The sequence below is a fragment of the Phenylobacterium sp. genome (assembly GCF_016793285.1).
Lineage (GTDB): Bacteria > Pseudomonadota > Alphaproteobacteria > Caulobacterales > Caulobacteraceae > Phenylobacterium.
This window is the reverse complement of sequence record NZ_JAEUMO010000043.1, coordinates 1-41,703: the sequence shown is the minus strand read 5'-3', so window position 1 is coordinate 41,703 and position 41,703 is coordinate 1. Positions and strand designations below refer to the sequence as shown.

The following is a 41,703-nucleotide window of genomic DNA, read 5'->3' as shown; positions in this document are numbered from 1 at the left end:
GCAGGACCGGGGAGTCGCCGGCGAGCGCGGCGCGTTCGAAGGTCTCGCGGATGCCGCGGATGAAGTCCTGCAGGCGCGAGGGGGCCAGCGCGAGCTGCTTCTCGTCGCCGGCGCCCACCAGGGCGTCGGCGAAGGCGTTCTCCCACTCGGCCGAGAGCGTGACGATCGGCAGCGCGCCGTCGTCGCCGCGGTAGGCGTAGCAGAGCTGGCGGGCGAGCTTGGCGCGGACCTGCTCGACCAGCAGCGTGATCGAGCTGGTGTGCGGCGCGGCCTCGCCGATGCCTTCCAGGATGGCGCCCAGGTCGCGGATCGAGACCCGCTCGCGCAGCAGCGCCTGCAGCACGCGCACGACCGTCGTGGCGGTCACCACGTTGGGGATCAGGTCCTCGGAGAGCTTCTTCTGCTCGGCCGGCAGGTCGCGGATCAGCTTCTGGACCTCGGCGTAGGTGAGCAGGTCCGGCATGTTCTCCTTGAGGATCTCGGTCAGGTGCGTGGTGAGCACGGTGGCCGGGTCGACGATGGTGTAGCCGCGGAACGTGGCCTCCTCGCGCATGGCGTCGTCGATCCATGTGGCGGGCAGGCCGAACGCCGGCTCCTTCACGTGCTCGCCGGGCAGGTCCACCTGGCCGCCGCGCGGGTCCATGGCCATGAGCTGGCCGATGCGCACCTCGCCCGAGCCGGCCTCCATTTCCTTGATCCTGAGCGCGTAGCCCATCGAGGCCAGGCGCATGTTGTCCAGGATGCGGACCGACGGCATCACGAAGCCGAAGTCGGCGGCCAGCGTGCGCCGCAGCGCCTTGATCTGGTCGGTGAGCCGGCGGCCCTCCAGGTCGTTGATCAGCGGCAGCAGGCCATAGCCGAGTTCGATCTTGATCTCGTCGATCGCCAGGGTCTGCGAGATCGGCTCCTCGACGTCCTCCTGCGGGGCGGCGGCCTCGATGACGACCGGCTCTTCCTTCTTGTTCGCGCGGCGCCACGCCAGCATCCCCGCGCCGACCGAGACGGCGGCGAACGGGATGATCGGCATCCCCGGGATGATGGCCAGCACGCCCGAGGCGGCCGCCACCATGCCCAGGCTGATCGGGTTGGTGGCGAGCTGGGTGACCAGCGCCTGGTCGGCCGAGCCTTCGACGCCGGCCTTCGACACCAGGAAGCCCGCGGCGATCGAGATGATCAGGGCCGGGATCTGCGAGACCAGGCCGTCGCCGATCGACATGATGGTGTAGGTCGAGAACGCCTGGCCGATCGGCACGCCATGCTGCAGGACGCCGATCAGGATGCCGCCGACGATGTTGATCGCCAGGATCACCAGGCCGGCGACGGCGTCGCCGCGGACGAACTTCGAGGCGCCGTCCATGGCGCCGAAGAAGGTCGATTCCTGCTCCAGCTCCTTGCGGCGCTTCTTGGCCTCGTCCTGTTCGATCAGGCCGGCCGACAGGTCGGCGTCGATCGCCATCTGCTTGCCGGGCATCGAGTCGAGGGTGAAGCGCGCCGCGACCTCGGCGATCCGCCCCGAGCCCTTGGTGATGACGACGAAGTTCACCACCACCAGGATCGCGAACACGATCAGGCCGATGGCGAAGTTGCCGCCCATCATCAGCTTGCCGAACGCCTCGATGACGTGCCCGGCCCCGTGGGCGCCCTCGTGGCCGTGGCCGAGGATCAGCCGGGTGGTCGTGATGTTCAGCGCGAGCCGGTACAGCGTCGCCACCAGCAGCACGGTCGGGAACGCCGTGAAGTCGAGGACCCGCTTCATCAGGATCGCGGTCATCAGGATCAGGATCGACGAGGCGAGCGAGATCGAGAGGAACACGTCCAGCAGGAAGGACGGGATCGGCAGGATCATCAGCACGACGACGCCGATCACGCCGACGGCGAGGAGCACCTCGCCGCGCGACAGCCAGCCCACCACGTCGCGCGCGGTGGGGGCGTTCGAGACGCGTGGTGTGCTGACGTCGGTCATCGGGAACTCAGGCCGCGCTGGCGCCCATCTGCGGCGCCGGCACCGCGACGCCCGCCTCGGTGTACTCCTTCAGCTTGTTGCGCAGCGTCCGGATCGAGATGCCGAGGATGTTGGCGGCGTGCGTGCGGTTGCCGAAGCAGTGCTCCAGCGTCTCCAGGATCAGCGTCTGCTCCATCTCGGCGACCGTCTGGCCGACGAACGAACGCGTGGCCGTCTCGGCGGCCGCGGCGGCGGCCTGGGCCGTGCGGGCGCCCGCGTCGGCCGGCGCCAGGGGCTGGCCGTCGGGCAGGCGGATGGCGGTCTCGTCGATCTCGGGGCCGACCGTGAGCAGCACCGCGCGGTGCATGGCGTTCTCGAGTTCGCGCACGTTGCCGGGCCAGCGGTGGGCGGCCAGGCGGCGCCGGGCTTCGGCCGACAGCGGCCTGTCGGCCACGCCGTTGGCGGCGGCGTACTTCTTCGCGAAGAACTCCGCCATCGCGAGCACGTCGCCCGGACGTTCGCGCAGCGGCGGCAGGCGCAGGTTCACGACGTTCAGGCGGTAGAGCAGGTCCTCGCGGAAGGTCCCGTCCTTCACGGCCTGGGCCAGGTCGCGGTTCGAGGTGGCGAGGATGCGGATGTCGACCCTGACCGGCTTGGCGCCGCCGACGCGGTCGATCTCGCGCTCCTGGATGGCGCGCAGCAGCTTGGCCTGCAGGCGCGCGTCCATCTCGCTGATTTCGTCCAGGAGGAGGGTGCCGCCGTTGGCTTCCTCGAACTTGCCGATGCGCCGCGCCATGGCGCCGGTGAAGGCGCCCTTCTCGTGGCCGAACAGTTCGCTCTCGAGCAGGTTCTCCGGGATCGCGGCGCAGTTGACGCTGATGAACGGGCGGCTGGAGCGGCGAGACTTCTGGTGGACGTAGCGGGCCACCACTTCCTTGCCCGAGCCGCTCTCCCCGGTGATCAGGATCGAGGCGTCGGACGGGGCGACCTGGTCGGCGAGCTGGATCACCGCCTGCATCGACGGGTCGCGCACCACCATCGGGCGGTTGTCGTCGCTGACGGCGCTCAGGACCGCCGCGATCAGCTCGGCTTCCGGCGGCAGCGGGATGAACTCCTTCGCGCCGGCGCGGATGGCGTCGGCCGCCCGCTTCGGGTCGGCGGCGATGCCGCAGGCCACCACCGGCACATGGATCCGTTCCAGCTCGTTCGAGGCGATCAGCCCCGCGATGTCGAGGTCATAGTCGACCATCAGCAGGTCCGCGCCCTGGCCGGCGCGCAGCGCGTGCGTGGCGGCCTCCGTGTTCTCCACGTGGCTGACCTTGGCGCCCGCGCTCATCGCCATCTTCACGGCGGTGGAGAGCTGTCCGCTCAGTTTTCCGACGACCAGAAGCCGCATTCCCGTAACTCCCTCGCACGCTCAGGCTCAGGCCTGAGAGTCGCCGTCCTTGATGATTTCCGTCATGGTCACGCCCAGCCGCTCGTCGACGATCACGACCTCGCCGCGCGCCACCAGGCGGTTGTTCACGTAGATGTCGATCGCCTCGCCGACCTTGCGGTCCAGCTCCAGCACCGAGCCCTGGCTGAGCTGCAGGAGCTGCGCCACCGACATGGTCGAACGGCCGAGCACCGCCGAGATCGCCACCGGCACGTCGAAGACGGGCGCCAGGTCGCCGGCGGTCTTGTCCTCGCCGATGGATTCGGCCAGCGCCCCTTCCTCCGGGGCGAACTCGTCGAGTTTCAGGTCGTCTTCCGACATGGTCCTAGCTTTCTGAACCGGGGATCAGGGGCTCGGCGTGGAGGCCCTCGGCGGCGAGCGCCGCCGTGAGGGTCTGGGCCACGCGCTCGGCGGCCGCGGCCGGGTCGAACGCGGCCTGGCCGTCGCCGAAGTCGAGGGTGAAGGCGTGGGGGCCGAACGCGCCGTCGGGCTTGACCATCACGGCGCCCTCGAAGCCCAGGTTGCGGGCGGCCTCTTCCAGCACGCCCTTGAGCGTGTCGGCCAGCGCGGGGTCGGCCGAGACCACCAGGCGCGGGCTGGCGTCGATCTCGCGGGCCAGGGTCTCGAGCGCGGCCAGGACGGGCGCTTCGGGAAACCGGGTCAGGGCCGCATCGGCGATGGCGCGGGCGCAGGCGATGGCGAGCGCCGCCGAGCCCTGCCGGTGTTCGTGCGCGACCTCGGCGAGGCGCGGCAGCGCCTGGCCGCAGGCGGCGGCGATCTGCGCCAGCGCGTTGGCCTGCTGGGCCGCGACGGAGGCCAGGGCTGCGCGCTCGCCCTCGGCGCGGGCGGCCGCGCGGATCTGCTCGACCTCGTCGGCCGGGAACAGGCGCTTCGGACGCGGCGAGGCGACGGCCACCCCGCCGCCGGCGTCGAACTCGGTGTCGAAGCTGAATTTCGCGTGCGCTTCCGACATCAGTAGACGAGCTCGTCGTCGGAGTTGGCGCCGGCCAGCATGATCTCGCCCTTGTTGGCGAGGTCCTTGGCGACCTGGACGATGGTCATCTGGGCCTGGTCGACGTCGCGCAGGCGGACGGGGCCCATGCTCTCCATGTCTTCGCGCATGATCTTCGAGGCGCGTTCCGACATGTTGGAGAAGAACATTTCGCGCAGGCTGTCCGAGGCGCCCTTCATGCCGAGCGCCAGTTGGTCCTTCTCGACCGAGCGCAGCAGCGTCTGCACGCCGCCCGGATCCAGCTTCGACAGGTCCTCGAACACGAACATGAGGGCCCGGATGCGTTCGGCCGCCTCGCGGTTGCGTTCTTCCAGCGCGGTGATGAAGCGGCTCTCGGTCTGGCGGTCGAAGGCGTTGAAGATGTCGGCCATCATCTCGTGGCTGTCGCGCTTGGACGTCCGCGCCAGGTTCGACATGAACTCGTTGCGCAGCGTCAGCTCGATCTTGTCCAGGATCTCCCGCTGCACCGGCTCCATGCGCAGCATCCGCATGACGCACTCCAGCGCGAAGTCCTCGGGCAGCGAGGCCAGCACGCGCGCGGCGTGCTCGGACTTGATCTTCGAGAGCACCACCGCGACCGTCTGCGGGTATTCGTTCTTCAGGTAGTTCGCGAGCACGGCCTCGTTCACGTTGCCGAGCTTGTCCCACATGGTGCGGCCCGCCGGACCGCGGATCTCCTCCATCAGGGCGTCGACCTTCTCGCCCGGCATCATCGAGGTCAGCAGCTTCTGGGTCTGTTCGAACGACCCCATGATCGAGCCCGTGCCGGCGGCGCCTGAGACGAATTCGACCAGCAGGTCTTCGACCACCTGGGCGGTGACGTTGCCGAGGCTGGCCATGGCCTGGGAGATCTCCTTGATCTCCTCCTCGTCGAGGCTCTGCCAGACGTGGGCGTGCTCCTCGCCGAGCGCCAGCAGCACCACTGCGCACTTCTCCGCGCCGCTCAGGCGCGAGACGTCGACGATGTTCTTGGAGTTCGCGCGCGGGGCCATCAGTTCGTCTCATGCAGCCAGCCGCGGAGGATCGCGACCGACTCGGCGGGGTGGTGTTCCACGAACTCGGCGACCTTCTTGACCGAGCTCACGCGGACCGGGCCATCGACGCGGGACATGTCCATGCGGGCGCCGTCTTCCCCCGGCCCGGTCAGGGCGGCGACGGGCGACATGCTGCCGTCCGCCGCGATGGCCATCTGCTGGCCGTCCGGAGTGACCATGATGCGGGTCACCGGGGGCGGGCCGGCCGTCTGCGGCGCGCCCTTCTTGCCCTTCTTGCCGCCGCCCCCGCCACCGCCGCCGACCAGGGGGCGGGCGACGAAGAAGATCATCAGGATCCCGACGATCGCCAGCACGGCCAGTTCGACGGCGCGCATGATGTCGTTCTTGTCGAAGCCCATCAGCGGGTTGGTCGCCTCGACCCCGCCTTCGTCGGCGACGGTCGGGAAGCGCACGTTGATGACGCTGATCTGGTCGCCGCGGTCCTGGTTGAAGCCCACGGCCGAGCGCACCAGTTGCTCGATCTGCTGCATCTCCTGGGCCGAGCGCGGCGTGTAGGCGCCGGGCTTGCCGTCCTTGCCGGGGGCGCCGGTCGCGCCGTCGACGGCGACGGCCACCGAGAGGCGCTTCACCGTGCCCGGCTCCTCGACCTTCGTCGTGACGGTCTTGGAGATCTCGTAGTTGGTGGTCGAGTCGGTGCGGCCGCTGGTGGACGAGTTGTTGTTCTCGTCCGAGCCCGAGCCGCCGGGGATGTTGGCGGCCACCGAGGCGGCGCCCGAGCCGGCGGAGTCGTTCTCGCGGGCGTTCTCTTCGGCCGTAGATTCCGAACGGATCACCTGGCCATCGGGATCGAACTTCTCTTCCTGCGTCGTGACGCGGGCCAGGTCGAGGTCGGCGGTGATGTTCACCCGGGCCTTGCCGGCGCCGACGATCCCCTCGACGAGGGTCTTCACCTGCTTGGCGATGCGCTGCTCGACCTCGGACTTGCGGCCGTCGGCCTCGGCGGCCATGCCGGTGTCGCCGCCCGAAAGCGTCTTGGCGTGCTGGTCCACGACGGTCACGCGGTCGGGCTTCAGGTTCGGCACTGCGCCGGCGATCAGGTTCTGGATGGCGCGGACCTGGTCGGCGCCCGGCTCGCGGCCGCCGATCGCGATGGTGACCGCTGCGCTGGGCTGCTCGGCCTCCTCCTCGAACAACTGGCGCTTCGGCAGCACCAGATGCACGCGGGCCGAGGAGATGCCGTCGAGGCTGCGGATGGTGCGCGCCAGTTCGCCCTCCAGGGCGCGCTGGCGGTTCAACTGCTGGACGAAGTCGGTCTGGCCCAGCGCATTGGCTTCGTCGAAGATCTCGTAGCCGACCGAGCCCGCGGTCGGCAGGCCCTTGCCTGAGAGCATCAGGCGGGTCGACGCCACCTCGTCGCGCGGCACCAGGATGGTCGAGCCGTCGCCTTTCACCTCGTACTTCACGCCGGCCTGGTCCAGCGCGGTGGTGATGGAGCCGGCTTCCTTCAGGTCCAGGTTCGAGTAGAGCAGGGCCTTGGGCTGGCCGAGGTTCATGAAGATCGCGGCGAACACGGCCACCAGGCCCGCGCCGATGCCCAGGATCGCGGCCAGGCGGCCGATCCCGAACTTCTGCACCATGGCCGTGAACTGGTTCAAACCGTCCGCCCCCGTCAACGCAAGGGCGCGCCGACTCAACGCGACCCCGCCCCCTCTGGTAGGCAGGAATTTCCCAGTCCTTGGTTAAGGCTGCGTTTAAGCGGCGCCGTGGCGGCCTCGCAGGTCAACGTGCCGCAGGGCGACGGCGTGGGCGGCGAGGCCGGCCCGCCGCTAGCGGCTCCACGGCTCCAGCGCCCCGTTCATGGCGAGCAGCACCGCGAACGCCGTGTAGATCGCCACGGTCATCGTGAAGAACACCTTGCGGCCGACCGTCCACGAATCGACGCGGCGGCCGCCCTGCCAGACCGCCGGCAGCGCGGCGATCGTGACCAGCGTCAGCGCCGCCGCCACCAGGGCCGAGGCCGAAGCGGTGATCACCAGGGGCCCAGGCCAGCCGTACATGATCGCCTGGATGTCCGAGGCGTTGGCGCCGAACGCGGCGAACAGCAGCAGCGCCGCGATCCACAGGCCCGCCTGGATGTTCTGCACCAGGGCGGCGCGCGCCTGGATCTGGTTCTGCCGCAGCTCGCGCCGGTTGCGCAGCGCCAGGCCGATCAGCGTGGTCGCCGCCGCGAGGGCGCTCAGGGACGCCATGAACGCCAGCGTCGTCGGCCGCTCGGTGAACGGCGCCCGGATCAGGGTCTCGGTGTTGCTCCAGGGCTGGAAGCTCGTCGCGCGGCCGTCCCTGACGTGGAACGCGACGCGCTCCTCGTCCTGGGCGGCGATGAAGCGGCCGTCGCTCACCGGGCCCTCCGGCACGAACGCCTTGCTCTCGCCGCCGCGGGTGATCAGGAGGCGCCCGCCGTTGGTCACCGCGACGTCGGCGCCCCCGATCAGCAGGTTGACGAAGCCCTCCAGGCCGCCGTGCGCGCGGCGCGTCGTCAGGTAGTAGCCGCCGAAGGTGTCGGCCGCGTCGGCCAGCTCCCGTGCGCCCGGCCGGGGGAAGGTCGCCGGCGGCGCGTAGAAATGGCGCACGATCGCCTCGGGCAGGGGGCCGGCCACCTCGCGGCCGGTTTCCGTGTTGGTGGTGACGAAGACGCCCAGGCCGAGGTCCGGCACGAGCGTCATGTTCGACATGAAGGCGATCGTTGCGCCCAGGTGGCCATAGCCCTTGTGGTCGCCCGGCAGGTCCATGGTCATGAAGCCGTGGGCCCAGCCGTTGATCCCCGTCGGCATCTTGCGCAGGGGGCTGCGGAACGCCTGCGCCGTCTTCGGCCCGAACACCGTGACGCCGTTCCAGCTCCCGTCGCCCAGCAGCATCAGCATGTAGCGGCTCATGTCGCCGGCGGTGGACGAGGCCGCGCCGGCGGGGGCGATCTGGCCGATGTACTCGTAGTCGTCGGGCATGAAGCCGGCGCTGCGCCAGCCATAGCCCTGGGCGACGTCGTCGCGCAGGTCGGCCGGCATGGCCGCGGGCAGGCCGCGGCGCTCGTCGCGCGGCTCGCGGAAGGTGGTGTGCCGCATGCCCAGCGGGACGAAGATCTCCTCCTCGGCCTTGCGCTCGAAGCTCTTGCCCGAGCCGTAGGCCGCCGCCGCGCCCGCCAGGGCGGCGCCGTAGTTGGAGTAGCTGGAGAGCCGCCCGGGCTCGCGCACCCGGCCAGGGCGTTCCTGGCGCAGGTAGAGGTCCAGCGGGCGGACGCGGCGCGGATCGCGCTCGAAGAGCTGGCCCAGCGCCCGGTCCTCGAAGCCCGAGGTGTGGTCCATGAGGGTCGCCACCGTCACCCGGTTCGCCTTGCCGGGCAGGCGCACCTTGTCGGGCAGGTAGAGGTTCACCGGCGCGTCCAGCCGGATGCGCCCGGCCTCCGCCTCCTTCATCAGCAGGATCCAGGTGAAGGTCTTCGAGATCGAGCCGATGCGGAACAGGCTGCGGTCGGGATCGACGGGCTTGCGCGGGTTCAGGGTCGCGAAGCCGTAGCCCTTCTTCAGGATCACCTGGCCGTTCTGGACCACCGAGACCGAGGCGCCGGCCACATGCTCGCGCCCCATCGCGTCGGCCATCCAGCCGTCGACGAAGGCCTCGAGTTCGGCGGGGTTCAGCGCCTGGCCCGTCGCGAGGCGCGCGCCGTTGGCCAGCCGCGGCAGGTTCGCCACCGTCGGCGCGGCGCCCGCCACGGCGGGGCCGGCAGGCGCCTTCGATGCCGCGGGCGGCGTGGCGCGCGAGGCGGCGGGCCGCGCGGGCGGCGCCTTGGGCCGGACCTGCGCGTAGGGCAGCGGGGCCTTTGGCAGCGCAGCCTCCTGCGCCGTCGCGGTCGGCGCGATCAGCATCGCGAGCGCCGCCAGGACCGCCTTGCCGAGGCTCCGTATCAAGGGCCGAACTCCACGCCGGTTGATCTTCGACCATATCACCTCGGTTGAGTCGCGAAGCCCGTCCCGCGCCATCGCGCTCTCGGTGCGACGACTTGGCCGCACCCCTCACGGGCGAGCGGTCTGGAATGCCTGGCCGAACACGGTATTCTCGACCATGCCCCTTCGGGTGGAGGCTGGGATGCGTCTGAAGTCTGTGATCGTCGCCGCGACCGCGGCCGCCGCGCTGGCCGCGCCGGCCCAGGCCGCGAGCCATTTCCGGAACGGCAGCTTCGAGGACGGCTTCACCGGCTGGGTCGCGAACGAAGACCAGACCTTCATCGTCGGTCAGGCCTACCACCGCGACGAGAACGGCGACCCCGACAACTGCCCCGGCGACGCGGGCGCGGAGTCGCCTTGCCCCTACATGCCGACCGGCGGCGACTTCATGGGCATGCTGCAGGCCAACGACACCGACGAGGCGGTCCTGCTCAGCCAGACCTTCACGACCGGCGCGGGCGGCGCGACCTTCGCGGGCGACGCCGCGTTCCTGGGCGAGGACTACCTGCCCTGGAACGACTCGGCCTTCGTCCGCATCTACCGCCTGGGCGGCGGCGAGCTCACGACCTTCGCGGACGATCCGGTCGAGCTGTTCTTCTCCAGCATCGCCATGACGGGCGACTGGGGCGCCACCGAGTGGACCCACTTCTCGCTGCGCCTGGGGCCGGGCACGTATCGTGTCGAGGCCGGCGTGACCGACGTCAACGACGACCGCGAGCCCAGCGTCCTCTTGGTCGACAACTTCTCGCTGACGCCCGAGCCTGCGACGTGGGCGATGATGATCGGCGGCTTCTTCGGCCTGGGCGTCATGCTGCGTCGCCGGCGCGCCGTCGCGGCCTGGTCCTAGTTGGCTTTCGGCGCCGCTTCGAACGCGTACAGCGGCAGCATCGGGCGCAGTTCCGGGCCCACCCATACCTGCGGTTCCGACGGCGGGCTCATCTTCTCGGCGATTTCGCGCACGCGCACGCACTCGCGCGTCGCCGACGCCAGCCCCGAAAAGTCCCTCGACAGCGGCATCGACGAGAGGAAGCAGTCGTCGAAGTAGGGATACTTGTTGTCCTGGCCACAGCCGAACGAGGTGCGGTCGGGCCGGGCCGCCGTGAGCACCATCCGGTTGGGCTTCGCCAGCGTGGGCACGAAGACGCCCGAGAAGCAGGCCGAGATCACCACCACGGTCGGGCGCTTGCCGCAGGCCTGGTCCAGCATCGAGGCCAGCATCCCGGGACGCAGGATCCCCTGGTCCAGTTGCGCCCCCTGCGGCGCGCCGTGGGAGGTCATGTAGAACAGGCAGCCGCCCTGGGTGCGGCCGGCCAGGTCGACCATGGCGTTGTAGATGCCCTGCGGCTCGGACTTCTCGGGCCGCGTGTCCTTGTAGCGCTCGGGACGCACCGAGAACTGGCGGATGTTCTGCGGCTGGAATCCGGCGCGGGCGAGCGCATAGGTCACGTCGCGCCGGGCGTTGTCGAAGGCTTCGGACGGGCCGCCGTCGTGCGCGTGCCAGTCGCCGGCGACCACCACCGCCGACCAGTCCGAGAACGCCGCCGCCTGCGCCGCGCCGGCCGCCGTCGCCAGCCAGAGACCGGCGAGGAGGGCCGAGAGGCGGGCAGCCCAGCGGCGCATCACTTGTACTTGGCGAACGGCGTCGGGATCGCGGTGCCGGTGGCCTTGGCCAGCGTGCGGCCCTCCGGATCGAACAGCTCGCCCTCGGTGAAGGCGACCTGGCGGCCCCACTTCACGACCTTGCCGACCGCCCGGATCTTCCCGGGCTGGCCCGGCCGGAAGAAGGTCGTCTTCATCTCCAGCGTCGGCGCCACCGCCGTCATGCCCGAGGCGACCATGCAGGCGACGCTCATGGCCTCGTCCAGCATGGCGCACAGGTAGCCGCCCTGGATCTGCTTCATGGGATTGAGCAGGAGTTCGGCCTTGGCGTCGAACTCGACCTCGACCGACTTGTCCGCCTGGCTGACCGAGACCATGCGGAAGCCCAGGGTCTGCGACCCGGTCGGCTGGTTCTTGGTGCGCAGGAACCGCGCGAGGATCGCCTCGTCGGTGAGGGCTTCGGGCTCACTGGCGACGTCGGTCATGCAGCCTACTTCTTCCGGAACTGATCCAGGGAGACGACCGTGGCTTCGCCCTTGGGGGCGGGCTCTTCGGTCTTGGCCTCGGCGTCCTTGGCCGCCGGGGCGGCGGCCTTGGTCTCGGCCGGCGCGGCGGGCGGCGGCTCGAACTGCAGCAGGAACTGCACCGAGGGGTCGTAGAAGCGGGTGATGGCGGCGTAGGGGATCGAAAGCCGCTTGGGCTGCCCGCCGAACTGCAGGGTCACCGAGAAGAAGGTCTCGCCCGGGGCGAGGTCCCAGTACTGGTGCTGCAGGACGATGGTCATCTCGTCCGGGTACTTGCCCAGCAGGTCCTGCGGGCCCGAGACGCCGGCCGCGTCGGTCTTGAAGGTGATGTAGAAGTGGTGCGACCCGGGCAGGCCCTCGGGCGCGGCGGCGCGCTTCAGCGCGGCCTTGGCGACGCCCCGGAGCGCGTCCTGCGCTAGGGCCTCGTAGTTCATCAGATCCTGGACCGGCGGATCCTGCGCCATACCTGCTCCAAACAAGCGAACACACGGAAGGTAGCGTGTGCAGGAGGCTGCGCAAGGGAAGACAAGAGAGGGAGAAGTGGAGGGGTTCTGTTGCCAGGCCCCCTCCGAGCCCCGCCTAAGGATCTGAACCCCTAGGACTTGGTTCGGATGTTACCGGACCGCATTACGCAGCCAGGCGAACTTCCTCAGCGAAGTTATCGTTCGCATTTAGTTTAAGACCCGGAACGGTGGGTCAAGCCGAGAGAAAGCAACGCCTTTACACGTCTGTCGATGCTGATCGGCCCCGCACTCCCCGGCGATAACCCGGAAGGATTTTGGTGGAGCCGCCGGGAATCGCACCCGGGTCCAGTCCGCTTATTATGCGCGCGTTTATCTCCATAGTCGGGCGAACCCGACGGCTCACATATAGGGCCTCGGGCGTCGGAAAACAAACGACTGCGAGCGCGTGCGCCGCTCGCGAAGCGCGAACGGCGGGGCGGATTTCGCGGACGGCCACCGATCGTTCGTGGGCGGACTCACGGCCTGCGGGCGCGGTTCGCTAGCCTTGCGTCAGTCGTTTTCGCAGGAGCTTTCCATGGGCAATCTGATGCATGCGGGCCGGGCGCTGGCCACCGATCTTCTTCCCACCATCGTCTTTGCGATCCTCCTCGCCCTGCACGTGGACGTCCGGGTCGCGACGGCGGTCTCCGTGGCGATCAGCATCGGCCAGATCGCGCTCATGCTCGTGATGAAGAGGCCCGTGGCGCCGCTGCAGTGGGCGAGCCTCGGCCTCGTGATCGTGTTCGGCGCGGCGGGCGTCCTCACCAACGACGCGCGCTTCCTGATGGTCAAGCCCACGCTGATCTACCTGATCGTCGGCGCGGTGATGCTCAAGCGCGGCTGGATGCTGCGCTACCTGCCGCCGATGGCCCAGCAGCACGGCGCGGCCGCGCAGATCGCCATGGGCTACGTCTGGGCGGGCCTGATGTTCGTGACCGCGGTCGCGAACCTCGTCGTCGCGGTGTGGTTCCAGCCGCAGTGGCCGCTGTTCCTCGCGACCTTCCCGACGGGCTCGAAGATCGCGCTGTTCGTGACGCACTACCTCATCGTTCGCCACTGCTCGATCCGCGGCTTCAAGGCCGAAGCCGAGGCGCAGGCGGCGGCCCAGGCGGCGGCTCAGCCGGCCTGACCGGCGACGGGTCGGCGGGCGCCGCGGCGTCCGCCGGCGCGCCTTCCTGCCCGGGCGGCGGTTGGCGCGCGTCGGGGTTCTGCTTCAGCCGGCCGTGGGAGGCCAGCAGGTCGTCGTAGGCGCCCCTGGCGTTCGCGAAGTCGGCCTTGCCGCGGAACAGGACGTCGAACCGGGGGTCGTGGCCCATCGCGGCCGCCAGCACCGGCTCCAGCACATCGGCGGCCTCGCCCACCTCGGCGGGGTCACAGGCGCGATGCAGGGTGGTCGAACGGCCGGGCGTCACCAGGGTGATGTCGTAGGCGGTGCCCTCCACGCAGATCGCCTCCGCCGCGCCGGACTCGACGACCCGCACGTCGCGCGGCGAGCGCCAGACCGGCAGGCCCTTCAGCGCCTGGAACCGCTGCGCCGAGCCCGCGGGCAGCTTGCGGTCGAAGCCCATCCGCCGCCCGATCCCGGCCTCGCAGCAGGCCAGGCCCGCGCGGGCCTGGACGAAGGCGTCGCCGTCCGAGCGCACCGTCACCCGGGTCACCGTCTGGCGCACGGTGTTCGACGGCCGGGTCCAGACCTCCAGGATCATCTCGTCGCCGCGCGCCAACTGCCATTGCAGCGGCATCAGACCCCACAGGCGATAGGTGGACGCCTCGACGCCGTTGTCGGGCTTCACCAGTTGCTCGGCGCTGCGGATCCGCCGCCCGCCCAGCGGATCGGCTTCCTCGGGGACCTTCGGGCGCTTGTCGTCCCACCAGCTCATGGGTTCGGGCGCGGGAAAGGGCCAGGCCTCGACCTCGGTGATCGGCGCGCCCTCTGGCGGGCCCGTGACCTTCTTCCTGCCGATCGGCAGGGCCTGGGCCGGCGCGGCCAGGGCGACGACGCAGGCGAGCGTGAGAAGACGCGCAGACACGGTGGGAAATCAGCAGGCCCCCGCGGCGGTTCCGTCTAGAAGACCTCGACGCCCCGCGACAGCGAGAGCACGCCGGTGCGCGAGACCTCGACCAGGCCCAGCGGCCGCATCAGGTCCACGAACTTGTCGACCTTGCTGGAGGCGCCGGTCAGCTCGAACACGAAACTCTCGTGCGTCGTGTCGATCACCTTGGCGCGGAAGATGTCCGAGACGCGCAGCGCCTCGACCCGCTCCACGCCCGTGCCGCGCACCTTCACCAGCGCCAGCTCGCGCTCGATGCCGTTCGGGTCGCGGGTGACGTCCTGCACGTGCCGCGTCGAGACCATCTTCTGCAACTGCGCCTCGATCTGCGAGAGCACCTGCGGCGTGCCGCGCGTGACGATGGTGATGCGGCTGGTGTGGGCGCTGCCGTCGGTCTCGGCCACCGTCAGGCTGTCGATGTTGTAGCCGCGCGCCGCGAACAGCCCGACCACGCGGTGCAGCACGCCCGGCTCGTTGTCCACCAGCACCGCGAACGTCGCGCGGCTCTCCTCCTGCTCCTTGTGGGCGAGGTCATAGACGGAGGCGGGCTGTTGGTCGGTCATGGTCGGTGAAGTCCCCGGCGAGTCCGGGGTCAGGTGTCACAGGATGGCCGCGCCCGCAACCTGCGGGCTAAGCTCGGCGCAACGGGAGAAACGCCATGAACCTCGACCTTCGCGGCAAGACGGTGCTGATCACCGGCGCGTCCAAGGGCATCGGCGCGGCGGCGGCGGAGGTGTTTGCGGAGGAGGGGTGTGACCTGATCCTTGCGGCGCGCTCCGGCGAGGCGCTGGAGCAGTTGTGCGGGCGGCTGCGCGGGCAGCATCAGATCCAGGCCCGCGCGATCCCGACCGACATCCGCGATCCGGACCAGCTCAAGGCGCTGGCCGAAGCAGGCCGGGACATCGATGTCCTGGTGAACAACGCCGGCGACATCCCCGGCGGCACGCTGGACGCCGTCGATGAGGAGAAGTGGCGGCACGCCTGGGAGCTGAAGGTCTTCGGCTACATCAACCTCACGCGGGCGATCTATGCCCACATGAAGGCCCGCGGCTCGGGCGTGATCATCAACGACATCGGCGCGGCGGGCGAGCGGATGGACGCGGGCTACATCGCCGGCTCCACCGGCAACGCGGCGCTCTACGCCTTCACCCGCGCGCTGGGCGGCAGGTCGCTGCGCGACGGCATCCGCGTCGTGGGCGTGAGCCCGGGCCCGGTCGAGACCGACCGCATCGTCACGCTGATGAAGACCGCCGCGGCGCGGCGCTTTGGCGACGAGGGCCGCTACCGCGAGCTGATGGCCAGCTACCCGCTGGGCCGACCCGCCCGGCCCCGCGAGATCGCCGACCTGATGGCGTTCCTGGCCTCGGACCGCAGCGCCTACACGACCGGCGTGGTCTTCACCGTCGACGGCGGGATCAGCGCCTCGCCCGGATAGCGCGATACGTGATCGTGGTTCCGCGGCCACACCCGCCGGCCAAGGTGGTTGCGCCCGAAACTATCGCTTCCCGGCGCGCCGGGGCCGGTGTATCCGCCCCGGCCTCGAAGGAGAGACCCGTGTTCAACCGCCCTATCAGCAAGCCGCTCGCCAGCGCCAACGACCGCCAGGTCGAGGGTCTGAGCACGTGCGCGTGGGAGGTCGGTTCGGCTTAGGTCTCAGCTTCGAGGTCTGTGTAGCGAAGAACCCCTCCCGGCCCGGCCGCGGAGGGGTTCTTCGTTTCGGAAGGACGCTTCGCCCGCCGCGGGGGGCCGGGAGGGACGTGGAAGTTCCAGGAGAGTGTCCGATGAGCGGATTTGAAGTGATCGAAAGCGATGCGGGGCTGATCAAGGCGTGGGCGCGCGGCGTCCAGGTCGAGGACAGCGCCAAGGCGCAGCTCAGGAACGTCGCGGGCCTGCCGTTCATCCACCGGCACATCGCGGTGATGCCGGACGTCCACTGGGGCATGGGCGCGACCGTGGGCTCGGTGATCCCGACCCTCGGCGCGATCGTTCCGGCCGCCGTGGGCGTGGATATCGGTTGCGGCATGATGGCGGTGAAGACCTCCATCCGCGCCGAGCACCTGCCGGACTCGCTGGCCGCGCTGCGGACCGCGATCGAGGCGGCCGTGCCGCACGGGCGGACCGACAATGGCGGACGCAACGACGTCGGGGCCCACCAGGGCGACCCGCCGGCGCTGGCGGTCGCGAAGTGGGCGGCGCTCGAGGACGGCTACAAGGCCATCGTCGAGCGCGACGCGAAGGCGGCGCACCCGCGCGGCCTGGGCCACCTCGGGACGCTCGGGACGGGCAACCACTTCATCGAGCTCTGCCTTGACGAGGCGGGCGACGTCTGGGTGATGCTGCACTCCGGTTCGCGGGGCGTGGGCAACCGCTTCGGGTCCTACTTCATCGAAAAGGCGAAGAAGGACATGGAGCGGTGGTTCATCCACCTGCCGGACAAGGACCTGGCCTACTTCCCGGAAGGGTCGGACGGCTTCGTGTCCTACATCCGCGCGGTGAGCTGGGCGCAGAAGTACGCGCTGGCGAACCGTGAGGTGATGATGGACCAGGTGCTTGCCGTGTTGCGCGGCCTGTTCCCGGACCTGGCGACGGCGGACGTGGCGGTGAACTGCCACCACAACTACGTCACCCAGGAGCGGCACTTCGGCAAGGACGTCTGGCTGACCCGGAAGGGTGCGGTGCGGGCGGGCCTCGGCGACCTCGGGATCATCCCGGGTTCGATGGGGGCACGGTCCTACATCGTGCGCGGCAAGGGCAACCCGGAGTCGTTCTGCACCTGCTCGCACGGCGCCGGGCGGGCGATGTCGCGGACCGAAGCCAAGCGGCGTTTCACGCTGGACGACCACGTGGCCGCAACCGCGGGCGTGGAATGCCGGAAGGACGCGGACGTGATCGACGAAACGCCGATGGCCTACAAGGACATCGACGCGGTGATGGCGGCGCAAGCCGACCTGGTCGAGATCGTCCACACGCTCCGGCAGGTCGTCTGCGTGAAGGGGTAGGGTAGGGCGCGCTGAAGTTTGTTGTTGCGCAATGCAACGTCTCGAGCTATCAGCGCGTCCTCTCCGCTCCGGCGGAGGGACGCCGGTGGCGCAGGAAGCACATACATCGTGTCGCGGGTTCGACTCCCGCTGCGGAGCGCAAGCTTCGTGTAGCTCAGGGGTAGAGCAGATCCGTGCTTCCGCCAGTTCCCCGGCGTGTGATGTCAGTGGCGTCGAGTGCGGCTTCATCGTTTTGGTCGAAGGACGGCCGCGATCCCTCATTCCCTGATGTCTGAAAGCGCTACATTTCTCTGTGGATGAGTCCTGCGTGGGCTCCGCCTCGGAGGTATGTGGCGTCGATGTGTCATCTCCGGTGGCGACAGAGTTCGGGTTCATCGCCTCCCAAGAAGGCGGCCAGGCCAATCCCGTCCGACCACACGCAGCGGTCGGCGGGAGGAAGCGAGGTCCGGCGGTCGGTCCCGTCGGCGGAAGCGCCTCCCGAGGTCGAATATTCCCCGGAGATGACCCATCTTTAGTGTTGCACAATGCAACGAAGCTGTTAGAGAGAAGGCGCCGTTGGCGCCCTCGGGCGCCGGCGATCCGGATCGGTGGCGCAGAGGACGATTCCTTCGATGGTGCGGCTGCAAGGCCTGGCGGGTTCGAGTCCTGCACCCTGACTGAAGGCCCCTCGGGGCCGGAGGCAGGGCTAGGCGTTCTCGCCCGTTCCCCGATCCGGTCTTCGAGTGACAAGTCAGAGGAGGCGCCGCCATGCGTCTGAACATCTTTGCGCAGCGCCCGCGCACCCATGAGGGCGCCCCGACCGCGGTGCTGACCGCCGAGCAGGCTCTGCGCCGCTCGGTGCTGTCGTGCCTGCTCTGGGAGACCGAGTTCTACGAGGACGGCCAGACCATCGCCGACCGCATCGCGGCGCTCGCGATGGAAGTCGCCCCGCAGGTCCTCGCCGACCTGGCGGTGGAGGCGCGCGAGCGCTTCAACCTGCGCCACGCGCCGCTGATGCTGCTCGTGGGGCTGATCCGCCATGGTGGGCCGCTGGTCGCGCCGACCCTCGAACGCGTGATCCAGCGCGCCGACGACATGACCGAGCTCCTGGCCATCTACTGGCGGAACGGCAAGCGGCCGCTCTCCAAGCAGATGAAGCGGGGCCTCGCCGCCGCCTTCGCGAAGTTCGACGCCTACCAACTGGCGAAGTACGACCGCGACGGCCCGGTGAAGCTGCGCGACGTGCTGTTCCTGGTCCACGCCAGGCCGGCCGACGAGGCGCAGGCGGCGCTGTGGAGGGGCGTGGCCGACCGCACCCTGGTGTCTCCGGACACCTGGGAGGTCGCCCTATCGGGCGGCGCCGACAGGAAGGCCACGTTCGAACGCCTGTTGGCCGAGCGGAAGCTGGGCTACCTGGCCTTGCTGCGGAACCTCCGCAACATGGATCAGGCCGGCGTCGACGAGGCCCTCGTCACCGAGGCCATCCTGGCCCGCCGGGGCGCGCAGCGCGTGCTCCCGTTCCGCTACGTGGCCGCCGCGCGCGCCGCCCCGCGGTTCGAGCGCTGGCTGGACGAGGCGCTGATGGAGACGGTCCTTGAGGGCCCGGTGTTCGACGGCCGCACCCTCGTGCTGGTCGACGTTTCGGGTTCGATGGACTGGAAGCTGTCGGCCAGGTCGGACCTGACCCGGATGGACGCGGCGGCGACGCTGGCGTCCGTCATCCCGGGCGACGTGCGGGTCTTCACCTTCTCGGAGCAGGTGGTGGAGGTCCCGGCGCGCCGGGGCATGGCCGGGGTGGATGCGGTGGTCCGGTCGCAGCCGCATGGCGGGACCCTGCTCGGCAAGGCCGTCGAGCAGGTGAACCGCCTGGCGCACGACCGGCTGATCGTCATCACCGACGAGCAGTCGCACGACAGGGTTCCGGATCCGAAGGCGGCGAAGGCCTACATGGTCAACGTCGCCAGCGCCCGGAACGGTGTGGGCTACGGCAGGTGGACCCACATCGACGGCTTCTCCGAGGCCGTGCTGAGCTACGTCCGCGAGTCCGAGGGACTCGTGTCACAAGGCGGCGCATGACGGCCGAAGAGCTCCGTCGCGCGGCGATCCTTCTCTTCGGCGAGCGGGGCTGGATGTCCCGTCTCGCCGAAGCGTTGGACGTCGACCGCTCGACGGTCTCCAGATGGTTCGCCGGCCTGCCGATACCCGGCCCCGTCGCCGCGGCGATCCATGGCTGGCTCCTGCTATACAAGATCACCGGCCAGAGGCCCGACCACCTGAACGTCCAGGCTGTGCGCCGCCCCGAGCCCTGAGGCTGCGCGGCCCGCGCCCTTGCCAAGCCCGGATGGCCCGCCAACATGGGCGGCCATGTCCTCGCTTCGCATGCCCCAGTCGCTCGCCACCCGGCTCAAGGTCGAGACCGGGGAGGCGGTGCTGCGCTACGAGCTGCTGGAGGAGCAGGCGCACTCGCTGGGCCGGGCCGGACGCAAGGTCGAGGCGGCGTTGGCCGCGCTGCGCGCCCATCCGGGCGGCGAGGGGCGGCCTGCGGTCCTGAGGGCCGCGGCCGACGCCGTCTGGGGCTTCTTCGTCCAGCGCGAGATCATGGGCCTGCGCGACCGCAACGCCGTCATCGCGCACTACGGCATCCCGCGCGAAGTCCTGGCCCGCCTCGGCGCACGCTGACGCTCGGCGCCCTTGCGGAAGGCCTGCTAGAACGGCCCCAACGAGGGGAGACACCGACATGGCCATCACGCTCTACGACGCCTCCGTGCGCACGTTCCTGCAGATCCTGCCGGCCGTCGCCGGCTATCTGGAGAAGGCCCGCGCCCACGCGGTCGAGGCCGGCAGGGACCCCGAGGACCTGGTCGAGGCCCGCCTCTGCGACGACCAGTGGCCGCTGCGCAGCCAGGTGATCTCCACGGTCCACCACGCCCGCGGCGCCATCGCCGGGGTGAAGGCCGGCGTATTCCGTCCGCCGAACTGGGACGCCGGGTCCGACTACGCCGGTCTGCAGAAGATGGTGGCCGACGCCGTCGCCGAACTCTCGGCGCTGACCCCGAACGAGGTGAACGCGCTCGAGGACCAGGACCTGGTCTTCGAGCTCGGCCCGCGCCAGATGCCCTTCCGCGGCGGCGACTTCCTGCTCTCGTTCTCGCTGCCCAACTTCTACTTCCACGCCACCACCGGCTACGACGTGCTGCGGGCCCGGGGCGCGCCGCTGGGCAAGCGCGACTTCATGGGCGTTCCGCGCGTCAAGACCTGACCCGTCCGGCGGCCGTTCCCGGCCGTTCAAAAGAGCGGGAGCGTTCGCCGCGCCTCCCGCCACGGTGCTATGGTGCGCTCAGGTGATCACTTGAGAGCCAAGGAGGCGGCATGTCCGCACTCAGACTGCCTCAGCACCTTGCCGAACCTGCCCATGTCGACAGCGGCGAGGCCCACCTGAAGTTCGACCTCCTGGAGGAGATCGACTGCGCCCTCGGCCACACCGAGCGCGACGTCGAGCAGAGCCTGCGGGCGCTGCGCGATTTCGACGCCGGCGGCGGCGAATCCGTGGACCGCCAGCCGCTGCTGGACGCGGCGGCGAGGGCGGTCTGGCGGCTGGTGGTGCAGCACGAGGCGTGCGACCTGACCGACCATCACGCGCTGGTCCAGCGCTACCGCATCCCGGCCGAGGTCATGGCCCGGCTCGGGGCGTCGCGCTAGGCCCTCCCGGCCGGCCGGCGCGTTCAGGTGACGGCCGCGACCGTCGCGCTGAGCACGCGCACGAGGTCGGCCGGGGCGAGGCGCGCCTGGAGGCCCCGCTGGCCGGCGTTCACGAACGCCTGAGCGAGCGCCGCCGCATCGGCGTCGACGACGGTCGGCGCCGGCCGCTTCTGGCCGAAGGGACTGACGCCGCCGACGCGGTAGCCCGTCATCCGCTCGGCGTCGGCGGGCTTCATCATCTCGGCCGACTTCGCGCCGAGGGCGGCGGCCAGCTTCTTCATCGCCACCTCGCGGTCCGAAGCCAGCACCACGCACGCCGGCCTGCCGTCGGCGCGCACCATCAGCGTCTTCAGGACCTCGCCAGCCGGCGCGCCCAGCGCTTCGGCCGCCTGCAACCCCACGCGTTCGGCCCCGGGGTCATAGTCGTAGGCGGCCAGCGTGTAGGCGATGCCGGCGCGGTCGAGGGCGAGCGTGGCGGGCGTCGTTCGACTCATCGAGAAATCGTGAAACGTGGTTGGAACCGAACGGCCTCTGTCGAGTATCGTACAGAAGCGGGGCTTTTGGGCCCCTATCTTACAGTCGGGACGCCGCGACAAGATTCGAGATGATAAGCGACACGCACCGTCGCCTGCGCGACGCTACCCATGCGCATCACGCGCGGCTGGAAACCCGCATCGACATCCTGAACCGCATCGCGACGCCCGAGGGCCGCCGCGAACTCGTCGCGCGCTTCCATGCGCTGCACACGGCGGCCGAACAGGCGCTGGCGCCGTTCCTTGTCGGCGTCGACGGGCTCGACTTCGACGCCCGCCGCCGGTCGGGCCGGCTGGCGGGCGACCTCGCCGACCTGGGCGCCGCCCCGCGCGAGCCCTCCGCGCCGATCGTGGTCGGGGGCGTCGGCGAGGCGCTGGGCCTGATGTACGTGCTGGAAGGCTCGACCCTCGGGGGCCGGGTGATCCGCAAGCAGGTGGAGAGCTGCGGCGGCGACATGCATGGCCTGAGCTTCCTCGACCCCTACGGCGCCGAGGTCGGCGACCGCTGGCGCGCGTTCCTGGGCGTGATCGAGGCCGAGGCCGACGTCGCAGGCCTGGTGGCGGGCGCGGTCGCGGGCTTCGCTCACAGCGAGCGCCATCTCTGCGAGGCGGGCGGCGATGACTGACCTGACCGCCGTCGACGTCGGCGCCTGCGACGCCGAGCCGATCCACATCCCGGGCTCGATCCAGCCGCACGGCGTGATGCTGATCGCCGACCGCACGACGCAGGAGATCCACCACGCCGCCGGCGACGTGGCGCGGCTGCTCCACCGCGACGCCTGGCTCGGCCGCACGCTGGGCGAGGTGCTGGGCGATCCCCTGGCCGAACGCGTGGCGCAGACCACCAACTCCGGCGTTGCGGGCGGCTATGTCGGCCGGCTCGCCGCGGGGCGCGAGGCGTTCGACGTCTCGGCCCATCTCGATGGCGAACGACTGATCGTCGAGGTCGAGCCGGCGCTCGGCGCACCGCTGCCCGCCGTGCTGCTGCTGGCCCAGCTCGAAGCCGCGGGCGCCGCCTTCGAGCGCGCTGCGAACGTCAAGGCGCTGCTCGATCGCGCGGCCATCGAGTTCCGGCGTCTCACCGGGTTCGACCGGGTCATGATCTACCGCTTCCTCGACGACGACGCCGGGGCCGTGCTGGCCGAAGACCTCGCCGACGGCATGCCCAGCTTCATGAACCACCACTTCCCGGGCTCGGACATTCCCGCCCAGGCCCGGTCGCTCTACGTCCGCAACCTGGTGCGCGTGATCCCCGACGTGACCTACACGCCCGCGCCCCTGCTCCCGGCCTGGATCGCCTCGAAGCCGCTGGACATGAGCGACTGCGTGCTCCGCTCGGTGTCCCCGGTGCATATGCAGTACATGCGCAACATGGGCGTCGGCGCGTCGGCGTCGATGTCGGTGGTGAAGGACGGCCTGCTCTGGGGCCTGATCGCGTGCCATCACCGCACGCCGAAGCTGATGCCCTACGACATCCGCACGGCGGCCCGCGCCCTCGCGGGCGGGCTCGCGCGGCAGATCCGCGCCAAGGAGGATGCCGAGGCCTACCGCGAGCGCCTGCGGCTGAGGGGGCTGGAGGACGAGCTGACGTCGCGCTTCGCCCGCGCCGGCGGCGTCGACGCCAATGTGGCGGCGGGCGCACGCGAACTTCGCCGGATGCTGGACGCCGACGGCGTGGCCGCGATCCGCGGCGGTCAGTTGCACCAGGACGGCGTCTGCCCGTCGGCGGGCGAGATCTGGAAGCTGGCCGAATGGGTCCAGAGCCGCTCGGCCGACCCGGTCGCCACCGACCGCCTGTCCGAGCACTACGCCGGCGCCGAGGCGTTCACCGCCGAGGCCAGCGGCCTGCTGGGTCTGGTGGTCGCCGCGGACGAGCCGTTCCTGATCCTCTGGTTCCGGGCGGAAGAGCCGCAGGTGGTCAACTGGGCCGGCAATCCGCACAAGGCGATGACGCTGGGCCCGGGCGAGACCCTGACGCCGCGCGCCTCGTTCGAGGCGTGGCGCGAACAGGTGCATGGCCGTTCGCGCCGCTGGACGCTGGGCGAGATCGACGCGGCGGTGCGCCTGCGCGACACGCTGCTGGAGGCCCGCGCCCATCGTCGCCAGGTGGAGATGAACGCGCGGCTGACCGACGCCGTGGCCGAGAAGGACGGCCTGCTTCAGCAGAAGGAGATCCTGCTGAAGGAGGTGAACCACCGCATCCAGAACAGCCTGCAGCTCGTCTCCAGCTTCCTCGGCCTGCAGTCGCGCGCCATGGGCGATCCGAAGCTGCATGAAGCGTTCGAGGAGGCGCGGCGGCGGCTTCAGGCCGTCGCGCTCGTGCATCGCCGCCTCTATCGCGCCGACCAGATCGAGGTGGTCGACATGGGCCGCTACCTCGAGGACCTCATCGGCGACATGAACTCGTCGATGGGCGCGGAGTGGGCCGGCAAGATCAGCGTCGACGCCGCGCCTGTGCTGGTGCCGACCGACCGGGCCGTGAGCCTGGGCCTCGTGATCACCGAACTGGTCATCAACGCCAACAAGTATGCCTACGACGGCGCCGCAGGGCCGATCGAGGTCAGCCTCGACGAGCACAACGACAGGCTCCGCGTGGTCGTCGCAGACCACGGCCGCGGCAAGCATGCGCCGGGCGAGGGCTTCGGCAGCCGGATGATGTCGGCCATGGTGCGGCAACTCGGCGGCGATCTCGCCTTCGCCGACAACCACCCCGGGCTGCGGGCGAGCCTGACCTGCCCGTCGTCCACGCCGATGCGGCCGGAGTAGGCCGCGGCCTCAGTCCGGCGCCTCGCCAGGATAGGCCGTCCGTCCGTCGTCGATCTCGTCCCACGCGGCCTTCGACGCGGCGTGGATGTGGAAGCCGACGACGAGCCCCCCGCCGTCGCCGTCCAGCGTGCCGACCCGCAGCCGCACAGTCTGCGGCGCCGCGTCGCGCTGGCTGAAGATCGGGCTGCCGCAGGTCCCGCAGAACACCCGCCGCTTGCCGGGCGAGGCGCGGTGTTCCCGCAGGAGGTCCTCGCCCTGGAGCAGGCGGAAGTCGGCGCTCGCCACGGGCATGTTGGCCCCGAACGCCGAGCCCTGCGCCTTGCGGCACTGCCCGCAGTGGCAGAACTGCACCGGCGCGAGCGGACCCTCGACCGCATAGCGCACCCCGCCGCACAGACAGCCGCCCTCGTGCATCCGTTTTCTCTCCACTGGCTTCTGGCCTGGCTATGTACCAAGCTTGGCTGATGATGCGGGCCCTCGTCGCCACTGCCGTCACGCTCGCGATGTTCTGCGCGCCGCCTGCCATGGCCGCTGACCCGAGGGCGCAAGATGCCGTCGACCTGTTCATCGACGCCTGCGTCACCGACGTCCTCGGGCTACGTCCGCGGGTGACGGACCCATCGCGGATCACCTCGCGTCAAACGACCGACTTCGCACTCCAAGGTGGAGGCCTGCGCACCTCTCCAGTCTACGAATTCGTCTTCAAGAGCACACGAGCGAAGGTCTTCACCAGCCGAAGCCGCAGCGTCTGCACGGCCTGGGTCGGCCATGCAGAGGAAGCGGACATGCTGGCGGCCTTCGAGCGGGCGGTGCAGCGGGCCGCCGCCGAGGCGCAGGCGACGCTGGAGCCGCAGGCGGCCGACGGTCGCAGGTGCGCGCGCGTCTGGGTGTTGCGATCACCCAAGGCGAAGCTGGTGCTCTCCCTGGCGGCATCGCTGCCGGCCTTTGGCGTTCAGCACGTCATGGTGTCGGCGCCGGCGCCCGAGGGCGCCCGCCCCTAGGCCCTTCAGACCAGCCGCTTGCCCGCGTCGTCGATGATGGCGCCCAGGTCGCGGGCTTCCTCGGCCATGATCATCTCGTTGTGCGCCTTGCCGGACGGGATCATGGGGAAGCAGTTCTCTTCCTTGGTCACGCGGCAGTCGAACAGCACCGGCTTCTTCACCGCGATCATCTCGCGGATCATGTCGTCCAGTTCGTCGGGATGCTCGGCGCGGAAGCCCACGCCGCCGTAGGCCTCGGCCATCTTCACGAAGTCGGGCATCGCGGCCGAGTAGGAGTGCGAATAGCGCTCGCCGTGCAGCAGTTGCTGCCACTGGCGCACCATCCCCATCCACTCGTTGTTGAGGATGAAGATCTTGATCGGCAGGCCGTACTGAACGGCCGTCGACATCTCCTGCATCGTCATCTGCACCGAGGCGTCGCCGGCGATGTCGATCACGAGCGAGTCCGGATGCGCCATCTGCACCCCCACCGCCGCCGGCAGGCCGTAGCCCATGGTGCCCAGGCCGCCCGAGGTCATCCAGCGGTTCGGCTGCTCGAAGTGGTAGAACTGGGCCGCCCACATCTGGTGCTGGCCGACCTCGGTGGTGATGTAGGTGTCGTGGTCCTTGGTCAGCGCGTAGAGGCGCTCGATGGCGTACTGCGGCTTGATGAGCCTGGCGTCGGGCCGGTAGCGGAACGACTGGCGCGCCCGCCAGGCGTCGATCTCGGTCCACCAGGTCTTCAGGGCCGGCTTGCTGACCTCGAGGTTGCGGCTCTTCCAGGCGGCGATCATGTCCTCGAGCACGCTGGCCGCATCGCCCACGATGCCGACGTCGGCGCGGACGTTCTTGCCGATGGAGGAGGCGTCCACGTCGATGTGGATCTTCTTCGACGTCGGCGCGAAGGCGTCGAGCCGGCCCGTGACGCGGTCGTCGAAGCGCGCGCCGATGGCCACCATCACGTCGCAGTCGTGCATGGCGTTGTTGGCTTCGAAGCTGCCGTGCATGCCCACCATGCCCAGCCACTGCGGGTTGGACGCGGGGAAGGCGCCCAGGCCCATCAGCGTCGAGGTCACCGGTGCGCCGGTCAGCTCGGCGAGTTCGCGCAGCAGCAGCGAGGCCTTGGGGCCGGCGTTGATGACGCCGCCGCCGGTGTAGAGGATCGGCTTCTTCGCCCTGGCCAGCAGGCTCACCGCCTCGGCGATCTTGCCGGCGTCGCCCTTCACCCGCGGGGCGTAGTTGTGGTTGTGCTTGACCTCGTTCGGGCCCTGGTAGGCGCCCTTGCCGAACTGGACGTCCTTCGGGATGTCGATGACCACGGGGCCGGGGCGGCCGGACGTCGCGATGTGGAACGCCTCGTGGATGATCCGCGGCAGGTCGGCGACGTCCTTCACGAGGTAGTTGTGCTTGGTGCAGGGCCGGGTGATCCCGATCGTGTCGCACTCCTGGAAGGCGTCGGTGCCGATCAGGTGGGTCGCGACCTGTCCGGTGATGACGACCATCGGGATCGAGTCCATCAGGGCGTCGACGATGCCCGTGACCGCGTTGGTCGCGCCGGGACCGGAGGTGACCAGGACCACGCCCGGCTTGCCGGTCGAGCGCGCATAGCCTTCGGCGGCGTGCGTGGCGCCCTGCTCGTGGCGGACCAGGACGTGCTGCAGCCGCGGCTCGGCGAACAGCGCGTCGTAGATCGGCAGCACCGCGCCGCCCGGATAGCCGAACAGCACCTCCACGCCCTGGTCGATGAGGGCGCGGACCACGATCTCGGCGCCCGAGAGGGTGGCGGCTTCGGCTTCGATCGTCGTCTGGTGGGCGGTCATGTGAGGGCCTGGGGATTGGGTTCAGGGCAATAAAAAAGGCCCGCGAGGGGGCCTGGGCGAGCGACCGGTCGGTCCTGACGTCTACGTCAGTCCGTTACGGTCGCCCTACGAGTACGAGAATGGTGCGCACGAGATTTTCCGCGAAAGTTCGGATTGGGCGTGTCGCATGCCGCGCTCAGGGCGTCAAGGTCGGGTCGAGCGCAAGAAACTGCCTCCACTGCTCGTGGGGCTCCGCGGCCGCGATGCGGGGCCAGTCGCGCATCTGCCCGCGCATCCAGGTCGTCTGGCGCTTCGCGTAGCGGCGGGTCTCCTGCTGTGCGGCGGCGACGGCGGCCTCCAGCGAGGCGTCGCCGGCCAGGTGCGCGGCCAGTTCGCGCACGCCGACGGCCTTCATGGCCGGCAGGCCCGGGTCGAGACGGCGGGCCATCAGCGCGCGCACCTCGTCCAGCGCGCCGCCGGCGATCATGGCGTGCAGGCGCGCGTCGCAGCGGGCGTAGAGCCCGGCGCGCGGCGGCTCCAGGGCGACGGCGGTCCAGCGGCCTGCGGCGAGCGCCGGCTCTCCGCCCGCCTGCCAGTCGGTGAGGGGCTTGCCGGTGGCGGCGTAGACCTCCCAGGCCCGCACCAGCCGCTGGCGGTCGCCCGGCGCGATGCGGATCGCCGCCGCCGGGTCCGGCACGGCCAGTCGCGCGCGGAAGCCCGCTTCGCCCAGCGCGGCGTAGTCCGCCTCGGCCTCCCCCCGCACCTCGGCCGGGACGTCCGGGACGTCCGCAAGGCCCTTGGTGAGCGCCCGGAAGTAGAGGCCCGTGCCGCCCACCACGACGGCGTCGCGGCCGCGCCCCGCGATCCCGTCCAGCACCTGCGTCGCCGCGCGCAGCCAGCGGCCGACCGACCAGCCGTCGGCCGGATCGACCGTCCCGAACAGGTGGTGCGGCGCGCGCGCGGTCTCCTGCGGCGACGGCGCGGCCGTCAGCACGCGCAGGCCGGCGTAGAGCTGCATGGAGTCCGCATTGACGATCTCGCCGCCGACCCGCTCGGCCAGCGTGAGCGCCAGGGCCGACTTGCCGCTTGCGGTGGGCCCGGCGATCAGCCAGATGCGGCCGGTCATGGAACTCGTCCTCACCCTCGTCAGCCCCGACGACGCCACCGCGCGCCTCGCCGCCGAACGCGCGCGGCAAGCGCTCGCAGCCGCGGGCGCGGGCGTCAAGGCCGCGCGGCCGCTGGGCGAGGGCGCCTACGACCTGCCCCTGATCGCGGATCTCGACGCGGCGGTCGCGGTGGCGGCCACCGAGCTCGACGGCCTGCCGGTCGACGCCTGCGTCCAGGCCGCGGCGGGGCGCAGGAAGCGCCTGCTGATCGCCGACATGGACTCCACCATCATCGACGTGGAATGCCTCGACGAGCTCGCCGACTTCGCGGGCCTGAAGGCCGAGATCAGCGCGATCACCGAGCGCGCCATGCGCGGCGAGCTGGCCTTCGAGGGCGCGCTGCGCGAGCGGGTCGGCATGCTGAAGGGCCTCGCGACCACCGCGCTCCAGCAGGCCTACGACGAGCGGGTGCGCCTCAATCCGGGCGCGCGGACGATGGTGCGCACCATGGCCGCCAGCGGCGCCCGCTGCGCCCTGGTCAGCGGCGGCTTCACCTTCTTCACCAGCCGCGTGGCCGCGGCCGCGGGCTTCCACCTGAACCGCGCGAACACGCTGATCGAGGCCGACGGCGCGCTGACCGGCGAGGTCGGCGATCCGATCCTCGGCAAGCAGGCCAAGCTCGCGTCGTTGCAGGAACTGGCCGCCGAGATCGGCGCGCCCCTGTCCGCGACCCTGGCCGTCGGCGACGGGGCCAACGACCTCGCCATGATCCAGGCCGCCGGGCTCGGCGTCGCCTATCGCGCCAAGCCCATCGTCGCGGCCCAGGCCCACGCGAAGGTCGACCACGCCGACCTCACCGCGCTGCTCTACTTCCAGGGCTACGCGCAGACCGAGTTCGTCGTCGACTGACCCGCAGGCGGGCAGGGGCGTTACGTCGCCCGTCCGATTCAGCTACAGCGCGCCATGGCTCTCCTGCGCTCCGTCAAAGCCGTCGTGTTCGACATGGACGGCCTGCTCGTCGACACCGAGACCGTGGTCTTCCGCGCCATGCAGCGGGCGGCGAACGCGATCGGGACCGAGATGCCGTTCGAGACCTTCAAGCGCATGGTCGGGCTGCAGCACGCCGCCAGCGACCTGATCCTCGTCGATCACTTCGGCGACGGCTTCGACCTCGACGCCTGGTCCGCGGTCGTCAGCGCGCATTTCCGCGAGGAGCTGGCGGCCGGGATCGCGCTCAAGGCCGGCGCGGTGGAGATCCTGGACGTCCTGGACGGCCTCGGCCTGCCGCGCGCCATCGCCACCTCGTCGAGCCTGGAGAGCGTGCAGGCGAGCCTTGGCCCGCACAGCCTGGTCGACCGGTTCGATGCCCTCATCACCCGCGACGTGCAGACGCGGGGCAAGCCGCATCCCGAGCCGTTCCTGAAGGCGGCCGAGGCGCTGGGCGTCGATCCCGCCGACTGCCTCGCCCTCGAGGACAGCCACAACGGGGTCCGCGCGGCCGCGGCGGCCGGCATGATGACGGTCATGGTGCCCGACATGCTGGACCCGACCGAAGAGATGGAGACGCTCTGCGTGCGCATCGCCCGCGACCTGCACGAGGTGCTGGGCTGGCTCGCCTGATCGTCATCCCCGGCCCGGCCGGGGCCAGGGGTCAGACCGCGGCGTCGAGGCGGGCCCTGGCGGCGGCCACCGCCTCGCGGCGGCACTTCCAGGCGCGGCCCTCGGCGCCCGGCAGCAGCGGCGTGCGGATCTGGGCGCACATCCCGCGGCTGGCGGCGTTCAGGCGCTTCAGCATCGCCTTTTCGCCGGCGCTGCTGTCGAGGTCGAGGCCGGCGAGACGCACGGGCGCCATGAGGTAGCTGCGCGGCTGGGCCGCGGCCGGGGCCGCGATCAGAGCAAGCGCGACGAGCATCCAGGGCAGGCGACGCATCGGAATTCCTCCCAGCCGATTACGCGCGTAACACGTCCCTGATTGTTGCGACTCCGACATCGCCGTCAAGGCCCGAACCGGGCCTCGCGGCGACTTTGCCGGTCAGCGCCGCGCCGCCCCGCCCGTCGGTCCGCGCTCGAAGTAGCGGAAGAAGGCGCTGTCGGGCGACAGGACCAGCGTCGTCTCGCCGTTCGCGAGGCTCGTCTCGTAGGCCTGCATCGAGCGGAAGAAGGCCGCGAAGCTGGGGTCCTTGCCGAAGCTCTGCGCGAAGATGCGCGTGCGCTGGCTGTCGCCCTGGCCGGTGATCTGGCCGGCCTGCTCGCGGGCGGTGGCCAGGGTGATGGCGACGTCCTTGTCGGCCTGGGCGATGATCTCGCGCTTGGCCTGCTCGCCTTCGGCCCGGAGCTGCGCCGCCACCTGCTGGCGCGACGTCACCATGCGGCGGAAGATCCGGTCGCGGTTCTGGGTCGGCAGGTCGACGCGGCGGATGCGCAGGTCCACCACCTCGATGCCCATGGCGGAGAGCTGCGCGCGGCGGGCCACGTCGGCGCGGGCGATCTGCATCAACTGCGCGCGGCGGCCCGAGATGATGTCGGTGGTCGAGGCCGACCCCAGCACCTGGCGCAGCGAGGAGTTCACCAGCCGCTCGATCCGGTCGTTCGCGGTGCGCTCGTCGCGGAGCGTGCGGTAGAAGGCCAGCGGGTCGGAGATGCGGTAGCGGATAAAGGCGTCCACCACGAGGCGGTCCTGGCCGGCCGTGACGATCTCCTCCTGGTCCGATTCCAGCGCGATGTTGCGCCGGTCGAGCTTGATGACCTGCTCGATGAACGGGACCTTCACGTTGAGGCCCGCGCCGCCCTGACGAGGCGCATGGACCACGCGCACGGGGCTGCCGAAGCTGACCACGATGGCCTGCTCGCGCTGGTCGACGATGAACAGGGTCTGCCACGCCACGACCAGGAAGGCCCCGACGGCGAGCAGGATGGCGAGGCTGCGCGTGCTCATTGGCCGCCCTTCTGTGCGGGGGCCGGCGGAGCGGCGGGCTCGGCCGGAGGCGCGGCGGCGGTCGTCTTCGGCCGGAAGACGTCGGGCGGCAGGATGATCGGAGCGCTCGCGCCCTTCGAGTCGATCACCACCTTGTTCGAGCGCGCCAGGATGCGCTCCATCGATTCGATGTAGAGGCGGTCGCGCGTCACCCCGGGCGCCCGCCGGTACTCCGTGTAGATCTGGTTGAAGCGCGCCGCCTCGCCGGCGGCCTCGCGCACCGCCTGCTCGCGATAGGCCTCGGCGCGGTTCATGATGCTGGCCGCGTCGCCCTTGGCCTCGTTGACCACGCGGTTGCGGTAGGTGTTGGCCTCGTTGACCGACGAGTCCTTGTCCTGCTCGGCGCTCTGCACGTCGCGGAAGGCGTCGTTGACCTCGGCGGGCGGCCCGGCCCGGCTGATCTGCACTTCGACCACCGTGATGCCGGCGCCCCAGGCGTCCAGCGTGCGCTGCATGACGTCGCGCGTCTGCTGCTGCATCTGCCCGCGGCCGGTGGAGATGATCGGTTGCAGCGGCGTCTTGCCGACCACTTCGCGCATGGCGCTTTCGGCCACCGCGGTCACGGATTCGTTGGGGTCGCGCACGACGAACAGGAAGGCGCGCGGGTCGGCGATCCGCCAGGTGACGGAGAAGTTGACGTCGACGATCTGCTCGTCGCCGGTGAGCATCAGGCCGGCGGCCCGGTCGTCGCTGCCAGCGCCGCCGACGTCGGTGCGGTTCAGCGCCAGCACCGGCACCTTCTCGACCGCCTGGATCGGCGCGGGCAGGTGGTAGTTCAGGCCGGGGCCGGTCTGGCCGGTATAGGCGCCGAACGTGGTGACGACGCCCACCTCGTTGGGCGCGACCTGGTAGATCCCCGACAGCGCCCAAAGGCCCACCGCGACGCCGACGATCGCCGGCACGACGCCGGGCCGCGGGCCGCCGGGCCCGCCCAGCAGGTCGCGCACGCGCCGGCTGAGGCGGTCGAAGCCGGCGTTGAAGTCGGGGCCGCCGGGACGGCGCGGTCCGCCGCCGCCGCCCTGCGGGCGCCTGGGCCCGTCGCGGCGGTCATCGTTGTTGGGGCTGCCCCACGGACCCGGGTTCGCGTTGTCGTTCCAGGGCATCAGCCGGTTCGCGTCGTGCTCAAGCGGGACCTTACTCTCACACTGCTCCTTATAGCCCCTGACGGGCTTGTAAACCGGCGCTGTCAGCCGGATATGGGGGCCCCACCCACGCAGAAGCAAGACCATCTGGCAATGAGTGAAGCTGCGGGTCCGGACCGGACGGCGATCCTGAAGGCCCTCGACGGGGTGATTGATCCGAAGTCGGGGAAGGGCCTGATGGCTGCCGGGCTGGTGCGCGGCCTGGTCCTGCGCGAAGGCCGCGCCGCGTTCATGCTGGAGGTCGCGCCCGCCGACATCGACCTCTACCGCCGCGTCCGCGATCAGGCGGAGGCGGCGATGGCCGAGGTGGACGGCGTCGAGACCAGCCAGGTGGTGCTGACCACCGAGGTCCAGGCGCCGACGCCGCCCGCCATGCCGCAACTGCGCGTCAGCGCCCGCCGCGGCGGCGCCCCGCCGGTCGCCGATCCCGGTCGCCGCCGCGCGCGCGTCACCGAGGACCCGCAGGCCCAGCTCCACCCCATGGTCGATGCGGTGAAGCCGCCGCATGTGAAGCGCGTGATCGCCGTGGCCTCCGGCAAGGGCGGCGTGGGCAAGTCGACGGTCTCGGTGAACCTGGCGGCCGCGCTCGTGAAGCTGGGCAAGCGCGTGGGCCTGCTGGACGCCGACATCTACGGCCCCTCGGCGCCGACCATGCTGGGTATCGACGGCGACCCGACGTTCGACGAGGAGAAGCGCCTGAATCCGATGGAGGCGCACGGTATCAAGGTGATGTCGATCGGCTTCATCGTCGAGCCGGGCACGGCCAACATCTGGCGCGGCCCGATGGCCTCGTCGGCGCTGCGCACGCTGCTCAACTCCAACTGGGGCTCGCCGGACGAGCCGCTGGACGTGCTGATCCTCGACCTGCCGCCCGGCACCGGCGACATCCAGTTGACGCTGGTCCAGAAGCTGAAGATGGACGGCGTGGTGATCGTCTCGACGCCGCAGGAGATCGCGCTGATCGACGCGCGCCGGGCCGCCGCCATGTTCGAGAAGACCGGCGCGCCGATCCTGGGCGTGGTCGAGAACATGGCCTACTTCGCCGACAGTTCGGGCGCGAAGGTGCCGATCTTCGGGACCGGCGGCGCGCGGCGCGAGGCCGAACGGCTGGGCGTGCCGCTGCTGGCCGAGATCCCCATCGAGGTGCCCTTGCGGGAAGCCTGCGACGCGGGCCGGCCGCTCTTGACCCTGACCACCGAGAGCGCCGCGGCCAAGGCCTTCCTGGATCTCGCCCGCAAGGTCGGCGGATAGCCGTCAGGTCCGCTGCGGTGGGGTCTGCTCCTGGCCGGTCAGGCTCTCGACGCCGGCGGCCGCGGTCAGCGCCGCGTCCCGCGCGTCGAGGCGGCGGCGGGTCTCGGCCGCCCGGTCCGGCGTCAGGCCGTAGCCCAGCAGGCTGAGGGCGCCCAGGCCGACGAACGCGATCGGGCCGGCCAGGAACACCACCAGCAGCGAGCGGATCGCCTCGGGCGTATTGGCCGACCCCAGCGTGGGGTCGTAGCCGGTCCGTCCCAGCGCCCAGAAGGTCAGCGCGATCCCGAAGCCGGCGGCGACCTTGTTGGTGAGCGTGGTCAGCGCATAGAGCAGGCCGCCGCGCTCCTTGCCCTGCCTCAGGCGCATCTCGTCGGCGACGTCGGCGGTCATGGCGCGGGTCAGGACGTTGAAGCTGGCGGCCAGGAAGCCGGTCAGGAACATCGAGGGCGCCGCCGCCAGGACGTTGCCGCGCGGCAGCACGGTGAACGTGAGCAGGAGGACGGAGTAGGCGAGGGCCGCGGCGATCACCGTCCGATGCTTGCCGATCCGCGTCGCCAGCCACGCCAGGCTGGGCGCGCCCACGATCCCGGCGACGATGTAGACCAGCAGCAGGACGTTGGCCTGGCCCGATGTGAAGCCCATGAAGTCGCGCGCGTAGAAGAGGTAGAGCGCCGCCATCCAGCCCGGACCCATCCCCAGCGCCAGATCGGCGACAATGACGCGCGACATGTTCCGGTCGAAGACGAGTTCGAGATAGTCGCGCAGGCGGAAACGCGCGTCGGGCGCCTCGCGCATCACCGTCTCCGGCGTGCGCCAGACCACCGCCAGGATCGCCAGCGGCGTGAGCGCGATGAGATACCAGAGCATCCCGCGGATGGCCTCCGCCTCCGTGAAGCCCATCTGCTCGCCCACGATCGGGAACAGGATCACGCAGACCGCGCCGGCGACGCCCACGGCGGTCATCACGCCGAAGAGCCGCGCCCGGTCGTCGTAGGAGGTGGCCAGGGTCGAGGCCCAGGCCGAATGCGACAGCAGCAGCATCGACGAGCCGAGGTACATGACCAGCAGGAAACCCACGAGCCCGGTCGTCCCCACCGAGCGGTCGGCCTGCAGCAGCAGGAAGAGGCCGGCCATGAGGAACGGCGCGCCGAGGATGGTCCAGAACCGGTAGCGTCCCCAGCGCGTCCTCGTGCGGTCCATCGCCAGGCCGAGCAACGGCTCGATCGGCACGTCGATCATCCGGGCCAGGCCGAAGGCCGCGCCCACGACCGCCAGTTCGACGCCGAGGCTGGCGGCGAAGTAGGACGGCATGTGGACCGAGATCGCCAGCCCGAGGCCGTACAGCGGCAGGCTGGTGGCGGCGAAGGCGAGCGCGAGGTTCAGCGGCAACCGCGTGTCGCCTGCGTCGGCCTTCGCCATCTGTCCTCCCGTCCGCGCGCGGACCCGGCGTCCGTTCGTCCCCGAATTCACTGGATTACGAAGGCCGGCTCGCGCTGACGAGTTCGGTGTCGCCGGTCAGGCTTTCGAGGGCGCTTGCGCCGCCCTCGCTGAGCGCGTCGCGTTCGTCCAGTTGGCGGCGGATGTCGGCGTGCCGCTCGGGCGTCAGCTTGTAGCCGATGAAGCAGGCGCCGGCGATCATCACGAAGACGATCGGGCCCACGATGTAGACCAGCTCCAGGCTCTGGATCGCCTGGGGGGTGTTCACCGCGCCGGCCTTGGCCTGATAGCCGATGTAGGCCAGCAGCACGAAGGTCAGCGCCGAGAGGCCCGAGGCGATCTTCGTCGTGCCGATGGTGAGCGCGTACATGAGGCCCATCCACTCGCGGCCGGTGTCCAGCCGGATCTCGTCGGCGATGTCGCCGGTCAGCGCCCGGATCATCACGCCGAAGCCGGCCGCCATGGCGCCGACCACGAACATGCCGGGCGAGAAGACCAGGAAGTTCCCCTTCGGCAGGAACGGGATGAGGACGAGGCCCAGCGAATAGATGGTGGTCGTCACCATCAGGGCGCGGTGCTTGCCGATCTTGTTGGCCAGCCACGCCGCGAACGGCGCGCCGACGAAACCGGCGCCGATGTAGATCATCAGGAGGAGGTTGGCGGCGGTCGTGTCGAAGCCGCGGCTGTCCTTGAAGTAGAAGAGGTAGAGCGCCGCCATCCACCCCGGGCCCAGCGTCACGCACAGGTCGGCCGCCAGCAGGCGCAGCACGTTGCCGCGCTTCAGCAGCGTCAGGTAGTCGACGGGCCGGAAGGCCTTTCCCGTCTCGGGCGTGATCTTCTCGCGCGTGCTGAGCAGCACCAGCAGCGCCGTCACCGGCGTCGCCCCGATGATGAACCAGACCATGGCGCGCACGCCCTCGCCGTCGGTGTGGCCGAGCTCGTCCATGACGATCGGGATGCCGAGCACGATGACCGCGCCCACCACGCCCAGGCCGATGATCGCGCCGAACACCTTGGAGCGCTGCTCGTAGGTCGGCCCCAGCACGCCGCCCCAGGCGAGGTGCGAGAGGTACATCATCGAGTAGCCGATGTAGAGGAACAGCAGGATGCCGGAGAGGCCGAGCTGGCTGGTGGTCGAGTTGGCCTGCAGCAGCAGCCAGCAACCGGCCATCAGCACGGGCGTGCCCGCCAGCATCCAGACCCGGTAGCGGCCGAACCGCGTTCTGGTGCGGTCCATCGCCGTGCCGAGCATCACGTCGATCGGGATGTCGATGAGCCGGACCATCGCGAAGGCGGCGCCGACGGCGGCCAGCTCCAGCCCGACGTGGCTCGCGAAATAGCGGGGCAGATGCACGCTGATCGCCAGGACCAGCGCCTGGATCGGAATGCTCGCGCTGGCGAAGGCCAGGATCAGCGGCAGCGACAGAGTCTGCTGGGACCCGCTGGAAGTGCCTTGAGACGCCAAGCTCGTTCCTCCGTGGTGCGTCCCTCCGAACGCTTTGCCTGACGTTAGGCGCGACGGGCGGGCCCCGGGCAAGCGTTATTGGGTTACAAAAGAGAAAAGGGGCCGCTCCCCTCCCTTTCAGGAGCGGGGCAGCCCCCCGGCGGGGAGGGTCAGCCGCCCTGCAGCTTGCGGAAGAACTTGGCGCTCTGTTCGCCGCCGTTGACGTAGGCCTGCTGGCCGGCCGGGTCGGCGATCTTGGCCCAGTTGTCGCGCACCTGCTCCACCGTGGCGTTCGGGCCGATGGCCACGCCCTCGGTCTCCACGATGCGCGAGACGGCGAAGGCGCCGGCGCCGGCGGTCAGGATCGTGCCGGTCGGGGCCTCCTCCGAGCAGAGGAACACGACGCCCGGCGTCACCAGCTCGGGCTTCAGCAGGCCCAGCACCTCGGGCGGCATGCCCAGGTTCTCGGTCATGCGGGTGGCCGCGACGGGGCTGATGGCGTTGACGTGGATGTTGTTCTTCTGGCCCTCGAGCTTCAGCGTGTTCATGAAGCCGATGATGCCCAGCTTGGCCGCGCCGTAGTTCGACTGGCCGAAGTTGCCGTAGAGTCCGCTGGACGAGGTCGTCACCACGATGCGCCCGTAGTTCTGGTTGCGCATGATCTCCCAGACGGCCTTGGCCGGCTTCACCGTGCCCAGCAGATGCACGTTCAGGACGATCTCGAAGTCGGGGATCTCCATCTTGGCGAAGGTCTTGTCGCGCAGGATGCCGGCGTTCGCGACCAGGACGTCGATCCGGCCCCAGGCGTCCATGGCGTCCTTGACCATCCGGGCGACGCCGGCGTCGTCGGTCACGGACGAGCCGTTGGCGATGGCTTCGCCGCCCGCGGCCTTGATCTCGTCGACGACCTTGTTGGCCGCGTCCGAACCGCCGCCCGCGCCGTCCATCGAGCCGCCCAGGTCGTTGACCACCACCTTGGCGCCGCGCCGCGCGAGCTCCAGCGCGTGCTGCCGGCCCAGGCCGCCGCCCGCGCCCGTCACGATCGCCACTTTGCCGTCGAAGCGGATGTCCGCCATCAGGATCCCCTTTGGAACAGGTGTTCGAAATTCGGCGCGTTGTGCGGGCCGGGGACGGCGTCGTCAAGCTGACGGACGGTGAGAAAAAGGCGCTCCCCGGGACGGTTTGCAGGGAGAGTCCGAAGGGACCCGCCCCGGGGAGCGTCAGGGCCCGCTCAGCTCTGCGGCGGAGTCGCGGCTTGTGCCGACGGGGCCTCGGCCGACGGGGCCCGGGCCTGTTGCTGGCGGACGAACTTCACCAGCACGCGCTGCCCGATCAGGAACGGCGCGCCGGTGCTGTCGACCACCACCTCGACGACGCGGTCGTCGGTCTTCTCGTTGGGGTCGTCCGACTGCAGCTTGCGGGCGCCGAAGACGGCGGCGCGGCGCAGCACCTTGCCGCCGAAGGTCCTGGTCGGGTCGGATTCGGGCGACATCTGCACCGACTGGCCGATGGCGACGTAGGGCAGGGCGCCCTCGGCGATCTCGGCGCGGACGATGCGGCCGGCGCGCGGCTCCAGGTCGAACATGTTGGAGACGTTCAGCGTCGAGGCGCCGGCGCCCGGGTTGGCGTAGCGGCGCACGATGCGCCCGTCGGCCGGCGCGCGGATGATCGACAGTTCCTGATCGTAGCGCGCCTCGTTGTGGCGGGCCTCGGCGGTGGCCACCACCGCCTGCTGGGCCATGATCCGCGCCTCGGCCTCGCGCACGCCGTCGCGGGCCTGGTCCAGCTTCTGGGCGGCCACGAAGTTGGACGGCGCGAGGCCTTCCATGCGGCGCAGCTCGCGCTGCGCGGCCGAGCGCTGGACGTCCAGCAGGGCCAGGGCGGCGCGGGCCTGGCGCACCTCGGCGGCGGCGCGCTCGGAGGCCAGGCGCGGTTCGTCGTCCTCCAGGCGGGCCAGCACCTGGCCGGCGCGCACGTCCTCGCCCTCCTGCACCAGCACCTGGCGGATCACGCCGGCGCGGCGGGCGGCGACCTGGATGATGCCGCCTTCCACGTCGGCCTTGCCGTTGGCGATGGCGGCGTAGGGGCTGGGCTTCACCTCGGCGGCGGCCTTGGCCTCCTGCGCCTTCCTGGCCTTGGCCTGGCTCTGCATGAAGAGCCCGCCGCCGCCGGCGAGGACGACCAGGATCAGGGCGATCCAGACGAAACGGTTGCGGAAGATGGCGGGCATGGTCCTCAGGCCTCGACGAGGGCGGGTTGGCGGATGCGCGGCGCGTGGGCGCCGAAGGTCTCGGGCGGCGGGCCGGCGTGGTCGACGCGCTCGTCCGAGAGGATGTGGCCGTCTTCCAGATGGATGACGCGGTCGGCGAAGGCTTCCAGGCGCACGTCGTGGGTCACGCAGATCACGGCCGCGCCGTGCTGCTTGGCGGCCCGCTGGAGCAGCTTGATCACGATCAGGCCGTTCTCGCCGTCGAGCGCGCTGGTGGGTTCGTCGGCGAACAGCAGGCGCGGGTTCTTGGCGAGCGCGCGGGCGATGGCCACCCGTTGCTTCTCGCCGCCGGACAGCTCGGCGGGCCGCTGCCCCATCCGGGCCTCCAGGCCCACCTCCATCAGCGCGTTGGCGGCGCGCTCGCGGGCCTGCCGCCTGGGCACGCCCTGGTGCTTCAGGATGATCTCGACCTGCTGCAGCGCGGTCAGCGCCGAGAACAGGTTGAAGCCCTGGAAGATGAAGCCGCAGTGGTCCAGGCGGAACCGGTCCAGCTTACCGGGCTTCAGGCTCCACAGGTCCTGACCCATGCCGTTCACCTGGCCCTCGTCGGGCTTCAACAGGCCCGACAGCGCCGCCACCAGCGTCGACTTGCCCGAGCCCGAGGGGCCCATGACCATGGTCACGTCGCCGTGCAGGGCGTCGAAGTCGACGCGCTTCAACACTTCCACGTGCGTGCGCCCGGTCTTGAAATGCTTGTACAGGCCGTTGGCCGAGATCGCGGTCTTTGTCAGGCTCATCGCAGCAGATCCGCAGGTTGGCTCTTCTTCAGCACGCCGATCGAGAACAGGCCCGAGAGCCCGGCGATGACGAGGAGGAGGATGGCGACGAAGATGTCCCAGAAGAGGGGGAAGCCCATCGGCACGCCGCCCTTCAGGGCGAGCAGGTAGACGCCGACGGTCAGGATGGCGGTGACGATGAAGCCGGCCACCCCCACCCACAGCGACAGCTCCAGCACGATGGCCCGCAGCGCGTTCATGGGCACGCCCAGCGCCCGCAGGCTGGCGAATTCCTTAATGCTGGACAGGATCGCGCCGCGCAGGGTCATGGACGTGATCGCTATGCCGATGAACGCTCCGATGATCACCGTGGCGGTGATGAACAGGCCGATGATCTGTTCCTTCATCAGCGCGCCCTGGTTGGCCTGGGCCAGCTCGGCCCGGGTCCAGGCGCGGTAGGCGCCCTTGGCGCTCTCGTTCAGTTGCTCGCGGACGATTTCGGCGCGGGCGGGGTCCTTGAGGCGCACCATCAGCGGGCCGGTCTTGCCGTTCTTCTGCACCATGCCCAGCAGGCGCAGCGTGTCGCGCGAGACGGTGATCGACGCGTTGTTGATGTTGGGATAGCCGGTGAGGATCGCCCGAACCCGGATGGTCTTGCCGTTCAGCGAGGCGGTGTCGCCCAGCTTCACGCCCAGGCGGCCAAGCTGGCTCTCGTCGATGGCCACCGAGTAGGGCTCCATCAGCGCGCGGCGGGTTTCCTCGGTGAAGTCGACCGGCAGGGTCACGGCGCCCGGCCGCGTATCAACCAGGTTCACGTCGACGTAGGTGGTGACCGCCTTCTTGCCGTCCTTGGGATGGTTCACCCAGCGGCCGCCCTCGATGTCCCAGGCGGCGACCTCGGCGACTTCGGGGTGCATGTACATCTGCGGCTGGAGACGCGCGGGCAGCGAGCCGCCGCCCGAGTTGATCAGGCTCTCCATCTTCGCCGGCATGATGATGAGGTCCGCGCGGGACCGGTCGAGCGTGGCGGTCACGCCCTTCACGATGCCGGTGAACATGCCCACCTGCGCCAGGATCAGCAGGCCGGCCACCGCCAGCGCCACCATGGCGGCGCTGTAGCGTCGCCATTCGTACAGCAGTGTCGCAAGCGCCAGAGACATTGTGACGGTCAGCCCTCAACCTTCGAGCGCGGAGTTCGCCACGTCGCCGGATCGGAGCCAGTTAAATCGCCGTAACGGCAGGCCGGGTCGGGGCGCGCGATGTGCGCTCAAAGCCTAGAGACCCGAGGGGAAACCCTCAGATGCGGAGGGGCCGATTAAACCTTCGTAATCCGGGCCGGCGATCGTGTCGCAGGGCTGTGCAGGACTTCTTTAGGCCTTGGCGCGCAAGGGTGAGGCTCCACTGCGACCTGCCCCGCCCCGATGTACGTCACGTCTGTCGCCACCTCCGCCTATCCGACCCCCGTCACCCCGGTGCGGGCGGTGGGCGCTGTCACGTCCGCGGACTATGCGACGCGGATGGCCGAGTTCGACACCCTGGCCGCCACGGTGAACGACGTCAGCGGCAAGGCCGGCGAGGCCCAGCGGGTCGAGGCCTACCAGGCGCTGCAGGCCATGTCGGCGGGCGGTCGGCTGGCGGGGATCGACCCCGAGCGCCGCAAGGTGCTGGACCAGGCCACCTATGACAGCGACATCGGCCAGCGCGCCCAGGCCCTGGGCCGCGACTTCGTCCAGGCGATGAACGCCGCGCGGCAGGCCGGCGGCCCGGGAGCGGCGCTGCAGGCGGTGGCCGACCGCTTCGACCGCCTGTCCCCGCCTGACCGGGATCTGCTCTTCCGCACCACGATCAACGTCGCCGACCGCAGCGGGGCCAAGCCGTACGCGGACGCCTCGGCCTGGCGGGCCAACATCGACGCCCAGGCCCAGGTCGTGGGCTTCATGAAGGCGGCGGGCGTCGTCGGCGCCAACGGCGCGCTCGACCAGAAGGCCGCCCAGGCCAAGGCCGCCGACGATCCGAAGTTCGCCACCGCGCTGCGTCTCTCACTGCGCAGCGACAACAACTCGCCGGACTGGACCCAGGCGGTCTCCCAGCTCTTCGGCCGCGCCACACCGCAGGACGAGGTCAGGCTTTCCGACGCCGCCAAGGCCGCCCTGGCCGCCGCGCCGGCCCCGGCGCAGACGCCGGCGGCCCCGGCTACGCCCTACCGCGAAGGCTCGATCGCCTCGATCAAGGCGTAGGGACGGCGCGTCCAGGGCCTGCGGCCCGCCCCGTCGCGACCATGGCGCACTCCGGAGCGCCGGGGCGCTGTCGGCGCATCATGGCGTCGGATGGCGGCGCCGCGCGAGGATCGGCGTGCGCCGGCCGCTACAGCAGCCGTCCCCCGTTGCGGCGGAGCCGCGCAAGGTAGAGGACGAACAGGCTCACGAAGACGAAGTCGCCCCCGATCACGAGGAGGGCGAACGACGACGTCCAGCCGTTCAGGTGCATGACGAGCAGGTTCAGGGCGAAGAGGAACTTGCCGATGCCGCCCATCAGGACGATGCCGTAGTG

Annotated in this window: 42 protein-coding genes and 1 other RNA gene; 16 read left to right on the top strand and 27 right to left on the bottom strand. The window is 70.6% G+C overall.

Annotation, left to right across the window (positions count from 1 at the left end; genetic code table 11):
* The 7 genes from flhA to JNL41_RS04945 all read right to left on the bottom strand — a co-directional run.
* Window positions 1-1,963 (bottom strand): flagellar biosynthesis protein FlhA (gene flhA / locus JNL41_RS04975; protein WP_293473167.1); only part of this gene is annotated, 1,963 nt, incomplete at its 3' end.
* A 7-nt stretch (window positions 1,964-1,970) separates the two neighbouring features.
* The gene (locus JNL41_RS04970; RefSeq protein WP_293473166.1) at window positions 1,971-3,338 is read right to left on the bottom strand and encodes a sigma-54 dependent transcriptional regulator; all 1,368 of its coding nucleotides are present in this window, start codon (window positions 3,336-3,338) and stop codon (window positions 1,971-1,973) included.
* A 27-nt stretch (window positions 3,339-3,365) separates the two neighbouring features.
* Complete coding sequence (gene fliN / locus JNL41_RS04965) at window positions 3,366-3,698, bottom strand: flagellar motor switch protein FliN (protein WP_293473165.1); 333 nt, start codon at window positions 3,696-3,698, stop codon at window positions 3,366-3,368.
* 4 nt (window positions 3,699-3,702) lie between these two features.
* Window positions 3,703-4,350: a flagellar assembly protein FliH gene (locus tag JNL41_RS04960; RefSeq protein ID WP_293473164.1), complete on the bottom strand. Its 648-nt coding sequence runs from the start codon at window positions 4,348-4,350 to the stop codon at window positions 3,703-3,705.
* On the bottom strand, window positions 4,350-5,381 hold the full coding sequence (fliG, locus tag JNL41_RS04955; protein ID WP_293473163.1) for a flagellar motor switch protein FliG: 1,032 nt from the start codon (window positions 5,379-5,381) through the stop codon (window positions 4,350-4,352). The genes JNL41_RS04960 and fliG overlap by 1 nt, the downstream gene beginning before the upstream one ends.
* The gene (gene fliF, locus JNL41_RS04950) at window positions 5,381-7,039 is read right to left on the bottom strand and encodes a flagellar basal-body MS-ring/collar protein FliF (RefSeq protein WP_293473162.1); all 1,659 of its coding nucleotides are present in this window, start codon (window positions 7,037-7,039) and stop codon (window positions 5,381-5,383) included. The genes fliG and fliF overlap by 1 nt, the downstream gene beginning before the upstream one ends.
* Before the next feature lie 171 nt (window positions 7,040-7,210).
* A complete protein-coding gene (locus JNL41_RS04945; RefSeq protein WP_293473161.1) occupies window positions 7,211-9,346 on the bottom strand; it encodes a serine hydrolase domain-containing protein in 2,136 nt (711 codons plus the stop codon).
* 178 nt (window positions 9,347-9,524) lie between these two features.
* Between JNL41_RS04945 and JNL41_RS04940 the strand changes: the two genes are divergently transcribed.
* Complete coding sequence (locus tag JNL41_RS04940) at window positions 9,525-10,229, top strand: PEPxxWA-CTERM sorting domain-containing protein (RefSeq protein ID WP_293473160.1); 705 nt, start codon at window positions 9,525-9,527, stop codon at window positions 10,227-10,229.
* On the opposite strand, the gene JNL41_RS04935 is transcribed toward JNL41_RS04940, so the two are convergent.
* The 4 genes from JNL41_RS04935 to ssrA all read right to left on the bottom strand — a co-directional run bounded on the left by JNL41_RS04935 (window position 10,226) and on the right by ssrA (window position 12,404).
* Window positions 10,226-11,002, bottom strand: a complete 777-nt coding sequence (locus JNL41_RS04935; RefSeq protein ID WP_293473159.1) for a C13 family peptidase — start codon at window positions 11,000-11,002, stop codon at window positions 10,226-10,228. The two genes, JNL41_RS04940 and JNL41_RS04935, sit on opposite strands and share 4 nt — an antisense overlap.
* On the bottom strand, window positions 11,002-11,466 hold the full coding sequence (locus tag JNL41_RS04930; protein ID WP_293473158.1) for a PaaI family thioesterase: 465 nt from the start codon (window positions 11,464-11,466) through the stop codon (window positions 11,002-11,004). The genes JNL41_RS04935 and JNL41_RS04930 overlap by 1 nt, the downstream gene beginning before the upstream one ends.
* A gap of 5 nt (window positions 11,467-11,471) precedes the next feature.
* Window positions 11,472-11,969, bottom strand: a complete 498-nt coding sequence (locus JNL41_RS04925) for a ClpXP protease specificity-enhancing factor SspB (RefSeq protein ID WP_293473157.1) — start codon at window positions 11,967-11,969, stop codon at window positions 11,472-11,474.
* A gap of 75 nt (window positions 11,970-12,044) precedes the next feature.
* Window positions 12,045-12,404: a transfer-messenger RNA gene (gene ssrA / locus JNL41_RS04920) on the bottom strand.
* A gap of 139 nt (window positions 12,405-12,543) precedes the next feature.
* Here ssrA and JNL41_RS04915 point away from each other — a divergent pair.
* Window positions 12,544-13,137 (top strand): septation protein IspZ, encoded by a 594-nt coding sequence (locus tag JNL41_RS04915; RefSeq protein ID WP_293473156.1) that lies wholly within the window; start codon window positions 12,544-12,546, stop codon window positions 13,135-13,137.
* Here JNL41_RS04915 and JNL41_RS04910 read toward each other — a convergent pair.
* Both JNL41_RS04910 and ilvN read right to left on the bottom strand, forming a co-directional pair.
* Window positions 13,082-14,038 carry a hypothetical protein gene (locus JNL41_RS04910; protein ID WP_293473155.1) on the bottom strand — a complete coding sequence of 319 codons (957 nt, stop codon included), beginning with the start codon at window positions 14,036-14,038 and terminating at the stop codon, window positions 13,082-13,084. The genes JNL41_RS04915 and JNL41_RS04910 overlap by 56 nt on opposite strands.
* A gap of 35 nt (window positions 14,039-14,073) precedes the next feature.
* Window positions 14,074-14,622: an acetolactate synthase small subunit gene (ilvN, locus tag JNL41_RS04905; RefSeq protein ID WP_293473154.1), complete on the bottom strand. Its 549-nt coding sequence runs from the start codon at window positions 14,620-14,622 to the stop codon at window positions 14,074-14,076.
* A 95-nt stretch (window positions 14,623-14,717) separates the two neighbouring features.
* Between ilvN and JNL41_RS04900 the strand changes: the two genes are divergently transcribed.
* The 7 genes from JNL41_RS04900 (at window position 14,718) to JNL41_RS04870 (ending at window position 20,736) form a co-directional block, all read left to right on the top strand.
* The gene (locus JNL41_RS04900; protein WP_293473153.1) at window positions 14,718-15,494 is read left to right on the top strand and encodes an SDR family oxidoreductase; all 777 of its coding nucleotides are present in this window, start codon (window positions 14,718-14,720) and stop codon (window positions 15,492-15,494) included.
* A 346-nt stretch (window positions 15,495-15,840) separates the two neighbouring features.
* Window positions 15,841-17,058 (top strand): RtcB family protein, encoded by a 1,218-nt coding sequence (locus JNL41_RS04895; protein ID WP_293473152.1) that lies wholly within the window; start codon window positions 15,841-15,843, stop codon window positions 17,056-17,058.
* Between the two features lie 747 nt (window positions 17,059-17,805).
* Window positions 17,806-19,113 (top strand): TROVE domain-containing protein, encoded by a 1,308-nt coding sequence (locus JNL41_RS04890; protein ID WP_293473151.1) that lies wholly within the window; start codon window positions 17,806-17,808, stop codon window positions 19,111-19,113.
* The gene (locus JNL41_RS04885) at window positions 19,110-19,346 is read left to right on the top strand and encodes a helix-turn-helix domain-containing protein (RefSeq protein WP_293473150.1); all 237 of its coding nucleotides are present in this window, start codon (window positions 19,110-19,112) and stop codon (window positions 19,344-19,346) included. The genes JNL41_RS04890 and JNL41_RS04885 overlap by 4 nt, the downstream gene beginning before the upstream one ends.
* Before the next feature lie 55 nt (window positions 19,347-19,401).
* Window positions 19,402-19,716, top strand: coding sequence for a DUF6665 family protein (locus JNL41_RS04880; RefSeq protein ID WP_293473149.1), 315 nt, complete (start codon window positions 19,402-19,404; stop codon window positions 19,714-19,716).
* Window positions 19,717-19,774: 58 nt separating this feature from the next.
* Window positions 19,775-20,296 carry a DUF1993 domain-containing protein gene (locus JNL41_RS04875; protein ID WP_293473148.1) on the top strand — a complete coding sequence of 174 codons (522 nt, stop codon included), beginning with the start codon at window positions 19,775-19,777 and terminating at the stop codon, window positions 20,294-20,296.
* A gap of 110 nt (window positions 20,297-20,406) precedes the next feature.
* A complete protein-coding gene (locus JNL41_RS04870; protein ID WP_293473147.1) occupies window positions 20,407-20,736 on the top strand; it encodes a DUF6665 family protein in 330 nt (109 codons plus the stop codon).
* A 23-nt stretch (window positions 20,737-20,759) separates the two neighbouring features.
* On the opposite strand, the gene ybaK is transcribed toward JNL41_RS04870, so the two are convergent.
* Window positions 20,760-21,230 carry a Cys-tRNA(Pro) deacylase gene (gene ybaK, locus JNL41_RS04865; RefSeq protein WP_293473146.1) on the bottom strand — a complete coding sequence of 157 codons (471 nt, stop codon included), beginning with the start codon at window positions 21,228-21,230 and terminating at the stop codon, window positions 20,760-20,762.
* 110 nt (window positions 21,231-21,340) lie between these two features.
* Between ybaK and JNL41_RS04860 the strand changes: the two genes are divergently transcribed.
* Both JNL41_RS04860 and JNL41_RS04855 read left to right on the top strand, forming a co-directional pair.
* Window positions 21,341-21,895 (top strand): biliverdin-producing heme oxygenase, encoded by a 555-nt coding sequence (locus JNL41_RS04860; protein WP_293473145.1) that lies wholly within the window; start codon window positions 21,341-21,343, stop codon window positions 21,893-21,895.
* Complete coding sequence (locus tag JNL41_RS04855; protein ID WP_293473144.1) at window positions 21,888-24,035, top strand: histidine kinase dimerization/phosphoacceptor domain -containing protein; 2,148 nt, start codon at window positions 21,888-21,890, stop codon at window positions 24,033-24,035. Before JNL41_RS04860 ends, JNL41_RS04855 begins: the two co-directional genes overlap by 8 nt.
* 9 nt (window positions 24,036-24,044) lie before the next feature.
* Here the strand turns inward: JNL41_RS04855 and JNL41_RS04850 are convergent, their stop codons facing one another.
* The gene (locus JNL41_RS04850; RefSeq protein ID WP_293473143.1) at window positions 24,045-24,449 is read right to left on the bottom strand and encodes a GFA family protein; all 405 of its coding nucleotides are present in this window, start codon (window positions 24,447-24,449) and stop codon (window positions 24,045-24,047) included.
* Window positions 24,450-24,499: 50 nt separating this feature from the next.
* Here JNL41_RS04850 and JNL41_RS04845 point away from each other — a divergent pair, with 50 nt between their 5' ends.
* On the top strand, window positions 24,500-25,036 hold the full coding sequence (locus JNL41_RS04845) for a hypothetical protein (protein ID WP_293473142.1): 537 nt from the start codon (window positions 24,500-24,502) through the stop codon (window positions 25,034-25,036).
* Between the two features lie 5 nt (window positions 25,037-25,041).
* Here JNL41_RS04845 and JNL41_RS04840 read toward each other — a convergent pair whose 3' ends face one another.
* Complete coding sequence (locus JNL41_RS04840) at window positions 25,042-26,835, bottom strand: acetolactate synthase 3 large subunit (RefSeq protein ID WP_293473141.1); 1,794 nt, start codon at window positions 26,833-26,835, stop codon at window positions 25,042-25,044.
* A gap of 175 nt (window positions 26,836-27,010) precedes the next feature.
* Window positions 27,011-27,940, bottom strand: coding sequence for a tRNA (adenosine(37)-N6)-dimethylallyltransferase MiaA (gene miaA, locus JNL41_RS04835; RefSeq protein ID WP_293473140.1), 930 nt, complete (start codon window positions 27,938-27,940; stop codon window positions 27,011-27,013).
* Here miaA and serB point away from each other — a divergent pair.
* Together serB and JNL41_RS04825 are read left to right on the top strand one after the other, a co-directional pair.
* Window positions 27,939-28,829: a phosphoserine phosphatase SerB gene (gene serB, locus JNL41_RS04830; RefSeq protein ID WP_293473139.1), complete on the top strand. Its 891-nt coding sequence runs from the start codon at window positions 27,939-27,941 to the stop codon at window positions 28,827-28,829. The genes miaA and serB overlap by 2 nt on opposite strands.
* Window positions 28,830-28,883: 54 nt before the next feature.
* The gene (locus JNL41_RS04825; protein ID WP_293473138.1) at window positions 28,884-29,540 is read left to right on the top strand and encodes an HAD family phosphatase; all 657 of its coding nucleotides are present in this window, start codon (window positions 28,884-28,886) and stop codon (window positions 29,538-29,540) included.
* Window positions 29,541-29,571: 31 nt separating this feature from the next.
* Here JNL41_RS04825 and JNL41_RS04820 read toward each other — a convergent pair whose 3' ends face one another.
* The 3 genes from JNL41_RS04820 to hflK all read right to left on the bottom strand — a co-directional run bounded on the left by JNL41_RS04820 (window position 29,572) and on the right by hflK (window position 31,997).
* Window positions 29,572-29,850 carry a UrcA family protein gene (locus JNL41_RS04820; RefSeq protein ID WP_293473137.1) on the bottom strand — a complete coding sequence of 93 codons (279 nt, stop codon included), beginning with the start codon at window positions 29,848-29,850 and terminating at the stop codon, window positions 29,572-29,574.
* A 102-nt stretch (window positions 29,851-29,952) separates the two neighbouring features.
* On the bottom strand, window positions 29,953-30,855 hold the full coding sequence (locus JNL41_RS04815) for a protease modulator HflC (protein ID WP_293473136.1): 903 nt from the start codon (window positions 30,853-30,855) through the stop codon (window positions 29,953-29,955).
* Entirely contained in the window at window positions 30,852-31,997 is a 1,146-nt protein-coding gene (gene hflK, locus JNL41_RS04810) for an FtsH protease activity modulator HflK (RefSeq protein ID WP_293473135.1), read from the bottom strand. The genes JNL41_RS04815 and hflK overlap by 4 nt, the downstream gene beginning before the upstream one ends.
* Before the next feature lie 132 nt (window positions 31,998-32,129).
* Here hflK and JNL41_RS04805 point away from each other — a divergent pair, with 132 nt between their 5' ends.
* Window positions 32,130-33,287, top strand: a complete 1,158-nt coding sequence (locus JNL41_RS04805; RefSeq protein ID WP_293473134.1) for an Mrp/NBP35 family ATP-binding protein — start codon at window positions 32,130-32,132, stop codon at window positions 33,285-33,287.
* 3 nt (window positions 33,288-33,290) lie between these two features.
* Here the strand turns inward: JNL41_RS04805 and JNL41_RS04800 are convergent, their stop codons facing one another.
* The 6 genes from JNL41_RS04800 to JNL41_RS04775 all read right to left on the bottom strand — a co-directional run bounded on the left by JNL41_RS04800 (window position 33,291) and on the right by JNL41_RS04775 (window position 40,313).
* A complete protein-coding gene (locus JNL41_RS04800) occupies window positions 33,291-34,706 on the bottom strand; it encodes an MFS transporter (RefSeq protein ID WP_293473133.1) in 1,416 nt (471 codons plus the stop codon).
* Between the two features lie 55 nt (window positions 34,707-34,761).
* On the bottom strand, window positions 34,762-36,189 hold the full coding sequence (locus tag JNL41_RS04795; RefSeq protein ID WP_293473132.1) for an MFS transporter: 1,428 nt from the start codon (window positions 36,187-36,189) through the stop codon (window positions 34,762-34,764).
* A gap of 149 nt (window positions 36,190-36,338) precedes the next feature.
* Window positions 36,339-37,244, bottom strand: a complete 906-nt coding sequence (locus JNL41_RS04790) for an SDR family NAD(P)-dependent oxidoreductase (protein WP_293473131.1) — start codon at window positions 37,242-37,244, stop codon at window positions 36,339-36,341.
* 155 nt (window positions 37,245-37,399) lie between these two features.
* On the bottom strand, window positions 37,400-38,398 hold the full coding sequence (locus JNL41_RS04785) for an HlyD family efflux transporter periplasmic adaptor subunit (protein ID WP_293473130.1): 999 nt from the start codon (window positions 38,396-38,398) through the stop codon (window positions 37,400-37,402).
* Window positions 38,399-38,403: 5 nt separating this feature from the next.
* Window positions 38,404-39,174, bottom strand: coding sequence for an ABC transporter ATP-binding protein (locus JNL41_RS04780; RefSeq protein WP_293473129.1), 771 nt, complete (start codon window positions 39,172-39,174; stop codon window positions 38,404-38,406).
* Window positions 39,171-40,313 (bottom strand): ABC transporter permease, encoded by a 1,143-nt coding sequence (locus JNL41_RS04775; RefSeq protein WP_293473128.1) that lies wholly within the window; start codon window positions 40,311-40,313, stop codon window positions 39,171-39,173. The genes JNL41_RS04780 and JNL41_RS04775 overlap by 4 nt, the downstream gene beginning before the upstream one ends.
* A 261-nt stretch (window positions 40,314-40,574) precedes the next feature.
* Here JNL41_RS04775 and JNL41_RS04770 point away from each other — a divergent pair, with 261 nt between their 5' ends.
* A complete protein-coding gene (locus tag JNL41_RS04770) occupies window positions 40,575-41,390 on the top strand; it encodes a hypothetical protein (protein WP_293473127.1) in 816 nt (271 codons plus the stop codon).
* A 127-nt stretch (window positions 41,391-41,517) separates the two neighbouring features.
* Here the strand turns inward: JNL41_RS04770 and JNL41_RS04765 are convergent.
* Window positions 41,518-41,703 (bottom strand): hypothetical protein (locus JNL41_RS04765; protein WP_293473126.1); only part of this gene is annotated, 186 nt, incomplete at its 5' end.

Excerpts from the sequence above, each read along its gene's own strand:
- JNL41_RS04970 (WP_293473166.1), bottom strand. The coding sequence starts at position 3,338 with ATGCGGCTTCTGGTCGTCGGAAAACTGAGCGGACAGCTCTCCACCGCC.
- fliN (WP_293473165.1), bottom strand. The coding sequence starts at position 3,698 with ATGTCGGAAGACGACCTGAAACTCGACGAGTTCGCCCCGGAGGAAGGG.
- JNL41_RS04960 (WP_293473164.1), bottom strand. The coding sequence starts at position 4,350 with ATGTCGGAAGCGCACGCGAAATTCAGCTTCGACACCGAGTTCGACGCC.
- fliG (WP_293473163.1), bottom strand. The coding sequence starts at position 5,381 with ATGGCCCCGCGCGCGAACTCCAAGAACATCGTCGACGTCTCGCGCCTG.
- JNL41_RS04940 (WP_293473160.1), top strand. The coding sequence starts at position 9,525 with ATGCGTCTGAAGTCTGTGATCGTCGCCGCGACCGCGGCCGCCGCGCTG.
- JNL41_RS04935 (WP_293473159.1), bottom strand. The coding sequence starts at position 11,002 with ATGCGCCGCTGGGCTGCCCGCCTCTCGGCCCTCCTCGCCGGTCTCTGG.
- JNL41_RS04930 (WP_293473158.1), bottom strand. The coding sequence starts at position 11,466 with ATGACCGACGTCGCCAGTGAGCCCGAAGCCCTCACCGACGAGGCGATC.
- JNL41_RS04925 (WP_293473157.1), bottom strand. The coding sequence starts at position 11,969 with ATGGCGCAGGATCCGCCGGTCCAGGATCTGATGAACTACGAGGCCCTA.
- JNL41_RS04915 (WP_293473156.1), top strand. The coding sequence starts at position 12,544 with ATGGGCAATCTGATGCATGCGGGCCGGGCGCTGGCCACCGATCTTCTT.
- ilvN (WP_293473154.1), bottom strand. The coding sequence starts at position 14,622 with ATGACCGACCAACAGCCCGCCTCCGTCTATGACCTCGCCCACAAGGAG.
- JNL41_RS04900 (WP_293473153.1), top strand. The coding sequence starts at position 14,718 with ATGAACCTCGACCTTCGCGGCAAGACGGTGCTGATCACCGGCGCGTCC.
- JNL41_RS04895 (WP_293473152.1), top strand. The coding sequence starts at position 15,841 with ATGAGCGGATTTGAAGTGATCGAAAGCGATGCGGGGCTGATCAAGGCG.
- JNL41_RS04890 (WP_293473151.1), top strand. The coding sequence starts at position 17,806 with ATGCGTCTGAACATCTTTGCGCAGCGCCCGCGCACCCATGAGGGCGCC.
- JNL41_RS04885 (WP_293473150.1), top strand. The coding sequence starts at position 19,110 with ATGACGGCCGAAGAGCTCCGTCGCGCGGCGATCCTTCTCTTCGGCGAG.
- JNL41_RS04880 (WP_293473149.1), top strand. The coding sequence starts at position 19,402 with ATGTCCTCGCTTCGCATGCCCCAGTCGCTCGCCACCCGGCTCAAGGTC.
- JNL41_RS04875 (WP_293473148.1), top strand. The coding sequence starts at position 19,775 with ATGGCCATCACGCTCTACGACGCCTCCGTGCGCACGTTCCTGCAGATC.
- JNL41_RS04870 (WP_293473147.1), top strand. The coding sequence starts at position 20,407 with ATGTCCGCACTCAGACTGCCTCAGCACCTTGCCGAACCTGCCCATGTC.
- ybaK (WP_293473146.1), bottom strand. The coding sequence starts at position 21,230 with ATGAGTCGAACGACGCCCGCCACGCTCGCCCTCGACCGCGCCGGCATC.
- JNL41_RS04860 (WP_293473145.1), top strand. The coding sequence starts at position 21,341 with ATGATAAGCGACACGCACCGTCGCCTGCGCGACGCTACCCATGCGCAT.
- JNL41_RS04855 (WP_293473144.1), top strand. The coding sequence starts at position 21,888 with ATGACTGACCTGACCGCCGTCGACGTCGGCGCCTGCGACGCCGAGCCG.
- JNL41_RS04850 (WP_293473143.1), bottom strand. The coding sequence starts at position 24,449 with ATGCACGAGGGCGGCTGTCTGTGCGGCGGGGTGCGCTATGCGGTCGAG.
- JNL41_RS04845 (WP_293473142.1), top strand. The coding sequence starts at position 24,500 with ATGATGCGGGCCCTCGTCGCCACTGCCGTCACGCTCGCGATGTTCTGC.
- JNL41_RS04840 (WP_293473141.1), bottom strand. The coding sequence starts at position 26,835 with ATGACCGCCCACCAGACGACGATCGAAGCCGAAGCCGCCACCCTCTCG.
- serB (WP_293473139.1), top strand. The coding sequence starts at position 27,939 with ATGGAACTCGTCCTCACCCTCGTCAGCCCCGACGACGCCACCGCGCGC.
- miaA (WP_293473140.1), bottom strand. The coding sequence starts at position 27,940 with ATGACCGGCCGCATCTGGCTGATCGCCGGGCCCACCGCAAGCGGCAAG.
- JNL41_RS04825 (WP_293473138.1), top strand. The coding sequence starts at position 28,884 with ATGGCTCTCCTGCGCTCCGTCAAAGCCGTCGTGTTCGACATGGACGGC.
- JNL41_RS04820 (WP_293473137.1), bottom strand. The coding sequence starts at position 29,850 with ATGCGTCGCCTGCCCTGGATGCTCGTCGCGCTTGCTCTGATCGCGGCC.
- JNL41_RS04815 (WP_293473136.1), bottom strand. The coding sequence starts at position 30,855 with ATGAGCACGCGCAGCCTCGCCATCCTGCTCGCCGTCGGGGCCTTCCTG.
- hflK (WP_293473135.1), bottom strand. The coding sequence starts at position 31,997 with ATGCCCTGGAACGACAACGCGAACCCGGGTCCGTGGGGCAGCCCCAAC.
- JNL41_RS04805 (WP_293473134.1), top strand. The coding sequence starts at position 32,130 with ATGAGTGAAGCTGCGGGTCCGGACCGGACGGCGATCCTGAAGGCCCTC.
- JNL41_RS04800 (WP_293473133.1), bottom strand. The coding sequence starts at position 34,706 with ATGGCGAAGGCCGACGCAGGCGACACGCGGTTGCCGCTGAACCTCGCG.
- JNL41_RS04790 (WP_293473131.1), bottom strand. The coding sequence starts at position 37,244 with ATGGCGGACATCCGCTTCGACGGCAAAGTGGCGATCGTGACGGGCGCG.
- JNL41_RS04785 (WP_293473130.1), bottom strand. The coding sequence starts at position 38,398 with ATGCCCGCCATCTTCCGCAACCGTTTCGTCTGGATCGCCCTGATCCTG.
- JNL41_RS04780 (WP_293473129.1), bottom strand. The coding sequence starts at position 39,174 with ATGAGCCTGACAAAGACCGCGATCTCGGCCAACGGCCTGTACAAGCAT.
- JNL41_RS04775 (WP_293473128.1), bottom strand. The coding sequence starts at position 40,313 with ATGTCTCTGGCGCTTGCGACACTGCTGTACGAATGGCGACGCTACAGC.
- JNL41_RS04770 (WP_293473127.1), top strand. The coding sequence starts at position 40,575 with ATGTACGTCACGTCTGTCGCCACCTCCGCCTATCCGACCCCCGTCACC.